Origin of the sequence: Streptomyces antnestii, assembly GCF_004005495.1 — a bacterium.
Taxonomy (GTDB): Bacteria; Actinomycetota; Actinomycetes; order Streptomycetales; family Streptomycetaceae; genus Streptomyces; species Streptomyces antnestii.
This window is the reverse complement of the sequence record NZ_RZYA01000028.1, coordinates 57672-102223: the sequence shown is the minus strand read 5'-3', so window position 1 is coordinate 102223 and position 44552 is coordinate 57672. Positions and strand designations below refer to the sequence as shown.

The following is a 44552-nucleotide window of genomic DNA, read 5'->3' as shown; positions in this document are numbered from 1 at the left end:
ACGACATCGAGATCATGAACGGCGACTACGAGGGCCGCACTCTGGCCGGCGTCTACGGCTACAAGGACGGCTGGGGCGAACTCGGCCCGCACCTCGCCGATGAGATCACGGCACTGATCGCCACCAAGGCAACCTCCGTCCAGAAGCCGGCCGTCTGACGCGCCGACAGCGACAAACACCCAATTCCCCGTGCGAAGCACGAGGGGAACACCAGCCAGTAGGCGGGCACGACGTGATGGTGGGGCAGCAGCACCCCGATGCGTCCAGCCGGCCTGCAGCTGTTCGATGCACATCGACACCGCACGCTCAACCCGCCAACTCAACCGCTCGCTCGCAAACTGAAGCGCTCAGTCACAATTGATGCCCGCGGGCAGTTCGGGCAAGGGCCTCTACAGCTCGAACTCCAGGTGCTCCACGTCCGTGAACCGCACCTCCTCCAGACTGCCGGCGCGGCGGCCGCCGTCCTGGAAGTACACCTCCTTGAGCGCTTCGGCCGCGATCTCCTTGAGCCGGGCGTCGCTGGCACCGGCCTCCTGGGCGTCGAAGAGGCGGGCGGCGTAGCGGGGTGGCAGGGCGACGGTCAGGTGCCGGATGCGGTCCTGGTCCGTGGACCCGATCGGCGCGGTGTAGCCCATGCGGGCGCGGGTGTCGATGACGATGCCGCCGGTGGAGGGTGCCTTTTCTCGGGCCTTGGCCCGGATCTGGGGCTGCCACCGCTTTTTCACCTCGCGCTCCAGGCGGGCGGCGAGGTCGGCGCGCGGCTTCTTGGCGGTGCCCGCCACGTACCGCTCCACCTGCCGTTGGGAGACGCCGAGCAGTTGGGCGACCGCCTTCGTGCCCTTGAGCTGTTTGACCAGGTACCGCATCTGCGGGCCCGCGGTCTTGGGTGCGGGACGGGTGAACGCCTTCTGCACCGCCTTGTCCAGGCCGTCCCCGAACTCCTTGGCCACTGCCTACTCCCCTACTCGCCGTTGTCGACGTCGGTGACGGTGCCGTCCTTGATGTACCGGGCGAGGTTGAGCTCAGGGGCGTTGAACCGCTCGCGGACCTCCTCACCCCACAGGACGGACTGGGTGCCCTCGTGCTTGACCAGGCCGGGGTTGATGCCGAGCTTGAAGCCGCCGGGCAGCGGCTTGCCCTCCAGGTAGGGCAGGAAGTCCAGCGGCGAGGGACCGCCCGCGGCGTAGACGACACAGTCGGACAGGACTGCTACCGGTACCGGGTACTGCCCGGTGAAGGCGGCGTGCTTGACAATCTTGCGGTGCAGGTTGATGCGGGTGCGGGAGATGACCGCCGCGCGGATGTCCGGCCGCCAGGTGGGCCGGGACAGGGCGCGCCACGGCTCGCCGGGCCGCCAGCCCTCCCCGCGGGGGCGCTCGCGGAGCTTGCCCAGGCCGCCCTTCACGGTCGCCTTGACCGCCGAGACGACGATCGCGAGCTCCGGGTCCCGGGCCTTGTAGTCGTCCATCGCCGTGAGGAAGTCGTGCCGGGCGAGGTCGGCGTCGACGCCGAGGTCGGCCATCGTGGCGAGGTAGGCGTCGCGCAGCCGGTTGTACCAGCCGTCCAGGTAGCGGCCGTTCTCCCGCCGCACCCACGCCTCCACCGGGCGGACTTCGTAGCCGAGTTCCACGGCGTATGCCACGGTCGGTGTCGCGTACCAGGCCGGCCCTTCGGGGCGCTCGCCCTTCGGTGTGAACGGGCTGGGCAGCAACGAGCCGTCCAGCTCCACCCACGTGTCCTTGGCGACCTTTACTTTCGACAGGTCGACGTGTGAGAGGTCGACCAGCCAGCTGCCGGGCAGCTTGGGGTCGAAGACCGGGTTCGTGACGTGGGTGGGTGCTCCGAGACCGACGTTCAGGCCGTTTGCTCCGGCGGCGAAGGCCATGTTGACGTCGATGCCGACGAGGTGGCGCAGGGTGCACTCGGCATCCGTCATCGGCCGGGCCCAGTCGTATGCCTCCTCGAACAGCTTCTCGCCGGGGCCGCGTACGTGGAAGCGGGGCAGGTCCTTGAGGAGCGGGTGCCCGTCCGGGGCCTCGCACGGCGCGCAGTCGAGCGGGTCCTTCCCGAGCGAGCCGGGGTTGTGCTCGGAGTGCCGCTTACCGTCGGCATCCTGCGCGGAGGCGCGGGTCGCCGGGTGCAGCGCGGTCATCAGCTCGAGGCCGGTCACCGCGGTGGAGCCGCGCGGGGTCATCACCCGGGACGCGTACACGCCCAGCACGCGGGCCAGTTCAGCTGGTGGAAGCTGCCCGGCCTCGCCCCAGTGCCGGGTGTCCAGCGCGTTCCACGACGGGATGCACAGCTGCACGCAGGCCCGTTCCGATCCGGTGGCCGGGCGGTAGATCCGCGCCCACGGGCCGAACCCACGCTTCGTCAACTGCCACTGCGCGCGCGTGAGCTGCTTGATGACCTTGTGGCCCTCAGGGATCCGCCCGGCGAGCTTCTCCTCCTCGGTGAGCGTGGCCGGGAGGCCGTAGCGCTCCAGGGCAGCCTCGGTGAGCACGAGGAGCGGATCGGCGTCCTTGCCCGGCTTAGAGAGCTTCGGCTGACCGAGCTTCGCCTCCTTGAGCGTCCAGTCGACCAGGGACGGGAGGGACTTGGCGGGCACGTCGAGGACCAGGCCGCCGGTGCAGTACGCCAGCACCTGCCCGTCGACCAGTGTGTTCCGGCACGGTGCCGGCCTGGGCATCGACGTCGAGGTCGTCAAACGGCCGACAGTAAAGGGCTTCCAGCCCCTGCCGAAGAGGTGGGTGATCGAGCGGACCTTCGGCTGGCTGATGCAGCACCGACGCCTGGCGCGGGACTACGAAACCCTGCCTCAGCGGTCCCGGGCAATGATCCACTGGGCGATGGCTAACAAAATGAGCCGCGAGCTCACGGGAGAATCCACACCAACCTGGCGAATCGAAACCGGCGAATCGGTCAACACGCCCTGAACGTTGATCAGATGCCCTCTTAGGACTCCTAACAAAAATGGTGGGCTTGACCTGGTCAGAGGATGGTGTCGTGCACGAGGTCGCCGGGTAGCGGGACGCGGGCAGCCGCGTAATCGCATGCGATAAACCCGGCGACGTCGGCGAACTTCCCCGGGATACTGGTCGCCCATGGATGAGGTCAAAGTCGTCGTCGCCCATTCCGAGCGCGCGACTCTGCGCGTCGGCGACGTGTTCCTGAAGGTGGACGCCGATCAGGCGCGCATCGACGTCGAGGTCGAGGCTATGTCCCTCGCGCCGGTCCCGACCCCGGAGGTCCTGTGGCGCAAGGCGCCCGTCCTCGCGATCGCCGCACTCCCGGGGACGGTGCTCGGCCGTCTCGGTGAGCCGTCAACCGCGTCGCCGGTGGCGTGGGCCGCGGCGGGCGCCGCCATCCGGAAGCTGCACGAAGCACCGTTGCCGCCCTGGGCCGGTCGGCGCCGCCGGAGTCCCGACGAGTTGGCGGCGGAACTCGACGGCGAGTGCGAGTTGCTGGTGACGAACGGCGTCCTGCCCGCCGCCCTGGTCACCCGCAACCGCCAGGTCGCCGAGGCCGCGCTCCGGCCGTGGATTCCGGCGTTCACGCACGGCGACCTGCAGATCGATCACGTCTTCGTCGACGGCGACGAGGTCACGGGCATCATCGACTGGTCCGAGGCGGGCCGGGGTGATGCCCTGTTCGACCTCGCCACCTTGACGCTCGGACACGAGGAGCACCTCGACGACGTCATCGCCGGTTATGGCACCGATGTCGACCTCGACGTGATCCACGCCTGGTGGTCGTTGCGAAGCCTGCTGGGGGTTCGCTGGCTGGTCGAGCACGGCTTCGACCCCTTCGCGCCGGGCTGTGAGGTCGACGTGCTGAGATCCCGGATGTGAGGCTGTGGGGGCCGGACTGGCCACGTATGCGTTCTGACGCATCGAGCAGGCCATCCCCTGGAGCGCATCGCTTGCCCTTACGCTCAACAGCGTGTGGTGCGCAGTCGTCGCCAGCAGATGACGGCGCAGCCGAGGGTGACGAACGCGTGGTGGATGTCGTCGCGGATCTCCCAGCGGATGCGCAGGCGGCGGAACCAGTGCAGCAGCGCGATCGCTCCTTCCACGACCCAGCGGTCCACGCCCAGGCCGGATCCGTGCCCGGTGCCGCGCCGGGCGACGTGCGGGGCCGGACGGTGACAGCGATCCCCGCCACAGCAGCACAGAGCAGAGCCAGGATCAGGATGGTCGTGCGGTCGGTCGACATAAATCCTCCGGTCCGGACCGGCCTGGTGGCCGACACCTCTTCTTCGATGCGAAGTGCTGGGTGAGCCGCGAGTGCAGCTCACTCTCGCGATCGATCACGATGAGTCCGTCCGTGACGCTGGACCCCAAACACTCACTCAGCCCCGGGGCCGGGACCGACGCGCAGCAGCGCGGTTGGATTCGCGAGCCTTCCCACCCCTCACCGCGCGTCGGCACTGTCGACCGTGGTGACGGCCCAATGAGGTGAAGTGCTCCGTTCATGGCACCAGCGGCCCACCCCCGCGTGTCGCGGGAGCATTGCGCAAGTCCCTGACCGGACCCTTCGGCACTCCCCGGCGGCGATACCAAAACCGCAAAGCCGCTCCGATGCTGAATCAGGAACTGCGGTCCGGGGTCAGGGCGTTGCGTGCACGGGGTCGACGAGCAGCATGACGGCCGTCGAGACGACGGCGTTGCGGGGCCGCTTCGCGGACGGTGGCCATGGTCTCGGTGAGCGGTACGGGCGGGGCGGGGGGCCTGCTTGGTGCTGGTGATCATGCAGGTGCGGCACAGGTCGAGCCACCGGCGCCCGTGGGCGGGGCGGGGGTGTCGATGGCCCGTGTGGCGCGTGCCGGGGTGTCACAGTCTGCGCAGGCCGATATTGCTGAGCAGTAGCTTTGGTTCCACCTTCGTGGCGTTCCGTCGAACCATCGCGGCGCCGGATTCCGGCAAGCCGCAGGTGGGTTTTGGTAAGCCGCAGGTGGGTTTTGGCAATTTCTTGGTAAGTGGCCCCCTCGTCCGTAACCTGCGGCCGGTTGATTCCCTCTAAGAAGGCGTGCATGTAGGTCGATGTCCACAGGAAGAGCCCAATAGCTGATGAGTCTCACAGGAACGCCGTTGCTCTTCACGTCGATCGTCCTGGTGGCGGTTGCCCTCATCCTGCCGCTGCTCCTGTGGTCCCGGATCCGTGGACCGGTGGTCGTGCGCCACGCCGCCCGGATGCTGATGCTGCTGTTCGCGCAGGTCATGGCGGTCACCCTGGTCTTCGTCCTGGTGAACAACGCCAACAACCTGTACGACAACTGGGCCGACCTGCTGGGCACGGGCAACCATGTGCAGCGGGCCGCCAACCTCGGCAAGGATGGCACGGGCGGGGTCCAGATAAAGGCCCTGCCGAAGGTCCGCCAGGCCTTCACGCAGGCCGACGGGCCGAGCATGCACGCGGCCGGCGGGGTGCGCGTCACCCAGCTCAAGGGCCGGGTGTCGGGCGTCGACGCCGAGGTCTACGTCTGGCTGCCGCCGCAGTACAACGATCCCGTATACAAGAACAAGAAGTTCCCGGTCGTGGAGCTGCTGTCGGGCTACCCGGGGTCGGCGAAGGCATGGTTCGGCTCCATGAAGGCCCACGAGCAACTGCTGCCGCTGATGCAGAGCGGACGGGTGGCACCGTTCATCCTGGTGGCGCCGCGCACCAATCTCATCGCCAAGGTCGACACGGGCTGCGCGAACATCCCGGGCGCCGTGAACGCCGACAGCTGGCTCAGCATCGACGTGCCCAAGATGGTGACGGACAACTTCCGCGCCCAGTCCGCGCCGGACGGCTGGGCCGCCGCCGGCTACTCCGCGGGTGCGCACTGCGCGGTGAAACTCGTGGTCGCCCATCCCGACCGCTACCGGGCCGCGATCAGCCTGTCCGGCTACAACGACCCGATCGGCGAACGCGACTCACTCGCCGCACAGAGCATCCAGCTGCGGCGGCGGAACAACCCCTACTTCCTGCTGAAGGGCTATCGCACCCTGCCCCGGATCTCGCTCTACCTCTCCGGTGAGGCCGGCGACGGCTACCAGGCGGCCGCTGCGCTGCGGCAGATCGCCAGGCCTCCGACGGTGGTGCGCGCGGTGTTTGTCCCCCGCAGCGCCGGCGGCCACAGCATGGCCGTGTGGCGGCCGCAGATCCCGGCAGTGTTCACCTGGCTCAGCCAGCAGATGATGGGGCAGGCGTCGGGAACTCTTCCTCAGCCACATCGGCACGCCGGTTCCAAGCGCGCGGCGCTCGCCAGTGGAATCGCATCGCGAGCAGGCGCAGCACGAAAGCGATGACGACCGCGGGCCTGGAGGCACCATCCTCAGTGTGGCTGGAGGGCTACCAGGCCCTCATCCGGGGGCGGGCGGAGAACGAGATCATTGGCCTGTACCCAGTGCCGTACAACACCGAGGCCGGCGTCACGAAGGACTTCCTCCTTCGGGCGGTGGGTGCACCAGCAGCGGAAGACGGGGTTCACCAGCCGGTGAGCGGGGGTGGGTCGCCGGCCGCGTACGCGGCGCACCGGGTGCATGTCGACGCCCGGCAGGTGGTCGTCTGCACGTTCCGGCGGAACTCGGCGCGGTGGCGGTCCTCCCACCGGTAGGGGACGGCCTCGGCGGCGGCGTGTGCGGCTTGCGGGCGTCGCTCAGTGCTCCGGGGGCGGGGTGGGGTCGTCCAGCAGCCTCAGGGCGCGGTGCAGGGCCTCGCGGGCGGCTTGAACGTTGGGGGCGCGGCGGGGCGGGGGCAGGGCCGCGCGCAGGGTCGAGGGGCTCAACTTGGTTCCTTTTTGTGGGGAGTTGGCGCCTGGTAGGTGGTGTGCAGGGAGGGTTATGGGTCGCAGAGGTCCTGGACGGCGCGGAGCAGCACGGCGGCCGTCGACTCAGGCGGGAAGCTCCTCGTCGGCGCGGCCGCCGGCTCCGAGGGTGCGCCGCGGTGCCGGTGCTGGCTCTGTGAGGCACCCGGCCACGCCCCGGGCGCGCAGCTCGGCGACGTCGGGGAGGCGGATGCCGGGCAGGGCGTGGATCAGGTCGGCCTGGGAGGCGCGGATAGTGCTCGGGGCCTGGGGGCCGGAGCCAAGAGCACGGCGGGCCGAACCGGTCCGGCTTCTCGTCGTTGGTCAGGTTCCCGTTCATCGGGGTGAGCGCCCGACGGCGAGCCGACCCGGTGCGTGGGCGCGGGGCCGGCTCCTGGTATCAGTGCGGCGTGACCTTGCCTGCTGGCTGATCACTTCGCCTGGGAGAGCGAGACCGCGTCGGGGCCGGCGGGGAATCGCAGCTGGCCGGTCGTGTCGTGCACGGCTCGCCACACTGTCTCGGCGACGTCGCTCTCCTTGGTGAACAGGTCCTGGCCCGTGAAGTCGCCCATGGCCTTCTTCGCCCATGGTGCGTAGGGCGCCGGGACCAGCTCGTCCAGCGAGGCGCCCTTCGTCGCGTTGGCCGCGAAGTTCGTCGTCAGGCAGGCGCCCGGCTCGACCGTCTTCGCCCGCACACCGAACGGCGCGAGCTCGAGCGCGAGGGATGCGGTGAACCCCTCGATGGCCATCTTGCTCGCCTTGTAGACGGCCGAGAGCGGCATGTGCCCCAGCACCACGCTCGAGGTCACGTTGACCACCACGCCGGAGCCACGCTCGCGGAACTGGGGCAGCACCGCCTGTGTCATCGCCATCACGCCGAACGTGTTGGTCTCGAAGACCTCCCGCACTCGGGCCATGGGAGTGCCCTCGAACACGCTGATCGAGGGCACGCCCGCGTTGTTGACCAGGACATCGATGGGGCCCTCGGCCTCGAACGCGGCGGTGATGCTCTCGGGCCTGGTCACGTCGAGCTCGATGACGCGGAGCCGGTCCGACTCAGGAAGGACGCCTGGACGCGGCGTCCGCATCGTGGCGATGACGTTCCATCCCTGCGAGTGGAAGTAGCGGGCGGTCTCCCGCCCGTACCCGGATGAGGTACCAGTGATCAGAACTGTCTTCATGGTGTGCCCCTTTGCGATGTGGTGGGATCCATACGGGTGGGCAGGCATTTTCCTGCTCCACGGGAGAACCGGTGATCCCATTGAATCGTTCTGACCTGCGGAGATAGTAGAACTATCCTCGCTACTCCTTGCACGATCCTCCAGTAAAGCCCACCCAGCTCAGGGCAGGAGACCTGCCGGCGCACGCACGGCCTGACGCAGGCGGGCGGCGTCCTGGCTGGGGGGCGCGCCGAACTGGCGGCGGTACTCCCGGCTGAACTGCGACGGGTTGTCGTAGCCGACGCGGTGGCCGACTCCGGTGACGTCTGCGGGGTGGGTGGCGAGCAGCAGCCGGGCCTCCTGGAGCCGGATCTGCTTCTGGAACTGGATGGGGCTCATCGCGGTCACCGCTTGGAAGTTGCGGTAGAAGGCGGAGACGCCCATGCCGGACTGCCGCGCCACGTCCTCGACCCGGAAGGGCTGCGCGTAGTGCTCGCGGATCCAGCGCACGGCCCGCGAGATGTGGCTGAGGCTGCTGTCGGCCAGGCCGAGCTGGCGAACCGTCGCACCCTGCTCGCCGGTGATCAGACGCCACAGGATCTCGCGCTTGACCAGCGGGGCCAGTACGGCCCGGTCGCGGGGCTCGTCGAGCAGACGCAGCAGGCGGACCACCGCGTCCAGCAGCGCGGCCGGAGCGTCACTGACGGCGATTCCCGACGGCGCGCCCCCGCTGCTCCGGGGGGCGTCTGCGGGCCCGGCCTCAAGCAGCAGCTCGGCAACGGCGGACGGTTCCAGGACGAGACCGAACCCCAGCGCCGGCTGCTTGGGGTCGGCCTGGGTGAACTGCCCTGTGACAGGCAGATCGACGGATGCAACCAGGTACTGCCCGGGCCCGTACTCGAACACCCTCTCCCCCAGGGCGAGGCGTTTGGCGCCCTGCGCGATGACCGCCAGGAGCGTGCCGGACATCGAAGGCGCCGGCGGATCAGGGCGGTCGACCTTCGAGATGAGGACGCCGTCGACGGCGGTGGTCCAGTCGGGCCGCGCATGGCGGGCCAGCAGGGTGCGGAGTTCTTCGAGGTACATGCGTCCATTGCAGCACCATTTGGCGCCGTGGTTCCCAAAGTCGAGAGGATCGTGCAAGTGCAAACGAGTATCTGTCTAACGTTTTCGCAGGTCAACCCGCTTGAATGGAATCACCGCACTCCATCACCGAAGAGGAAGAGAAGGAATCCATGATTGCCGACTACGGCTTCAGCGCCACCCTGACCGCCAGGCCCGGTATGGGCGACCAGCTCGTCGACCTGCTGCTGACCGGACTGAACGAGGGCAGCCCCGGCGCGAGCGAATACTGCCTCGTCTACCTCGTCTCCCGCTCCGCATCCGACCCCGACGTCGTCCACGTCGCCGAAGGCTGGACCAGCGAGGAGGACCACCACCGCGTCTTCGCCGGCAGGACCGCCCAGGCCATCGTGGCGCAGATCGACCCGCTGCTCGCCAAGGACTCCGAGTACACCGACTACGTTCCGGTCCGCGGCAAATCCGCCCTCTGACCCGCCGAACACCCCACACCCCAGCCTCTGCTGCCTCGGTGCCCACCGAGGTGGCCCCCGTCCTCGCCCGACCGTCCCGCCACCACCCACGAGAGGCAACGACCATGACCACAGCACGCCCCTCCCTCGACCCCGAACTGCATGAACTCCTGGCCGACATGCCGCTGATGTCCCAGCTCAGCCCGGAAGTGCTGGCTCAGGTACGCCCCTTCTCCTCGATGCCCGTCGAACTCGTCCTCGAAGGTCGCGCTGTCGACCGGCGCGAGGTCACCGTTGCGAGTCCGGACGGCACCCCGATCCCCTTGTCCGTCTTCAGCCCCGCGAACAGCGATCGCACCGCTGCCGCACCCTGCGTCTACTGGATGCACGGCGGCGGGATGGTCATGGGCGACCGCTTCTCACAGATCGACATCCCGCTGGAGTGGCTCGACGAGTTCGGCGCCGTCGTGGTCTCCGTCGACTACCGGCTCGCGCCCGAGTCCACCGGCACCATCCCGGTCGACGACTGCTACCAGGGACTGCTCTGGATCGCCGACCACGCCGCCGAACTGGGCATCGACCCCGCCCGGATCATCGTCGCAGGCGCCAGCGCGGGCGGCGGCCTCGCCGCCGGCGTCACCCTGCTGGCCCGCGACCTCGGCACCCCGACGATCGCCGCCCAAGTCCTGATCGGCCCCATGCTCGACCACCGCAACACCACCACCTCCAGCCTCCAGTACTCGAACGGGCCCGGCGTCTGGACCCGCGAGATGAACGGATTCGGATGGCGCTGCCTCCTCGGCGACCTCACCCACGACGAGGTACCCGCATACGTCTCACCCGCCCTGGCCGACGACCTCGCGGGCCTGCCGACCACCTACATCGACACCGGCTCCGCCGAAGTCTTCCGCGACGAGGACACCGACTACGCCACCCGCATCTGGGCGGCCGGCGGCCAGGCCGAACTCCACGTCTGGGCAGGCGGCTTCCACGGATTCGACGCCCTGTACCCGCAGGCACACATCTCGGCCACAGCCCGCCGAACCCGCACCGACTGGCTCGCCCGGCTCCTGCCCACGAACCCCGCCGCATAGGTGAAGTCGACGAGTTTCGGTCGTACGCTTCAGCCTTGGCCAAGACCTCAGCGTCTGCTGTCTTTGGGCGCGAGCAGGCTGGTGACCTCGGCGATCGCCTCCGCCGAGGGGCGGAAGCAGCGCCGTACGTTCTCCGGCTGCCTGTGCCGGGACTTCGCCATCAGCATGGGCAGGCCGGCCCCGGCCTCGCCGAGGTGGGTGAGACCAGAATGGCGGCATTTCGTGCAGGCCCCAGCCTGTGCCCGGCACCCCGCCGACTGCGGTGTGGGCGTCGAACAGGGCGCGGGCCTGGCCGTACGACAGCCGGACCAGCCCGGTGTGCGGGCACACGTCACGCGGCGCGAGGACCTTGCTGGGACCCGGCTTGCGGTGGGTGACGAACACCGGCCCGCGCGTGCGGCCCTTGATCGGCCGGGGCAGCAGGCGGGCGGTGCCGGCGTCCCAGTACACGGGCTCCATGACGTAGCCCTCGCGCTCCGATGTTCCTCAACCCCCGTGCCGTAGGTCAGAGGTTGGCTGCCGCGAAGCGGGCTGTGACGTCTTCCCAGTTGACCAGGTCCCAGAGCTTGGTGACGTAGTCGGGGCGGACGTTCTTGTATTGCAGGTAGTAGGCGTGCTCCCAGGCGTCGAAGACCAGCAGCGGGGTGCTGCCCTGGCCGACGTTGCCGTGGTGGTCGTAGACCTGCTCCACGATCAGGCGCTTGCCGAGGGGCTCCCAGGCGAGTACACCCCAGCCGGAGCCCTGGACGGACGCGGTCGCGACGGTGAGCTGCTTCTTGAACGCCTCGAAGCCGCCGAGGTGTTCGTCGATGGCGTCGGCGAGGGCGCCGTCGGGGCGGTCGCCGCCGTCCGGGGAGAGGTTCTGCCAGAAGATCGAGTGCAGGACGTGGCCGGACAGGTTGAAGGCGAAGGTCTTCTCCAGCCCGACCAGCGAGGTCGGGATGATCTGGTCCTTGTCGCGGGCCTCGGCGATCTGCTCCAGGGTGTCGTTGGCGCCCTTGACGTAGGCGGCGTGGTGCTTGGCGTGGTGCAGTTCCAGGATCTGCCCGGTGATGGCCGGTTCCAGCGCGGCGTAGTCGTAGGGCAGGTCGGGAAGCGCGTAAGTGCCCATCAGGCACGTCCCCTTTCCGGGTGAGTGATCGTCAGGGGACAGCCTATGCCTCTATTGCGAAGAACTTGCAACAACGAATGAGATGCATCAGCATGATCTGTGGCGGGGTCGGCCCGTCAGTCTTCGGTGCCTGAGCGCCTTCCGTCCGTCGGCGCGTCCTTCCCGGAGAGTGATCGTCTTCTCACCCGGCGCCCGCCGGACCCCGGCCGGCCCCGCTCTGGCGTGTACGGACGCGGGCGTCTCGTGCACGGGGTCGACGAGCAGCACGACGGCCGCCGAGACGCCGGCGCGGCGGGCCGCCTCGCGGACGGCGGCCATGGTCTCGGTGAGCGGTACGTGCGGGGCGGGTGGCTGCTTGGTGCTGGGTGATCATGCAGGTGCGGCACAGGTCGAGCCACCGGCCCCCGTGGGCGGGGGTGTCGATGGCCCGTGTGGCGCGTACCGGGGCGCCACAGGCCGCGGCCAGGCACTCGTAGAACTCTCCCCGGAAGCGTGATGCTTCCGCGAACGCTTCCCGCCGGATCATCGTGATGCAGCAGGCTCGCCCTCACGGCCTTCGTCGTGGTCACGTGTACTCCTTGGTCGGAGCACATGATCAGACGAAGGCCGCCCCCACGTCCGACGAATCCCCGGGCGAGCGAAACCCGTTCGAGACACCGTTCGAGATCGTGGCACCATGTCAGGCATGACGACCAACCGAAAGGTCCATGCCGCGTAGACGGCCAGGACACATCCGGGCCGGCATCCCGGACCGGCACCAGTCACCACGCTCAAGGCCGGCCATCGACCGCCTCTCCCCGCGAGCGCTCTCCGAGATCGTTCGCCTCGAACGCACGCGGAACTACCTCCAGCCAGGCGATATCAGCACGGCATTGCGCCTGTGGAAGGACTACGTCCATCGCCCCGAGCGCGAGCTCTGGCACGACGACGAGTTCGGCAATGTGCACTGGTACTGCTGCGGCAACCCTCTCGAAGGCCGTGCCCTACTCGACGGCGTGATCCGAGCAATGTCGCATCGCGGAGCCCGCGAGCTCCGCAAGATCATCGAAGAGCTCGACGCATTCATGGGCCCGCCCGACCCGGCAGCCGAACGCCGAAGATAAAGAACAAGGTTAGGCGTTCTTGACCGTCGCGTTGATCGCGTCGGTCGCGTGGAGGGCTGTTGCGATGCTGGTCAGTGTGGGACTGGACGCGTTGCCGAAGGGGTGCAGCCCGTTGCCGCCCAGGTAAAGGTTGTCGAAGGCCCAGACCCGGGAGTCGGAGTCGACGACGCTGGTCTGCCGGTCGGTGCCCATGCGGGTGGTGCCGGCCGTCTGCTGACCGGTCCCGGGGTCGAGGAACTGCGGGTACGAACCGGGCAGGTACCCGCCGAGGGCGTTGGCCACCTCGGTCATGTGGTTCATCATGGCTTGCGCGTTGGCATCGTCTTCCTTGCTGGGCGTGAAGTCGAACGTGGGGTGGGGCATCCCGTAGACGTCCTTGACGGTGGAACTGAAGCTCACCCTGTTCTCCTCACGCGGCCGGCAGATGCCGTACCAACGCAAGTCGAGAACGACTCGGTCGTCGACCTGAGGGCCGACCTCCCCATGCGAGAAGGCGGCACGCTGGATCTGGGCGTGCCAGGGCCTGTCCTCGGTCGGCGGGATGAAGAGGTTGGGCGGGGCGTCATCGAACGGGATCGGCAGCGGGTCTTGGGGGTGCTGCTTCTGGTGTGCCTGGATGCGCGTCAGTGCATCTTCGGTCACCAGTTTGGGGAGCCCGTCAATGATCTCTTTCTTCAACACCACCTGGCAGAAGGCAACCGGTGAGTCGGTCAGGTAGCGGCCGAGAGCCGGCAGATGTTCCTCGAGGCCCGAAGCCGACAGCAGTTGCGGAGTGAGCACGGCGCCGCCTGCGACGACGTACGCCTTGGCGACGATGTCGACCTCCTCTCCCTGGTCCGCGAGATTGCTCACCTCGACACCGGCCACACGCCAGCGCTCGCCGTCCGTCTCGACCCGGAGCTTGGTGCACAAGTGCTGGGGCAGCAGTGTGAAGCTGCCTGCCTCGGGCTTGTAGGCAGGGTCGCTCAGCGGGCCGAGCAGTGTGTCGGAGCCGGCCCAGACGATCCTTCCGTCGGCCGTGACCCGCGCGGCCAGCGGGAGTTCGGTCACGGTGTTGTGACCGGCCGCCAGGAGGGTTTTCTTGGCGGCCTGATGGCGGACGGAGCCCTGGAACGCGTCAAGTGACCGGCCGAGCAGATCGCCCGCCTTCTGGTACTGGCTCTCCAGCGTCGCCGCGTCGATCGGGTACTTCTGCCCCTTCCAGGTGAGCTCCACCTCCGGAACGAACTGCGGCACTCCACACGCCCAGATGGTCCCCATGCCACCGACCGCCCGCGTGACCGCAGCTCCGCGGAGGTTGGTGGGCGCGTTCTGCTCCGGGTTGTGACCGGGGCCGGTCACGGAGCCGCCCCCGAAGGGGCTGAAGGAGGGCGGCGGCGGAAAGGTCGATACCGGGCTCAAGGCGCCTTTGATCACGTTGACGAACGGGTCGACTTCCTTCCGATACCGGCCCGCGTTACGGAGGTTCTCCCCGTACCTGGTGGACTCCTGGTCACCAGCATCAATCATCAGCACGTCCAGCCCCTCTTTCATCACGAGCTGATGCGCCAACGCAGTCCCCACCGGGCCCGAACCGACAATGAGAACATCTGGCCTGTAACTGGTCACGCAGACCCCTTCAGTGGATGGAACCGGAATTCCTCATGCTGGACGATCAGGTCCGCCACAGAAGCGGAATCCGTGCGTACCACCCTCAACCATGTGAAATATGGCTGAAAAACTGCATGCGGCGTACCCGATCCCACCTGTCGCGTCGGCCCTAGTTCCCGGCCGTCCGCAGCACGTTCTGCGGGGCCGAAGACATGGAAAGTCAGCCGATCCCGCGCTCGCCGCGAGGCCGGTGATGATGTCGTCCCTGATCTCGTCCAGCGTGCTCTCGTCCTGGGCCGCCCAGGCATCCACCAGGTCGGCCCACCCGTACCGGACGACGATCGGACGCTCCGAGATGTTCGAGCGGGAGCGGGGTTCGGGAACGGCGGAGCGGTCCGGCGCCGCCGGCGGCCCCGGGGCGCCGTGCAGCACCGTGGCGCCGCACCAGGACCCCCACCCCTGAAACGACCGGCCGTACGCGCTACTCGTCGAGGCGCGCGCCCGCACGGAACAGGTCTGCGTGTGCAAGGTCGCCTTCCGCTCCAGGGAACGGATCGGCCTGCTGCGGCCACGCCACGGCGTGCTCATCCTCCAGACACTGCTGGGGCAGGACGAACTGCGCGATCCGGGGGACTTGCCCCGTCCGCACCGGTCACCGAACGGGAGTTGGGGCTCGCCGAGGTCCTGATGCGCGAACTCGCGGGTGTCGAGGTCGACCAGCTGCAAGACGAGTACCGTCACGCACTTGCGCAGCTGGTCGAGGCGAAGGTGTCCGGTGGCCGACTGGCCGCGCCGCCCGAGCCCGGGCCGGCGGTGGAGCTGATGGCCGCGCTGGAGGAGTCGGTGACAGCCGCACGCGCACATCAGAGCGGCTGAGTGGCCGGCGGGATCCGTTGCTGGTGTCGATGGCGGCGAAGGCGTTGTTCTTGAGTGGGAGAGCAGCAGTGACCGGCCGGGGGCCTCTCGCGTGACGGAATGCCACGGAGGCCGGCCACCGGCCGGTGTCTGTGCTCGGAACTGCCGGAACTACACCATCGGGTCGATGTCCGGCTTGCCCGTGCCGCCTGCGTGCTCGCTCTGCTCCTTGAGCTGGCGGGCCTGGTCCTTCAGACGCTGACGCTCCTGCGGGTCAGTGGCGCGTTCCGCGGCCCGTTCCAGGTCCGCGGCCTGAGCACGCATCTGCTGGGTACCACGACTCGACTCGCCTGCAGCGCTCATGATCACTCCTTGGGTGATGAGGAAGAGCGGGCCACATCAGCGAAACAGGCTCCGTCACCCTCTGCATCTCGATCAATCACCCACTGCTATCTATGCAGTTGGAAAGCCCTCTCGCACTGTCTGAGTCCGGGAACTTCACCGGATACATGGCTGTCGACCGGGGGCGGGGTGTCTGTTTGCCGGAGCCCTGCGCGGCCGCTGTGGTGTTGGCGAAGCGACTGCTATAGCGGTGAGGGGATGAGCCTGCGCACCCAGCGCCCTCGCCGCGGTTCCATGGTCACTCGAATGGCCGGGTCGCGCAGGCGGTGGCAAGCGCGCTCGCGCGAGGATCGGAGCGAGCCCCGCCCGGAGCTGCTTCAGCGCCTCTTCCAGCCGGGCGGGCTCCATCAGTTGGGTAGGCCGAGCTGGGTGGGCCGAGCTCGGCGTCAGGCCTTGCGTCTATGGCTCGGAAGGCGCCTCTCCGGCGCGGGCCTTCGCCTTCACGTCCGCCTCAGCGTCGTGCCGGGCGATGCCCTGCTCCCTTCGTGTACTGCGTGACCGTGGCCTGCGTGTCCCGGGCCAGGTCCCGCCACGCGCGCCATGCCGTCTCGTACGTCGTCGTCTGCGCCCCGGACCACGGGGGCCGCGGTCGGGACCGAACTCGTTGCGCAGGCGCGGCACCACGTGGTGTGCCGCGTTCGCTGCCTGCTGTCTCTCGACCAGTTCATCGAGGGTGTGTGCCACGAGCGGGTCTTAAGACGCTGCCAGGCGGCCCCTCGGATCACGCACCGGATGGTCGTGGAACCCGGGGCCGCGCGGCGACCGGTGTCCGCACTGCGAGTGATCCGTCTTCGATGTCGCCGCACCGCCGTCAGGGCCGAGCGGGACGGCCCCCGGCCCGGGCCAGGTGGTAGCGCCGTGAATCGCGGCCAAGGCACGGGCATGTGGTGTGATAAAACGCGCGGTGTGGATGCTGCGTTAACTGGACTGCTCGGGACGACGGTTGGTGCTCTCGCGGGATTCGCGGGAGCGTGGCTTGCCCAGCGCGCGCAGACGCGAATGCAGCGAGAGGAACGCACCCACCAGGAGCAGGTGCGGTGGCTTGCCGACAAGAAGCCGCTGTTCAGAGATCTGCTGGTGGTCTTCCGGCAGTGGCGCGAGGCACTGTCGGGCGCGGGTGCTGGCACAGACGATCTCGCAGGTCTGCGCCGATCGGCGCAGAAGTGGTCAGTGGAGGCCTCTTTGATCGCCTCGGAACCGGTACGACTGGCGCTCGACGAGGTGCAGGCCGCTTTCGCGGCTGTTGAGGCCCAACTCCGCGACGGGCGCGTGTCGGTGGAGGAGAGCGGCGTCGCGGCGCGGTTGGGCAACGGGCTGTCCGTGCTGGAGGACGCGATGCGGGCTGAGTTGAAAGAGATACTGCGTGGGCCACGCAGGGGGATCCGGTGGCGCCCGTAGGGTTCGCGACGGTGGAGGGACGTCGCGGCTGCGACCCTGTACCGGGGCGGGGTCGGTTCTCCGATCCGGCAGTGAGCCTATTTTGTCGGCGTCCTTGCGGTCGGGGAGCTGATGCTTGAGGTCGCGCCGGCCTACTTCTGAAGCACCGATGCAACCGACATGCCGGAACTGTCAGCGGCCAGTTCGCATTCCCCGCCGGCGGCCACCTGATTCGGTGACAGCCGCCCTGCGGGAGCGGGCCGCTCGTGCGTCAGTCGCCGCAGTCCGCGAGGATCCCGTCCCACAGCGCGACCCGGGCCGACAGCGCGCGGCGGACCGTGTCGGCGCACTGGGTCCAGCGTTCCTGGTCGTCACCGCACAGGTCGATCAGCATCTGCATGGCCATCGGCGTGTGCTGCTCGCCGTCCACCTCGATGTGCCGCGCCAGATAGTCCTTGAACACGGTCAGCTGGTTGTCCACGTCCTCGATCCGGATCACCTGCTCGAACATCTCCGGGATCAGGTCCTCACGGCCGAACGCGAAGGCCGCGGCCTGGCAGTGCACCGGCGCGTTCTCGATGATGTCCCAGGTGACCGTCATGAACTCGGCAGCCGCAGAAGGGATGCCGGCCGCCTTCGCCGCCTGCTCGACACCCGTCCCGGTGCCGAGGAGGCGCAGGAAGCCGTCCACCGGGCCGGTGTCGGCCCCGGCCCGGGCCATGCCGTCGAGGTAGAGCTCGAAGTGGCTGATGTAGCCGTCGCCGAGCTCGTCGCTCTCCTCGACCAGCACGATCTCGTTGATCAGCCGCCGGCTTGCGGTCGGTCCGCTCGGCACCCACGGCAGATCCACGCAGGTCAGCTGCCGCTGCAAGCACTTGAGCAGCGACATGAAGTCCCAGACCGCGAACACATGGCGCTCCTGGAACGTCCGGACCCGCTCCAGGGAGTTCAGCTCCCGGTAGATTTCGTGCCCGACAACCTGCCGGCGCACGGGCTCGATCGCCTCGCGCAGCGCGGTCAGGCCCGGGTGCGAGCGATCCCAGTGGTAACGGTCGGAACTCATGGCGGCTCCAAGGAAGCGGGCAGCAATCTGCTGACTACGTGCCAGGCATGGGATGTGCGTGTCAGATTGCGCGGCTCAGGCTACGGCACAGCGTGCGCACATCTGATGTGCCGAGCCCCTGGTGTTGCGCAGCCGCGTCAAGCCGCTGGTAGTGGCCAGGGGCCCGGGTTCGTGCTTTGCGAGTAGCAACGCGTACTCGGCGCTCGCTCGATTCGCCCAGGTGGCAGCGGCTTGCCCGGCCGACACTCGGGCTCTTCTGCTTCGGGCATCGGCTCACCGCGGGCCGACCCGGCGGACCAGCCCACGATCTGTCCTCGCTCACCGCGATGGCGAGGGGGGTCAGAACGCGTAACTGGCCGCCGATGGGGGCCGCTGGCTGGCCGTACCCGGGGAACTGCCGCCGGCCACTGACATGGAACTGCTGTGTGCGTCGATCGGGGAATCGCTGGAGCACGGTCTCGCCGCCCGCCGCTGCGCGATGACCGGCGACCGGCGCGCCCTGCACGGCACCGGTTGAAGGTCGCCCCGGAACACGCCAGGGCCTGGCACGCGGGGTGTGTGCCGGGCCCCTGTCGATGTTCGAGGAGGTGTGTAGGGTCTCGCCGCGTCCGGCATGTCGATCTTTTGCGACCTGGGCTTTCTTGGCTGTCTCACGGCCGTGTCACCATGATCAGTCTCAAGTCCGTGGCATTTCCTCGTCCGACACCGGGCAGGTCAGCGGTCGTCCAGCCCACCACCGCTGTTGGCCCATTCCAGGGCGCTCAGGGGCGCACGCGAACGACGGTCTTGCCCTTGCGCCGCTCGGTCGGGTTGAGCGCAGGGACGGCGTCGTCGAGGGTCGCGACGGTTCCGATGTGCGTGCGAAGGCGCCCGTCCCGCACCCGGTCGACGATCTCCATCAGCTGACTCGGAACGGACTCGACGACGAAGTCGACCGCCAAGCCGTCGACAGGGCGAGCCTCAACAGGCCCGACCACCGTCACCAGCGTCCCGCCAGGCCGGATGATTCTCGCCGAGCGCCTTTGGATGTCAGCGCCGATGACATCGAAGACCATGTCGACCCCGCCGATGTCATCGAGATCCTCGGTGGCGAGGTCGAGGAACTCGTTCGCGCCGAAGTCGAGCGCCGCCTGGCGATCCGCCGCCCGCCCGGTACCGATGACGTAGGCGCCGAACTCCCGGGCGAGCTGCGTAACCACAGACCCGACTGCGCCGGCGGCGCCGTGTGCGAGGACGCTCTGCCCCGCCTGAAGACGACCGTGCTGGAACAGACCTTGCCACGCGGTCAGGCCGGAGATCGGCAGGCTCGCACCCACCGTGAAGTCGACGTTCCCCGGCAGCGGCGCCAGGTTGCGTGCCTCCACGGCCGCGTACTCGGCCAGGGTTCCATCGCGGTGCCAGTCCGTGATCCCGAACACCCGCTGTCCCAGCGAGAGCCCCGTCGTGCCGTAGCCGAGGGAGGTGACCACTCCGGTGAACTCGTGGCCGATGATCGCCGGGGCTCGATCGCGACCGGCGCGATCGACCCACGTCGAGGGCCACTCCCACTCCGCGGGGACGAAGCCCGACGCATGGACTTCAACGACGACGTCGTTGATCGCCGGCGTCGGCTCAGGCCGCTCCGCGAGTGTGATCCCGGCTGCTTCCGCGGCCGGATCCGTCGCGACGATTGCCTTCACTGGTATCTCCGTATATCTCGTGCTCGCCGGCGCTGTGCGCCGCCCAAGCCATGGAGTGGGCTGATTTGCCCACAGAGGAACGGCAACAAGATCCGGCACCACAGACGGATGGACCACTGAAACGCCTCGAGTCCAACCGGAGCTCGACGAGCACCACACACCCAGGGCAGCAACACCCACCCACGCGCTAGTCTCACGGCGATGTCGTATGCGACATCGGTACGACACGGCTCGTGCGATTACGACATCAGCTCCCGGGTGGAGCGGCCACTTCTTACGCCACCCGGAAGAGTGAACGCTTCAAGCTGCAAGTCTCAAGATGGCTGCATAAATGCCATCTATATGCAGCTGGCCCTGAGATTATGAAGCTGGATTTGAGACCCCACAAGGTGTCAGGCGCTGATGCCGACGGAGCCCACGTAGGCGTAGGCGGCATAGTCGCTGTCGAGGTCGGTGATGACGTCGTCCCAGATTTCGTCCATCAGGTTGGCGTCCTGGGCGGCCCAGGCGTCGACCATGTCGGCCCACACGTATCGGACCGTGATCGAGCGCTCGGTGATGTTCGTCCGGGCGCGGCTTTGGGGGACGGCGCTCTGGTCGACGGGGTAGATCTCCATGCGGCGGCCTTGGCCGTCGTTGTCGAGGTGGCGCTTGAGTGAGCCGGAGCGGATCAGGTTGTCGCGGCGGCGGACCCAGTACGCGCTGTCGAGGCGTTCCAAGTTGGCTTTGGAAGGGCGGGACTTGCCGTTGAACCATGAGCGCATGGCCCGGTCACTGACGCCCTGGGCGCGCAGCTCGGCGCGGCCGGCCTTGCTGTCGAGGTAGTGAATGCGGGCCCTCTGGCCGCGAGTCGAGGTGATGGGCGAGGAAAAGCCGGACTCGTAAACGATGCGGTTCAGTTCCAGGATCAGGGCCTCTCCGCCCTTCATCCCGCGCGTATCGAATTTCTTCCAGTCGCCCCAGCGTGCCCACAAGTCTGGCGACCCGGCCACTATCGCTTACCCCCGAGCGTGTAGAGCTTCTTTTCCTTGACCTGGTTCAGGTCGCGCCCCTCCGCGAAAACCGGGCGCCAGTCCCCCACAACGTGAAGTTCATCCGTTCCGGAGATTTCCACCACCGTCAACCCCGCCGCGTGTGCCTTATAGGCCTTTCGCCACAGGTTCGTAAATGCCTTGGCGCGGATGATGTGCATCCAGTCCGGACGGCGAATATCCGTATTCGCACTGGACTCGCCGATCGTGGACACGAACTTAGAGTACATGGATTTCACGTACTCCACGGCGACTTCATCGCCATCCGCGACAGCGGTTTTACGGGCCTGGGCCAGAGCGCGGCGCAGCTTTTCCAGAAGGCTTTCCGTGCCGCCGGACAACAGGGCCCGGTGGATGACAGGCGCCTCACACAGACCCCACCGCGCGCAGTCGAGCAGAAGACGCACCAGGGAGTCCGGAACCCACAGCGGCCCCGGCTCCTGCCGGTTCCCCAGCGGGTTGGGCAAGTGGGCGTGTGTCCACTTGGCCGGGGTGATCTGGTAGACACCGGACTTTCTCGGCTCGTGCACGTCCGTGGTGTCTTCCACCAGCTTTCCGACCGGGAGCCAGCACTTGAACGCGGACAGGTAGGCCGCATTCATGTCCAGGGCGGTCACCTCGATCTGATCGCCCTTCTTCGCCGCGTCGAAAGCGGTCTTGTTCCGCCACTTCGGGCGGCCCTCCCAAATGTCGTCCGCACCCTTCTGTGACTTCTTCCGCAGAATGTCTTCAGTGGGTGGGAACTTGGAGTGCGCGTAGCGTCCGCCGACCCGGGAGCGCTCGAACAACGCCATCACATCCGGGATCGCACGCTTGATGAGAGCCGCCTGCGCCGCCTCGACGTCTCCCTGATGCTCGTTCAGGACGTCCCGCACGCGGGCATGGATCTGATCGACCAGCGACCCCGAGGCATAGCCCGGCACCCGAGCGACCGAGGCTGTCGGCTGCCTGCCCTCCAGCTCGGGTGCGGGTGCCGGCGCAGCAGGCGCCGCAGTCGGGGCCGACTGGTCGACGGCGGCCCCCGTGGCCGCCACCGCCGAGGCAAGCTCCGGCGCGGGCACCTGCTGGACGGGCTCACGCGCCACAGAGGCAGCCGAGGCCACGACGACGTCCGGGCCGACAGCCGCGGACTCGGGCTGCGCGTCGCCGGGGTACGGCGCCGCAGACTCCACGGGTGCCGTAGGTGTAGCCGCGGGCGCAACGAAGTCCACGTCGGACTCCACGAGGCCCTGTTGCGACTCTTCCGAACCCGGCAGGACTGACTCCCCCGGGCCGGCGGGCGTGAACTCCTCCTCCCGGTGCTCGCCTTCGGCGTGATCGGCCAACGGCGCGAGCGGCGCAGCCGCGTCCAAGGCCTCGGCGCATTCCTCGCTCGTCAGGTGCTGCCACATGCCCTCCACCGCCTCCGTGGCAGGCTCACCACACAACACACACGGCCCACCCAAAGCCTCACCGCGCGGCATTGGCGCATGACGTCGCGTGGACGCTGCGGGCGGCACAGCAAGCGGAAGCGAGGCCTGCGCGGCACCACCGTCGCGGTCCGCGGACAGAGCTGTCACAGCGTGCGTCGGACCGGCCAACAGATCCAGCACCCCCAGCCCGTAATGCGCCGCCAGACGGTCCACATCATCCAGAGTCCAGTGCTGCTTACCCGACTGCTTACGCGACACCTGCGCCTGCGCCTGACCCAACGCAACCGCAAGATCCCCCTGCCGCTCACCCACCCGACTCATCAACGCCGACACCGTCAGCCTCAACAGTTCCTCAGTACCCAGCGACATACATGACACACTAACATTTTCGATACTGAAATCGCATCAGAAATGCGTTTTCTATCGAGGGTGAGGTCATGTCTCCCGGCAGGAGGCGGCGCGTCGCCGGTAAGTCGGGCGAGGAGTGCGTTGGTGGCCTGGGGCGAAGCCGGCGCCGTAGTTCGAGGCACCAAGACCTGCCAGGGCGCACGGCATGTGGCGTCGCCTCCACGGCGTTGGACGTCACCGCCCAACTGCGACGAAGCGCCCGAGCAAGGCACAGCAGGCGTTCCAGCGCGGCCTGGTGGCCCTCGCGCAGTGGGTGGAGCGGGAAGGGGCGGGCCAGTCGGTGCCGCGCGGCCACAGCGAGGAAATCGCGGTCGACGGCGAGGCGGAGCCGGTGGCCGTGAAGCTCGGCGTATGGATCACCAACACCAAGACCCGGCGGGACAAGCTCACCGCGGAGCAGCTCGCCGCACTCGCCGCCCTCGGCATCACTGGACATGACGTCGACGCTCCGTTGCTGAGCCTGTGAGGTCCCGAGATCACGCCTCAGGACCTCACTGCTCCTTCGGGCGCCGGACCCGGTACACGTGGGCCGCAACACAGGTCCGCTTTCCAGGTCAGGGGTGCAACACGTCTGGGGAGCGAGGCGGTGGATGCTCCACGGTCCAGCGACGTTCAATGTTCTGGCTGGGAGGAAATACGCCGTACTCCAAGATGTACTGAGGAGCAGAGTGCGTCTGCCCGTCCCACGGCTTGGGCTGACCCGGGCTGTTCGGCTCCCAATGCTTCCAGGGATCGTGCTCTGGGTGGTGGATCACGAACTGGTCAGCCACGTCGTACGCCACCTCCACTAGCGCGAAGCCGATGGCGCCCTCCGCGTGCATCAAGTGGTCCACGTGCTTACGCCGGTCGGTGCCCCGGGTAGCAGGGCCGGGCAGGAATAGAAAGCGGTGAGGATCCAGCGGAAGCATGATGTCGCTCAGAGCAGCGGCGCGCAGCTGGTCTTCGTCGTCGGGGCGGTTCCATACGGCGATCGGGGTATCGCTGGTTAGCAGGCACATGTCGCTGAAGCCGAGCGCCCACGGACGTGCTTCCAGAGTGAGCGTCAACATGGCGATGTTCTCAACGATGTAGCGCAGATGGGGGTTGTTCTGCGCAAGCCTGTGCACTTCCTGCGGGAGGCCAGTGATGTCCGGCGCTTCGGTCTGCTGGTGGGTAAGCCGTTTCCGCTGGCGCGTGGTGCGCAAGATCTGGGCAGCCATCCACCAGGCGAGGGTATGGCGCTGGTCCGGGCCCAACGGCCAGTGCGGCGTGAGCGCCCAGTCTGGGTCGTTCAGGAGGACCTTCAGTACTGTGTCGGCGCGTCCCTCAAGGGAGGTGAACAGTTCCTCAGCAGCGTGGTGAGGGACCCCTTCGGCACTGATCCCCCAGTAGTAGCCGGTCTCAGCAGCGATGCCGGGCGGCGTCACGGTAAACGGCTCGTTGATCTTGTCGAGCCGTCGCACCTTCAGCTCGTACTTGCGGCGTGCTACGTGCTGAGCGAAGTGCTTCAGGTACATCTGCGGCACTGTGTGATCCCGGGTTCCGCCTGCCTTGGCCGCGCGCTTCCCCGACGACGCCTTACCCACCAGCTGCCCTCCCCCTGCATGGCTGTCTGCGCCAGTCATACACGGAACAAAGCAGAGAGTGTCACCGAATTGCGCGGAGTTCTGCTGGACAGCGGTGCGGCATCTGGCGAGCGGCACCGGCAGCGCGGGCGGCTACTGCTCGATACTGGTGATCACGCAGGCGCGGCACAGGTCGAGCGAGCAGCGCCCGACCTCGGTGTCGAGGATGGGCAGCAGCATCGGCCCCGCCAGCACCATCGGGTTGGTGGCCGATACGGACGGACCAACTGCGGCTGACGTGCCGAAACCGCACGGTCAAGCGTCGTGAATCCACTGTCGCCACAGCGACTGACATCCGTGCAGCGTTTTCGGGTACGTCACCCGGCCTGAGCGTCTCGTCAATGAGCTGCCGCAGCTGTGGCAGTCGCTCCCCGGCGTGAGCTCCATCTGGACCGGGTTGTGGGCCACCAGACGGGCCGTCAGGGATGCATCGGCGGAGAGCTGGCCGCGGCCTGGGGCACTTCAAGACGGTAGGGAGCCAACGCGAGGTCTGCGGCCGGCGCATAGGGCCGGTTGGACATACGGGTGACCAGTTTCCACATGGCGCGCTCGTCGTTCAGGCGCTTAGGAAGCAGCAGCCCAAGCGCGTCGGCCAGGGGCTTGCGGCCGAGGTTGACCAGGGCCCGCACGGCTGAGGCCCATTCGTCGGTGGCTGCCACGGCTGCCCGGTACCACAGGGGCATCAGGGCGATCAAGGCCAGCGCTGTGACCACGAGCACGGGCCGGTTGGCGTGGGCAGCGGCCAAGGACGCGAAGGACGTGGTGGCCATGACGCCATGTCCGTACAGCAGGGCCACGAAGAAGTCGACGTTGGTGCGTGCGGTGTGGACCTGCTTGTTCGCCATCTCTGGAGCGGCACTGGTCAGTTCGGACCACAGGACCTGGGTGTCTAGGCAGTAGCGGTCGTACCCGTAGGTTTCGAAACGGCGGATGGCGTTGCCGAGCCGGCTCGGGGCGATCTGGTCATCGTCGGCCGGGTACCGGCTGAGCTTCTCCGCCAGCAGCGCCCGCCGGATAGGCGGCACACCCTCGCCATGGGTGAGGCTCTTCACCTTGTCGCGCCGGTTCTTCTGGACGCGGATGCCCCGCCGGTAGGCGCCTTGGGGCCACAGGAGGTAGCCCTCCAGCAGGCGATACAGCGGCGTCTGTAGGGCGTTGAGGACCAGACCGAGCAGACAGGCGGCCACCAGCAGCGCGAGCGGGGTGGGCCGGCCGGAAGCCGGCCACAGCGGGCCGAACACCGTGGGGCGATGGAGGCTCGGGGCCACGGCTAGGGCGAAGACCACGAGGTTGAGGGCCGCGGGCAGGATCCAGCCCACCAGCAGGGCCCACCCGCCTCCCAGTACGCCCTTGGCGATGTCTCCCACGCCTACTGCTCTTCTCTCGGCCAGTCGTCATCCGGATCGATCACCGGAGGGCCTGGCGGCGCATGCCCGTCGGCACCCGGATCGTGGCGGGGCCGGCGGAACTTGACAGGATCACGAGGCGGGATCGACTCAGGCACCGGGCGCTGCTCATCGGACGAGCCTGCACCGCCTGTAGCTCCCCGGTCCGGCACATCCGGTCCCTCGGGCCGCCCTGCCGTCACCAGGTGGAGGATCCGCTGCCGGGAGTTGGTGTCCATGACCGCTGCGAGGTCCAGGTTCTGCCCAAGCAGGGAAAGAGTGAGACCGCGGGGTACCTGATGTGTCCGCAACCAGGCGGCAAGCGACACAAAGCAGGCGGCAGCCTCTGCCCGTGTGCCGACCGAAACACGGCAGCCCCTGATGGGTCGGCCCATCTGGCCCGCTTGCGGATCCGCGTACGTCATAGCGACGGCGGCGTGGAGCGAGTCATCCGACCGGAGCCATGCGGCCAGCGCGAGTAGCGACGCTTCCGCGGACTCCTCCGCAGCTATGACCGTGAACTCCACACTGTCCCCCGCCAGATGATGGATACCGTGGGGACACAATAGTGCCCGTAAGACCGCCCCACTCAGCCCGCCTTCGTGCGGTGCGGGAGGCCGACCGCGGTCCCGGCGCAGTTGCCTGTGCTGGTCGGGCCACCGACCGGAGAGCGTCCAGCCCAGTGGGCGCAGGCGCTGGATGTGCTGCGCATCGTCGAGCGGGCCATCGCCGGCGGGTCCGAGGGCAGCGAGGTGCCTCAACTGGCCGGGACTTCTCCGAGGGTCGCAGTCGTACAGATGTGACCTTGTTGAGCAGGAGTAGAGTCACTCGGCGGCTGGTCGGGGAATGTCACCGGCGTAGTAGAGGCAGCACGTCACGCCGGGGGCCGGTGCACGCGGTTCGTCGGGGTGGGGGGCGTACCGTGCGCGGCCGCCAGGAAACCGTCCGCGTTCGGTGGACAGGGCTGTGCCGGCGTCGGTCTCGTCCTTCGTCCAGCTGGTGATGTCCAGGAGCAGTCCGTCTAGGGGCCCGCCTATGAGCGCGGCGTAGGTCCGCCACGGCAGCGGGAAAGGGTGGTTGCCGTCAGGGTCGGCTCCGTACACCCGGCGGCGCAGCAACTCCCAGCGCCTGTTCATGCGTGCCAGCTCGTCTGCTGCCATTGGCGACGAGAGTTCGCCCGGGGGTGTTCTGAGTGTGCCCGCAGGTGGTGAGGGCGATCGGGGCATCTCCTGGAGCTGCCCGAATGAGATGCGCCAAGCGAAGGTCAGGGCGGTGAGGCCGCCGGCGAAGAGAACCGGGCACAGGAGCCAGGGCGGGGGCCAGTCCGGGGGCCAGCGCTGATCGAGCATGAGGCCGGACAGGGTCGTCAACGCGATCGCAAAGAGCGGCACAATCCAGGAGAAGGCAATGGTTCCGAGCTGTCGGCCTCCGAAGACGCTTGCGACGGTCAGGTGTATTCCCATATTGATGGGGACGAAGAACCACATGACCCACCCGTCGTCCTTGGCGCTGGTGGTGAGGGCAACGGCCATCGGGACGGCCGCGACCAGGACTAGGTGGCAAAGGCCGAGGGAAGTGACGAAGGTCCGGGTGAGCCAGCCCGTCTGTGGCTTCACCAGGACAAGTTGCGAGTCGGTGGTGGGGGCGGTGGGGTGGGCATCCGGGTTTGGTTGGTCGAGAGCATCGGCCTGCTGGGTGAGGCTCGCGCCGATCAGTTCCTCCAGGTCATCTCTGTCGGCGGTTGTCCGCTCCTGAGCTTCGCTGATGAGCCTGCTGGCCCGCCGGTAGATGGCAGGGTCGGCGTCCGGCGCTGCAGCGCGGGCGGCGACGGCGTGTTCGATGCCGTTGAGCCACCGGCGAGCGTGGTCGGTGCCGAGTTCGGCGGTGACGGTCTGAGCTGCGAGCGGCAGCAGGAGTTCTGGGTCGGCAGCGACGGCACGGTGGGCGCCCGCGGCGAGGCGGGGCTGTTCCTGGGCGGCGCGGGCGACGGTGCTCAGGGTCTGGTGGCGCTGTTCGGTGTCGAGGGAGTTGTGCTGCAGGAGCGTTTCGATGAACTCCTCGCCGCTGTCGGTCTCGACTTCGGCGAGCCAGGCGGCGGCGAGCGGTTCGCCGACCGCGCCCCAGTGGGATCCGTCGGTGGCCGGGTAGGCGGCCGTCAGGACGTCATCGAGCGCGGCGAGCTGGCGGGCGTCGGGCGGGGCGGTGGTGCCGTATCCGCGGTGGTGGACGTCGAAGCCAGCCCTGACCGCGGCTTGGCCGTCGCGTGCGGTGCGTGCACCGGCGAGGAACTGAGTGGTGACCAGGGTGCGCAACAGCTTGTCGTCGACGGTGCCGTGAGGCAAGCGGGCTTCGGCGATACGCCGTACGTATTCCACTTCGTTCGCGAGGAGGACCTCCATGGGGTGGTCCTTGAGGGCGAACTCCGGGTTGGCGTGGGCCAAGACGTCGGCGAGTGCAGCGATGTGGTGATAGATCACGGGCTGGCGCGGTGCGTGCTGGATGCCGGCCCCGTGGTGACGTGGTGCGTCGGCGACAACCCGGTCGGGCCACGTGCCGTCGCCGTGTCCGGCCTGCCGGAGCAGCCGGATGCGGCGGGCGAAGGCCCCCTTGGCGTCGACGTATATGTCTTCCGGTGTTTGGCCGCCGAGCGCGTCGTCGGGGGTGAGGGCAAAGGCGTGCTCGAGGAGGCCCACGTTGCGGGTGCGCAGGTGGCCGCGCAGCGCCGGCCACCAGGTGTCGTGCCCGCGGGCCAGGAGCAGGACACGGACCGGAGCGCCGTCGTGTTGGCCGGCCAGCGCGGTCATGAGATCGCGGATCTGTTGGAGGCGGGTCTCTGCGAGGTCGACGGCCAGCAGCAGCGGATAGCTGGCGGCGGCCAGAACCTGATAGTCGGTGTGGGTGGGGTGCTCGGCGAGGAAACCCCCGCTCCACGGTCGCTGCGTGCCGGGGAACGTGGTGAGCCGGTGCAGGACATCGGTGACGAGGCGGGACTTGCCCGTGCCGCCCAGGCCGGTCACGGGGGCGACATCGACGAGGGCCGGGCTCTTGCACCACTGCTCGATCCGTTGGAAGAGGCGTCCCACGCCCGTGAGTTCGGTGACACGGGATCTCGGATCGAGCAGGTAGGTCGAGGACAGCGTCGGGTCAGGAGCGTTGTCCAGCAGGGGGCGCAGGTCTGCGGGCTGCAGGCGTGGGGTCATGCCGGTGTGGGCGGCGACCGCTTCGGTGAAGCCGTCGGCGTCCAGAAGGTGGGAGAGCGGAAGCACCATGAGGACGCGGTCCCACTCGCGGTCGACCAGGCGGGCCAGGCCGATCAATACGCCATTGCAGAAGACCCCAGCCCCGGACAGACCCTGCCAGTTCTTCGCCTGCCTGGGAACGGCACCGTCGACCTCGAGCGCGTACAGCTTGGAGCGGGAGCCAGTGTGCGGGGCGATGGTTCCCTCTACCGTCTTGAGGTCGTCGACGTCTCGGTGGGCGGAGATCCGTCGGCGCATCGCCTTGGGGAAACCCGTCATCGAGCACACGGGGCGCCTGCCCGGGGCGCCGCCCACGAGTTCGCCCCAGCGCACGATGCCCATGCCGGCACCGACACGCGAGCGGTCGGCCCTCAGCAGCACCGCGTCCAGCTCGGGGCTCGCCCACACCACCGTCGCCTCGGTGAAGGCGGAGCTCACCATGTCCCGGACCGCTGCGATACCGTCCTGGCCCGGGCAGGCTACGTGCTGGGCGGTGAGCACCAGGCCGGGTGCGATCAGAACGCCGGTCCCGTACGAGTCCTGGTGCTGGTTGCTGACTTCAACGGTCCGAAGATCCACTCCTCCGCCCATCGCGCCGCCCTCCTAGTACAGGCCGTCGACCGGACCGCCGCGGCCTCCGCCCGTGTCACCGATCAGAAGGTCACCGCCCTCTTCGTCCGGCGCCACCGCAAGCGTGACGGTCATCCGGTGCGTGGCCGTCCTGGCCCGCTCGCCCTTCGCGTCCGCGGACACCACGAACGCCTTGACGCCACCGCCGGCCGACGCGCTGTTGCGCAGCTCGATCCCGAGATCCAGCACGATCTCCCTGACCGTGAACCGGACCGCGGAACCGTCCCCGTCCTGCTGCGCGGCCGCCAGCCCACCGCGCACCGCCTTGATCGCCTCGGACAGCTCGGTAGGTTCTAACTCCACAGCTTTCCCCCTTGATCGCCTCTGTGCGGAGAGCTAGTCTGCCGGGCCATGCTCGGGTGCGGAAGGACACAGTCGCTCACCCCTGCCTCCCGGCCGGGTGCTGCCCGGAGCAGCCTTCGCCCGTGCCATCCGCACACGGCAGCAACGGGCAGATCCTCCAGGCCTACCGGGAAGGGGCGTATCGGGTTCATCTGGAGACTCGTCAAGACGATGCATCGGGCAGGCCGCGCCAGGACGGAAGCCAGCTAGCCAAGCTGATCTTCCAACGCACGCCTGTGTGTTGCCCGACATGCAGCGTGATCGACGTGGGCGTTTGTGTATGTGTTCGAGGTGCTGGTGGAGCGGCGAGACTCTCTCATGCACATCCGTCTCATCCATGGCGAGAGCCTACGAGCCCATGGGCTGGCCCTGTCACGGTAGATGTGGCACTTCTGGGCCTTGCGCACGTGCTATCAGAAGACGGCCGCTCTAGGAGGCGTGCCCGCTTTGCTGGGGGCCGCGGGTGACCAGTCCGTGACCCCGGCCGCCGGGCACTCCGTGTTCGTGGACTCCACCAATGCCGAACCGCACTTGCGGCATGGCCTGGTGGACCTCGCCCAGCGGCACCACCGCAGGATCGTCGCCCTGCGCTCCGCGCGACCGAACCCCCGAGTGTCCACCGATCGTCAGTGTCTGCCCGTAGACCTACGTGACGGGGTTACGGCACTGCGACTTGAGAACTCCGAGGCAGCCGCAGATGTCCCTGCGGAGCGACGACGCACCGGGGCAGCCGCTCGAGCTTCTGTGCCGGCAGAGCTCACCTTCGGTCATCCGTCGTTCAGGATGGTCGGACTCAGCGCTGCCTTGCCAACGCCATGGTCCGCCCCTCCATCCCCTATGGGAGTGGTCCTTCTATGAACTCGTCGTAGCCTCATCGCGCAACACCAACACCGCCCACGCCGTGATCGTCCTACTGATAGCCGCCGTGGTGGCGCTGATCCCGCTCTTCGTCACGCTCAACAGGCTACGCATGGCTCCAGCGGCGGCCCTGACCGTTGCAGGGACCACAGCCTTTCCGGAGCGGCGACTGGGCAGGTCATGCCCGCCTGGGCAGCGGATTGCTGGTGACCATCGACCTCACCGTCATCGGCTGTTCATCGTCGACCGGCGCCGCAACAGGAACCGCGCCGCCGATGTCGATAACGACGACCTGAACGAGCTGATCCGCCTGATGCGCGCCGCCTACATCGGGGGCGCCGCGTCGTGTCCCTGCCCACCCGGCCCCGGACGACCACCGAGCCGCACGAACACCCGGCCCACATTCGTTGAGGACTGCGACCAGCGAAGTCGCCTCGTAGCCGACGGCGAGCTTGGCGCATCTGGTGGCAAACGCGCGATGGCGGTCGGGTAGTCGGATCACGGCGACGTGCCCCGGCTACCCGACCTGTGGTGTGGCCTGGCCACCAGATGCGACATGACCGCCACCATCTTCATCTGGTCAGCGAAATGATGCGCAAGAAACGGCCAGGGCCTAGTACCACTTCTTCGTGCACGCCCAACTGCCGCCGATGCCGTCATAGTGCTCCACGCAGGGGCGGGTGGTGAGGCTGGCGTTCACCATCGTGGTGTAGGCCGCGTAGTTCGGAGACGCGTTGAACACGTACGGGTTGCCGTTCCTGACTTCCAGCTTGCCCCTCCAGTTGGAGTTCGCAGCGGATTCGAAGCGCGCCCATACGGCGTTGCACTTCTTCGAGTACCGCATCTGAACGGCTGGCCCGCCGCCAGCCGACTGGGCTACCGCACCTGCGGGGGTGACGGCGTCCTTGGCGCAGCCCGTCGCGTTGGGGTTCTTGCCGTTGCAGGACGCCCCCTTGCAGGCGGGCGCTGCCACGGCTTGCACGGAAGCCTCGGCGGGAACGGCCACGCCCAGCGCCAGGACAGCGAGGGTGCCTGCCAGGAGACGCGGAAGCCGGTGAGTAGCCAAGGAGACCCCTTTCGTGCGCTGTGGTGAGGCACAGCGCGTTGCGTTCAAGTTCACGCGGTAGGTGATAGCCAGGGCGTGTGCCGTGTAGACCAGGGCGGGGTGGGGGTCACCGCAAAGAGTGGCCTGTGCCCCGGATCGTGGCGTGGGGTTGACTTGGCCGAGGGGTGACAGCCGGGGGCGTCGGGTTGACGGCGGGCCTGCGCATCCAAACTGGTCGTGATCTTCATGTCGGAGCCGTACGGCTGGTCGGGGCGGCATCCCCGACGGTTCGCCCTTGAGCGTGGAAAGTCGGCCCGTCGCACACCCGCACGAGTCCTGCAGCGAGGAGTGGCGGACGGAGCGAAGGACGGGTCGGCGCTGCGCGGCATCGCGCTGGGCCTCCCGCTCACCGGGCGGCCTGACTCTCCCCTCTGTTCGCGTCGGCTGCTGAGCGAGTAGGTACGGGTTACCCGCCGGCCATCCGGCGCTGCAGTTCCGCGTGGCGGAACTGGTAGACCGCCCCGACCTGGCGCAGAACCCCTCGGTGTTCATGAGCGTCGGCCAGGAAGTGCATGAGCCGCCACGGCAGCCGTCCGCGCAGAGCCAGCCAGTAATGCGCGAGGCGGAACGTCCCGCCGGCTGCCTGGGTGAAGGCGATCGCGAGTCCCGAGATGACGCCCATGGCGGCACCGGGAGCAAGGCCGGCGGTGAGCAGCACGGTCGGATCGGTGGCGAGCTGCAGTTCGGTGGTGACGGCCAGGCCGGTCACCAGATCGACGACGGTCCCGATGGCGAGCGCCATGGCAAGGAAGATCAATGCGAAGGTGCGGACATCGCGACGCAATACCGCCTTGGGGTCTCCCGCCGCGGTCAGGTCCGTAGGAACTCCTGTGAGCCCGGCGATGAGAGTGCCGACGGCTCCGGTGACGAGGCCGACCATGACCCCGGCAGCGAGCCCCGCGACGAGTCCGGCTGCCAGAGCGAGCGCGCACCCCACCGCGAGACCGCCAGCCGCGCCGACAGGCGACCAGTGCAACCTCTGTGCTGGCTCGCTCCGTCCCGCGAGCCAGGCCGTGAGCCCGGCCGCCAGGCCGATTCCCACGCCGTTGATAATCCCGGACGGAAGTCCAGAGCCAATACCGGACATGAGGCCAGCTGTGGCCCCGCCGACGGTTCCACCGACCGGGCCGCCTCTCGGGCCGCTGGCCGGCCCGACAGCCAGCCCCACGCCCAGTCCGGCCGCGATGCCTCCCGCCGGTCCGACGGCGAATCCGATGTCCAGCAAGCTCGCCAGCCCTGACAACAGACCGCCTACGAGCCCTCCGGCAAGGCCACCGGCGAGTCCACTCAGGGCGCCCTGGCCAGACCCGCTGATCCGTCGGACCGGCAGCGCGACCACGAATCCCAGGAGAATGCCACTTCCCAGACCAACACCGAAGCCGATGCCAATGTCCGCCCCGAAGCCGGCGACAAGCCCACCGACCAGGCCCCCCGTGACCCCCATCAAAAGGCCGACGAGAGGCCTCGGGGCGGAGTGCCGCAGGTGCCACCACGCGAAGTCGGTGGTTCCCTGCAGCCGCGATTCCAGATGGGCGCCGAGGAAGGCCAGCCAGCGTTGAGCGTCCGCGGCCTGCCAGCAGGGGCGCTTCCGGGGATCCGGGTGGGGCCGGTAGGCCGCCGGGACGAAGGCGTCGAAAAGGTACTGCTGGATGCTGCTCACCGTGGGGAAGCGCGTCACGTCGCACAGTTCGGCAGGGTTCGGGAGGGAGCCGGTCCGTTCGCCGGGCCGGGGGTTGTAGAGGGTGCGGGCCAAGAAAAGCATCAGCGGCGTGCTGAGAGCCTGGGCAAGGGCGGTGTCGCCACTGCTGAGGTGGCTTATGACGGGTGCCCAGCGCGCGGCCGCGGCCGTGCCCGCACCGCCCGAATCACGCAGCATGTACTCGGCCGTCACCTCGTGTTTTACCGGCTGAAGTACCACCCCCGCTGCCCCGGATAGCTTCGATGGGACGGACGTGGTGGGGGCCAGCGCCTCCCGGAACTCGTGTTCCCTGCTGGACAGGACGATTTTCCCACCCGGTGACAGAGCGGCGTTGATCTGGCTGAGCGCCGCCGGGCGTACGACTGCGGGGATCTCGTCGAGCCCGTCCAGGACGGGAAGCAGCAGACGGTGCGTGATCAGTGCCTGTGCCCAGTTCATACGTTCCAGGGAGCCGTGGACCGGTGCTCGCAGTGCTGTGTAGTCCTGAAGGAGTTGCTCACACATCCAGCTCTCCAAGTCCTGCTCGGACGGATTCCATGTGGAGAGGGAAAAGAGGACCGGTACAGCACCCCCGAACGGTCGCTGCTCCAGCAACGACAGAACGAGGCGAACCAGTAGGACGGTCTTGCCGGAGCCTGGTGCGCCGAGCACGACCAGCCGACCGGTAGGGACGCTTTCCAGTACGTTGCCGATGGCGCCGTCGGTGCCCGCAAGTGCACTGGGGTCCGATGCCCAGGCGCCTGGGTCGCCGTGCAGCCCGCTGGGCCATGCAGCGGCGGCCGACGTGATGTGGCGCCATTCCTCCACCAACTCCCCGGGCGCCGGCTTCCAGGACACTGGCAACGGGTAGGGATCGTTGAGCCGTCGCACGCGTGTCTCGGCTTCCCACTGACGGCGGACAGCGACAGCCAGCTCGTCGGCGATCTGTTCCAGTCCTCTACCCGTGGCGGCTTCGACGCGGTCGGCCCGGAATGCCGCCCAGGCCAGGTAGGTACCGGCAAGCGTCGGAAGAAGACCCGCGGCTGCCGACGCCACTCCCGATCCGGTCACGCGGGCGATCGCCAGCGCCCCACAGACTCCTGCCAGGAACAGCCCAAGAACGATCACGCCCGTACGTCGTGTCGGCACCTCGAGGCTCCCCTCACCGTGGCCGCGAAGGGCCACCGCCAAGTTTGTGATCAGCTACGAGTTTGGGCCCGACGTACGCGAGTCGGAAGATGTTGCTCGGGAATCAGCCGGAAGTGAACCGTCCCTGGGAGAAGCGTGCGTGCGAGTAGGGCCAGGACTTCCTGCCAGTACCGCGCGCGGGACGCAAAAGCAAGCCACGAAAGCGCGTGGGCCTGCCGGATAACAACCGTCAACCGCGGGGTGGGGCCGCTGAGACTTCCCCACCCAGGTCATTCAGGGAGGCCGTCTCCATGACCGCGACCATCTACCTGGCCGGACTCCACGTTGCGGGCATCTTCCTTTGGTCCGCTCGGTGATCCAAACGAAACGACCTAGCCCTGTCGGCGTACACGTGAACGTGCCCAGTCACGTACGGATGAACGTGCCCACTTCCTGACGTATCGGAGCTTGTTCGTGGGCAGTTGGCTGCTGGAGCGGCCAGCCGCTCGCGGCGGTCCGCTGCACCGGCACACCGTCCGCGACCGGCTGAGCAAACTGCGCGGCTTCTTCCGCCGCCTGGACGAGTGGGACGCCGCCGACCGGCCGCCCCGCCAGCTGGTATTCGACAGCGACTTCCCGATCGCGGACGAGCCGCTGCCCCGCTTCCTCGACGACGCCGCAGCCGCCAAACTGCTGGCCGCCGCCCGCCAGGACACTGATCCGTTCGCCCGGCTCGCGATCGAGATCCTCGCTCGCACCGGGATGCGCCGCAGCGAAATGCTCGGCCTCACCATCGACGCGGTCGTGCAGATCGGCTCCGCCTACTGGCTTCGCGTCCCGGTCGGCAAGATGCACACCGACCGCTACGTCCCCTTGCATCCACAGCTCAAAACGCTGCTGGACGACTGGCTGATGCGCCGGCCCGAGGGACTGCGCTCGAACCTGCTGTTCACCGACCACGGCCGTCCGGTCAACGCCTCCCGCATCGAAACGGCCGTCCGCAGAGCCGCAGAGCGGGCCGGTCTCGGCCGGGTCACCCCGCACCAGCTCAGACACACTCTGGCCACCCAGGCGATCAACCGGGGCATGTCTCTGGAGGCCATCGCCGCACTGCTCGGTCACCGGTCGTTGTCCATGACGCGTGTTTACGCGCGGATCGCCGACCGGACCGTCGCGGACGAGTACTTCGCCGTCTCGGAGAAGGTCGAGGCCCTCTACAACGCTCCGCGTCAGCTGCCGGCCGACGCCGAGGGTTCGGAGATGGGCAAGCTCCGCCGGGAAATGCACCGCCGGATGCTCGGCAACGGCTATTGCGCCCGCCCGGTCGAGATGGACTGCCACTTCGAGTCGATCTGCAAATCGTGCACGTTCTTCGTCACCACGATCGAGTTTCGCCCGACCCTCGAACGCCAGCGGGACGACGCAGCGGCCAAGGGTCAGGTCGCACGCGAGCAGATCTTTGACGGACTTCTCAGCCGGCTTGATGAGGAAGCGTCCTGATCTCCTGCCCTCATGAGAATGGGTCTCCTTCAGAGGGCAGAAGTTGCACCAGACCGACCGAGGTGTCGTCGTTGGGGGACGCGTGGACGGCGCGGACTGTCCAGCGGCCCGGTGGTATCGGGACGGGGGCCTGCTCCGGCAGTCCTCCGCCGTTGGGGTACTCGATGTCCAGCTCGGCTCCGTCGGTGACAGAGTCCATGAGCACCGCCGGGCCGTCCGTCTCCCAGACGCCACACTCCTCCCACTGGGTGGTGGGGTCGGTCAGTACCGTCTTGGCTGCGGCAATCAGGTCGGCCTCGGAGTCTGCTCCGAGCCAGCGGACGAAGGCTTGGTGTTCCGGCAGATAGCAGGTGGTGGCTGGTTCGTCTGCCAGGACAAGTCCGCGCATGCCTTTCTCGCCGACAGCAATCACGCCAGCCAGATCGTCCACCTCGCAGGCGCGGTCATAGTCGTCCGTGACGTCCCCATCGCCGATGACCATCCCCGACTCCGTGCAGCCACGCCATCCGTCCAATACGGAGACGGGTACGGCGATCAAGGGTCCGCCCATCGACTCGACCCAGGTGAGGGAAGGATCGGCTGAACCGGCTGTGGTGGAGGAGGACGTCTTCATCGCGTCAGTATCACCTCGGCCACTGACAATGCTTCCCCAGGCTGCCGAGCAGCTTCACTGACACCTCGCCGCAGACCGGTCCAACCTCGATGACATCGGATCAGAACGCGTGAAGCTGGAACCTGCCCCTCCCTCACCACGACCGGTGGCTTGACATCGAGACCCGCATATTAGAGGGGTGCCGATGTCGATCGTCTACGACCGCACCAAGACCGTCGTCCGACGCCACGTCGCACCGGGCGAGGCCGTTCCGCTGCACCCGGAAGCGGTCGGATTCGCCGGGCACTACGACTTCGACATCGACGTCCTGGCCGCCTACCGCCCCACCGGAAAAGGCCGGGTCGAACGTCAGGTCCTGATCGTCCGCGACCACGTCCTGGCCGGACGGTCCTTCTCCTCCATCGAGGAGCTGGACTCCGCCTTCAACGCCTGGGTGCCGTTGCGCCGGGCGAAGTCCCACGGCACCCACGGCGAAGTCATCGGGCACCGCGCGATCCGCGACCACACGGCCCTCAGGCCCCTGCCGACGACACCCTACGTGGTCAGCCAGAGACACCTTCGCTACGTCGGCAAGGACTGCCTGGTCGCCTTCGACGCGAACCTCTACTCGGTGCCGGCCCGCAAAGTCCGCCCGCGTCAGCTGGTGGAAGTCAGAGCCACGAAGTCCCAGATCACGCTGCACTCCACCGTCCCCGATGCCAACGGCGACACCCTGCTGGCCATTCACCGCAGGGCTGTCGGCCGCGGAGCCTGCATCGTCGATGAGAAGCACTGGGACGGCCTTCCCGACGGCCGGAACCGACGGACCACCACCGGTGACATCCCTCCGCAGCCCCGTCATCAGAACGCACTCGGCGAGGAGACGGCCAGCTCGCTGATGGCTCTCTTGAACCGGGCCGCGGCCGTCCGCGTCGAGGTCGGCCGCAGACCCCTGTCGGTCTATGACGAACTGACCGGGACCCGTCCCTTCACCACCCACCCCACGCAGGAGGAGCCCAGTTGAGCGAGCTGGTCAGCACCCGAATCCGCACCACGGCCGCCAAACTCGGCCTGCCCCACCTGGCCGAGAGCCTGAACCAGTACGCCGGCCGGGCAGACGAGGCCAAGATGGGCTACCTCGACTTCCTCGACCTCGTCCTGGCCGAGGAACTCGCCATTCGTGACGACCGCCGCTTCCGACAGGGCCTGCGGCTGTCCAAGCTGCCGCACCACAAAACGCTCGACGAGTACGACTTCTCCTTCCAGCCCGAACTCGATCCCCGGAAGATCAAAGACCTCGCCACCCTCGCGTTCGTCGAGGCCAAGGCCAACGCGGCCCTGCTGGGACCGGGCGTTATCGAGGGTTCGGTTCGAGATTCGGCATGTTGTCGCTGGGTGGGACCTTCATGAGATCGATGTGACGTGGCTGCGATGTCAGTGCGGCCTCGTATGTTGGCCCGATGATTCAGAAGGTGGTCGACGAGCGAGCCGTCGAGGCGGCGGTGAACGATGCCGAACAGGCGATAGCCGAGTTCGACGGAGCCCGCCGGTGGCTGGCTGCTGCCCGGCAGGGACAGATGGAGCCTCTTGCGGCCGAGGTCTGGGTGTTCGACAAGGATCTTGCCCGGGTGGTGTTGGTGAAGCACCGTTGGCGGGATTGGGTTCCTCCGGGAGGGAAGGTCGAGGCCGGGGAGACACCGCGTGAGGGTGCGGCCCGAGAACTTGTCGAGGAGACGGGCCTTCGGGTGGAACTGCTGCCCGAGCCGGCAGCGGTTGCGGTTCGCTCCTTTCACCCGGACTGGCCGGTCACTCTCGGGCTGTCGTATGCCGCTGTCATTGATGCCGCAGTCTCGTTTGTCCCGGAGGCCGGGCAGCCGGTGGCCTGGAAGAGGCTGGACGAGGGCTGGGAGAGCTATTTTTCTGACGATCTCTCCCGAATCCGTCAGCATGCCGCATGGTTGGCTGATCGGTTGGGCCGTCACTGAGGGACTGCTGCGTCTCCGCCGCGGCGGGCGAGTTCGCGTCGGAGGTCGAGATTCTCGCCGTGGGCTTGTTCGAGCGCGTCACGCAGAGCTTGTACTTCTTCTCGGTGCTGCTTCTTCAGGCGGGTGATCTGGCCTGTCAGCGCGAGAGCGAGGGTGCTCTGCTCGTCGGCCGGAGGCGTCGGTGCGGGGACCGGCCGGGTTTGGGCCCGGAGTCGTTCGATGCGTTCTCGCAGGTCGGGGTGGTTATAGAGGAAGGCGTGGGAGACGTTGGCCTCGCGCTGGACGGCCTGGAAGGTGATGGGCTCGCCGCGTTTGACCAGGGTGCGGATCGCCTTCTCCGCCGCCTCCGACTTGGCCTGAGACTTCGCCTTCGCTGCGGCGGCCAGTGTCTGGGTGCGCTTGGTGCGAGCGTCGGTCATGGCCGGGTCCTTCGGTGGCGGTCGAGGTCGAGGGTGAGAGGGACGGGGCCGCTGGGGGCGGTGCCGCAGCCGGCGCCCTGGACTGCTCGGCCGGGCTTGGAGCGGATGGTATCCAGCAGCTTCGTGAGGGCCGCGTGCTCAGCCCGCCGTTGCAGCAGCCAGACGTTGTCCTCGGGCATCGGGCGGCCGTGCCGTTCCTGGAATGAGGTGGTGCTGCGGTTGATCAGGGCCTCGGTCTCGGCCAGCTGCCGCTCCAGCGCGGGCTGGTGGGAGGCATCGGTGACGAAGACCGAGCAGGTCAGGCAGGCATTTCCCTTGTCACAGGTCTGCAGGGGCGGCAGCATGCACCAGCCGTGGGGCAGGAACCGGTCAGCCCTGTTGAACAGGTGAAGACTGTCGTGGTCGTCGCGGGAGAAGACCACGTGGGTGCCGTCCGCCCGGAGCTTCGAGGTGGCCAGGAATGCCTGCTCGGCGTGTTCCTGGCGGGCGGCGACGTAGTGCATCGTCATCGACGGGGTGGCATGCCCGGCATAGCGCATCAACACATGGACGGGCAGGCCGAGTTCAGCGAGTCGGGTCAGCTTGGTGTGGCGGAAGCGGTGGGTGTGGCTGAGCCCGACGGGCTTGCCCTTGCTATCGGTGATCTTCACGGTCTTGCTGAATTCGCGGAGCATCCAGTTGTAGGTGCCCGACGGGTAGGGCTTGTCGCCCTGACGGTTGCCGGTCCGCTGCATGAAGAGGTGACGCGGGGTGATGCCTGAAAAGTGATCGCGGATCCACTGCCGCTGTTCCTCGATGACCGCGACGACCTCGGCATCGACGAGGATGTTGTCCGGCGCGATATCGATCTTGCTTTGTGCGTAATGGAAGCGGGCGATCTGTTCTCCCTCGGCGGCGTCGACCGCCCGGTCGGGGACCGGAGATAGGCAGTCGAAAAGGCAGGTCCGGATCTCGCTGGACCGCCGGCCAGTGAGGATCTGCAGCAGGATCATGCGCATGGCCTGCGGGTCGTCAAAGCCGCGGGCGGTGACCTGCTGTCCCTCGCCTCGGGTGAGAAGCATCTGCTCGTTGCGGGCGAGCCCGAGCAGGGGCAGGGCGGCGGGGATCTGCGCGAGGGCGTGGTCGTCGACGTAGTGCTCGTCGTTGAGTTCCCGCTGGTGCGGGATCCGGGAGACCTGGCGGAACCAGCCGGCCGCATGCGCGTCCGTGACCCGGGACCAGGGGTGCGGTCCGAGGACCTGGCGAGCCTCGGCGGGGTTGGCCGCGACGAACGCGAACAGCTCGGCGACGGCCCGCAGGTCGTCGTTGATCTGGCGCGGGTGGACGGGTTTGTGGGCGAACCGCTGGTCACTCTCGCGCTGAATCCGGTTGGCAGGGTCGGAGACCCAGCGCCGGAAGGCGGCGGCGAGTTGGACCGCGTGAGCGGGATCTCCCAGGACATCCACCGGGTCAGGGAAGGTGTTCAGCCAGCGGTCGAAGCGCAAGATGTCCTGCATCCTGTCCTGGCTCACGGTCGTCCAGCGCAGGACGCCCGCTTCCATCTGGGTGCCAAGCCACCACTTGACCGCCTCCCGCAGCCACGAATGCGCGATCTTCGAGGGTGAACAGCCGTAGTGAGCCTGGGGTTCATGCTCGGCCAGCGGGATGCGCGGGTCGCATCGCGGATGCCACTCGTCCAGAGTCCACCAGGGCCCGTCCGAACAGCGGGCGAGCAGGGCGAGGCGGCTGAAGCGGAAGATCACCCGCAGTCGGGCGACGCTGCCGCGGGGAATGAGTCGGCCCCAGCGAGTGGCATAGAACCACCGCTGCAAGGCGGCTGCCGTCTCCCAGTCCATGGACCGGATCGACGTCGGGAAGGGATGGTTGTCGAGGATCGCCCGGCGCAGGATGTTCGCGAACTGGTTGGTGCCCAGCACCGACGAGCGGGTCCCGTCCATCGCCTGCCAGTGCGCCATCCAGGCCAGTTCGGCAGCGATCAGGTTGGGCAGACCGGTCAGGTCGATGCGGCGGTCGCCGTTCTCGGTGATCTTCTCCCAGTCGTCGATGCCGTCGCCGATCACCGGCCCCTTCCAGGGCTCGGGCAGCTCCCGCCAGAGCCGCCAGAACGGATCCTCGTCGCCGGCTGTGTGCAGATGACGCTGTTCACCGGCCATCGTCGACCTGCCAGGCGGAGATGTACGACTTCCAGTTCGCCGCGGCCCGCAGGGCCTCGTCCTCGCGGACCCAGCCGTAGAGGTCGAGCGTGGTCTGCACGTGTGCGTGACCGAGGCGGCGGGAGACCACCCACTCAGGCGTCCCGGCCAGCAGCAGCGCGGTCGCGTGGCTGTGGCGGAACCAGTGCGGCGTCCAGGAGGCCGGTCCGATGCGCTTCTTGCGCAGGGCGGACACCTTGTCCCGCACCGTGCCCTCGCGCAGGGCAGCCAGCAGCGGCGGCCGTTCCAGGTTCACCAGCAACGGAGATCCGGTTTCGATCTCGATGCCGAACTCGGCGGCCCGGCAGGCGAGGTGGGTGAGGTAGTCGGCGAACAGTCGCTCCAGGTCGCAGCCGACATAGACCCGTCGGGGGCGCATCATCTTCACCCTGGCACCGTTCGTGTTGTCCTCGCGCGGCACGATCTCGACATAGGGAGTGGAGCCGCGGCCCATGACGAAGTCGCAGATCCGCAGACCGAGGGCCTCTCCCAGGCGCATGCCGGTCTCCGCGAGCAAAGCGAACAGAAGCCGGTCGCGCAGGTTCCCTCTCCAGTCGCCGACCGTGGCGTCCGGCATCGCGCAGCCGTCCAGGATCGCCTGGATCTCGGCGGGCAGAAGCAGCGGAGGGCGCCCGCGATGCCGCTGGTGCCGGACCCTGACCAGCGAGGACGGCGCGGGAGCGGTGCGGGCGTCCAGGTGCGCGAGCAGGCCCCGGGCCGGGGCCCGGCGCGGTGTCCCGCGCATGAGTCGGCCCGCGACTGGCACCGAGAAGACCGCCTCCTGCCAGCGGTAGAAGGAGATCAGCGCGGCCAGTCGCGCCTCCAACGTCCCGTTTTCCGGGGCCTGTTCGGGCTCGACCAGGGTGTGCTCGACGGTGCGGCCGTTGCGCAGCCAGGACAGGAACCCCGCGACCGCCGGGACCCCGAGATCGCCCCACCTTCCGGTCTCATCACGCTGTTCGAGGAACGTCCACCACTGGGCCAGCGAGGTCGCATAGCCGCGGACCGTGTTCGGTGACCACAGCTGCCGATGGGCCTCCAGCCAGTCCTCAACCGGCGCGATAGTCCGGTACTTCTCGTCGATCACGGTCCACGTCCGCCGCCCGTTCGCGGGCCGGACCGCCAAGCTGTGTGCCACTGATGCCGTTCCGTCTCGTTGAAGAACTCCCGTTGATAGCAATGCATCAACGACACAGAACGCTCACGGTGACGCTCGTCGCAGACAGAGAAGAGAGGGGCTCAGGCCCCGTTGATAACGCCCGGGGTCGGCAAGACCCACATCGCTGTCGCGCTCTCGGTCGCCGCCTGCCGGGCCGGCTTCTCCGTCTACTTCACGACCCTCGACGACATGGTCCGCCAGCTCAAGGCCGCCGAGGCGGCCGGACGCCTCAACAGCAAGCTCCGTACTTACCTCCGGCCCGGAGTTCTCGTTGTCGATGAGGTCGGCTACCAGCCCCTCGAACGCGCTGAAGCGAACCTGGTCTTCCAGGTGATCTCGAAGCGCTACGAGAAGGGCTCGATCATCCTGACCTCGAACAAAACCTTCAGCGAATGGGGACAGGTGTTCGGTGACGAGGTCCTGGCCACGGCCATCCTGGACCGGCTCCTGCACCACTGCGACGTCGTCTCCATCAACGGTCCCAGCTATCGACTCAAGAACCGGCTCGCAGCGATCGAGCGCGAGACCGCAGCCTAGACCCCACTACCTCCGGATCTGGCCCTTGCTTGCACACCCCTGCCCCTCTGCTGCCGTCCGCCGGGCGGCAGGATGGGCGGATGGCAATGAGCGAGACGGAACTGCTGGCTCTCCTGCGCGAACTCGACGACCCCGAGCGGCTGGAACAACCGCAGCACTACGACCGCGCCGAGACCGGCCTCGCGTTCAGCAGGCTGGTCCGCCGGCTCGAAGTGGACTTCGGAGCCCCGTGCGAGTCCGAGCGGGACACCCAGGACTCCAGTGAGTACGGGCGCATCCGCGTGCCCGTGGACGCGACGATCTGCGGAACACGGATCGTGGTCTGCGTGAGCAAGTTCGGCTCCCTCGCCGAGGTATGCGCCGACAATCCGGGGGCCTTCCTCGGCACGGACGAAGCCCGTGAGGAGGGCGCGCTGGATCCCGCCGACCTCGCGGCAGTGGAGCAGGCCCTGACCGAACTCGGCTACGTGAGCGTCCCCGAAGAACTACTGGAGAGCGACTACGAGGGCCCCAGCGCGCTGGAACACTTCGCAGCGCGGCCCACGTGGTGGACGCGGTTCTTCGGCAGCATGTGATCCGCTCACCGAGCTGAGCGAACAGCCCGTCATCTCGCTGAGCACGTTCATCCGTACTTCAATGAGCACATTCTCGAGTACGCCGACACCAGGCCAAATACCCCAAGGTCGTCAAGCGGATCACGGGCGACGAGGCCGAGCTCCTGGCGTTCTTCGACTTCCCCGCCGAGCACTGGATCCACCTGCGGACCACGAACCCGATCGAATCGGCCTTCGCCACCGTCCGCCTGCGGACCAAGGTCACCAAAGGCGCGGGCAGCCGCGCGGCCGGACTGGCCATGGTCTTCAAGCTGATCGAGTCCGCCCAGGCCCGCTGGCGAGCCGTGAACGCACCCCACCTCGTTGCCCTCGTCCGTGCCGGAGCCCGCTTCGAACGCGGCCACCTCGTCGAACGCCCCGAGTCCCTCGCTGCCTGAGGACGAGAGACGAACCCACGAGACACCGGCCGAGGAGTGTTGCGATCTGCCAGGGCAGGGCTGGGCTGCCCCGAGGTCCGTCAGCCGGACGTCTGACGCAGAACCAGGGAGACGAAGCCCCAAGTGTCCCGGTAGACGCGCAGCCATTCGGAGCGCCGGGTGTTGGCTGTCGCGAGCACTTGCGAGCTGTCCGGATCGGCAGGGTGGTCCAGGGCCCATGAGGCCAGTGACCCCCAGCAGGCCCATTCATAGTCGTCCAGTTCGCGGCGCGTGCTGACGTGCCCGTCGACAGGAGTCCAACCGTCAGCGACGACACGGTCCACGGTGGTCGCCAGGTCGGTGAAGTCTCCGAGCATCTCGACGGCCTCCTGGGAAGGCTCGCGGTCCCAGAACCCCTCACCGATCAGGACGCGGCCGCCGGGAGCCAGGTGCTTGCGCGCCGCTGCGAGGGTGGGGAGCAGACCGCCGAAGGCATGCGCGGCCCCGACACTGAGCACCAGGTCGAACGACTGCGAGGAGACGAAATCCGCGGCCTCCTGATGGTGGAGGACGAGGCGCTCCTGGACTCCGAGGTGGCTCGCTGCCTGGCTGGCCTGCGCCA

37 protein-coding genes and 11 pseudogenes (1 of these 48 only partly in view) are annotated in these 44552 nt (G+C 68.1%); 21 read left to right on the top strand and 27 right to left on the bottom strand.

The window, feature by feature from the left end; translation table 11 throughout:
• Nucleotides 1–158, top strand: a pseudogene (locus tag EOT10_RS37220) (FMN-binding glutamate synthase family protein); the annotation flags it as partial.
• A gap of 231 nt (nt 159–389) precedes the next feature.
• Here the strand turns inward: EOT10_RS37220 and tpg are convergent.
• Together tpg and tap are read right to left on the bottom strand one after the other, a co-directional pair.
• Nucleotides 390–950: a telomere-protecting terminal protein Tpg gene (gene tpg / locus EOT10_RS37215; protein WP_127832811.1), complete on the bottom strand. Its 561-nt coding sequence runs from the start codon at nt 948–950 to the stop codon at nt 390–392.
• 11 nt (nt 951–961) lie between these two features.
• On the bottom strand, nt 962–2689 hold the full coding sequence (tap, locus tag EOT10_RS37210; protein ID WP_223281428.1) for a telomere-associated protein Tap: 1728 nt from the start codon (nt 2687–2689) through the stop codon (nt 962–964).
• Between tap and EOT10_RS37205 the strand changes: the two are divergent.
• Together EOT10_RS37205 and EOT10_RS37200 are read left to right on the top strand one after the other, a co-directional pair.
• A pseudogene (locus tag EOT10_RS37205) lies at nt 2670–2936 on the top strand (transposase); the annotation flags it as partial. The gene tap and the pseudogene EOT10_RS37205 sit on opposite strands and share 20 nt — an antisense overlap.
• Before the next feature lie 168 nt (nt 2937–3104).
• Entirely contained in the window at nt 3105–3851 is a 747-nt protein-coding gene (locus EOT10_RS37200; RefSeq protein ID WP_127832810.1) for a phosphotransferase family protein, read from the top strand.
• An 83-nt stretch (nt 3852–3934) separates the two neighbouring features.
• On the opposite strand, the pseudogene EOT10_RS37195 reads toward EOT10_RS37200, so the two are convergent.
• Nucleotides 3935–4129 (bottom strand): annotated as a pseudogene (locus EOT10_RS37195) (IS5/IS1182 family transposase); the annotation flags it as partial.
• A gap of 940 nt (nt 4130–5069) precedes the next feature.
• On the opposite strand from EOT10_RS37195, the gene EOT10_RS37190 reads away from it, so the two are divergent.
• Both EOT10_RS37190 and EOT10_RS37185 read left to right on the top strand, forming a co-directional pair.
• Nucleotides 5070–6293, top strand: a complete 1224-nt coding sequence (locus EOT10_RS37190; RefSeq protein ID WP_127832809.1) for an alpha/beta hydrolase — start codon at nt 5070–5072, stop codon at nt 6291–6293.
• A gap of 23 nt (nt 6294–6316) precedes the next feature.
• A pseudogene (locus EOT10_RS37185) lies at nt 6317–6464 on the top strand (helicase associated domain-containing protein); the annotation flags it as partial.
• Between the two features lie 179 nt (nt 6465–6643).
• Here EOT10_RS37185 and EOT10_RS42725 read toward each other — a convergent pair.
• From EOT10_RS42725 to EOT10_RS37175, 3 genes are all read right to left on the bottom strand, one after another.
• On the bottom strand, nt 6644–6772 hold the full coding sequence (locus EOT10_RS42725) for a hypothetical protein (protein WP_262985467.1): 129 nt from the start codon (nt 6770–6772) through the stop codon (nt 6644–6646).
• Nucleotides 6773–7221: 449 nt separating this feature from the next.
• On the bottom strand, nt 7222–7971 hold the full coding sequence (locus EOT10_RS37180; RefSeq protein ID WP_127832808.1) for an SDR family oxidoreductase: 750 nt from the start codon (nt 7969–7971) through the stop codon (nt 7222–7224).
• Between the two features lie 159 nt (nt 7972–8130).
• Nucleotides 8131–9036 (bottom strand): AraC family transcriptional regulator, encoded by a 906-nt coding sequence (locus tag EOT10_RS37175; protein WP_127832807.1) that lies wholly within the window; start codon nt 9034–9036, stop codon nt 8131–8133.
• 149 nt (nt 9037–9185) lie between these two features.
• On the opposite strand from EOT10_RS37175, the gene EOT10_RS37170 reads away from it, so the two are divergent.
• Nucleotides 9186–9503 carry a putative quinol monooxygenase gene (locus tag EOT10_RS37170; RefSeq protein WP_127832806.1) on the top strand — a complete coding sequence of 106 codons (318 nt, stop codon included), beginning with the start codon at nt 9186–9188 and terminating at the stop codon, nt 9501–9503.
• Between the two features lie 104 nt (nt 9504–9607).
• Nucleotides 9608–10576, top strand: coding sequence for an alpha/beta hydrolase (locus EOT10_RS37165; protein ID WP_127832805.1), 969 nt, complete (start codon nt 9608–9610; stop codon nt 10574–10576).
• 47 nt (nt 10577–10623) lie between these two features.
• On the opposite strand, the pseudogene EOT10_RS37160 reads toward EOT10_RS37165, so the two are convergent.
• Together EOT10_RS37160 and EOT10_RS37155 are read right to left on the bottom strand one after the other, a co-directional pair.
• Nucleotides 10624–11050, bottom strand: a pseudogene (locus EOT10_RS37160) (site-specific integrase); the annotation flags it as partial.
• A 31-nt stretch (nt 11051–11081) separates the two neighbouring features.
• A complete protein-coding gene (locus tag EOT10_RS37155) occupies nt 11082–11687 on the bottom strand; it encodes a superoxide dismutase (protein ID WP_127832804.1) in 606 nt (201 codons plus the stop codon).
• Nucleotides 11688–12394: 707 nt separating this feature from the next.
• Between EOT10_RS37155 and EOT10_RS37145 the strand changes: the two genes are divergently transcribed.
• On the top strand, nt 12395–12790 hold the full coding sequence (locus EOT10_RS37145; protein WP_223281427.1) for a hypothetical protein: 396 nt from the start codon (nt 12395–12397) through the stop codon (nt 12788–12790).
• 9 nt (nt 12791–12799) lie between these two features.
• Here EOT10_RS37145 and EOT10_RS37140 read toward each other — a convergent pair whose 3' ends face one another.
• Nucleotides 12800–14398: a GMC oxidoreductase gene (locus tag EOT10_RS37140; RefSeq protein WP_127832802.1), complete on the bottom strand. Its 1599-nt coding sequence runs from the start codon at nt 14396–14398 to the stop codon at nt 12800–12802.
• Between the two features lie 238 nt (nt 14399–14636).
• Between EOT10_RS37140 and EOT10_RS37135 the strand changes: the two genes are divergently transcribed.
• The 3 genes and pseudogenes from EOT10_RS37135 to EOT10_RS37125 all read left to right on the top strand — a co-directional run bounded on the left by EOT10_RS37135 (nt 14637) and on the right by EOT10_RS37125 (nt 15256).
• Nucleotides 14637–14843: a hypothetical protein gene (locus EOT10_RS37135; RefSeq protein ID WP_127832801.1), complete on the top strand. Its 207-nt coding sequence runs from the start codon at nt 14637–14639 to the stop codon at nt 14841–14843.
• Nucleotides 14844–14861: 18 nt separating this feature from the next.
• Nucleotides 14862–15068, top strand: a pseudogene (locus EOT10_RS43300) (Ku protein); the annotation flags it as partial.
• Nucleotides 15047–15256 (top strand): Ku family protein, encoded by a 210-nt coding sequence (locus tag EOT10_RS37125; protein ID WP_127832800.1) that lies wholly within the window; start codon nt 15047–15049, stop codon nt 15254–15256. The pseudogene EOT10_RS43300 and the gene EOT10_RS37125, both read left to right, overlap by 22 nt.
• 150 nt (nt 15257–15406) lie before the next feature.
• On the opposite strand, the gene EOT10_RS37120 is transcribed toward EOT10_RS37125, so the two are convergent.
• Nucleotides 15407–15598, bottom strand: coding sequence for a DUF6381 family protein (locus EOT10_RS37120; protein ID WP_127832799.1), 192 nt, complete (start codon nt 15596–15598; stop codon nt 15407–15409).
• Nucleotides 15599–16495: 897 nt separating this feature from the next.
• Between EOT10_RS37120 and EOT10_RS37110 the strand changes: the two genes are divergently transcribed.
• Complete coding sequence (locus EOT10_RS37110; protein WP_127832798.1) at nt 16496–17035, top strand: hypothetical protein; 540 nt, start codon at nt 16496–16498, stop codon at nt 17033–17035.
• A gap of 250 nt (nt 17036–17285) precedes the next feature.
• Here EOT10_RS37110 and EOT10_RS37105 read toward each other — a convergent pair whose 3' ends face one another.
• The 4 genes from EOT10_RS37105 to EOT10_RS42345 form a co-directional block, all read right to left on the bottom strand.
• A complete protein-coding gene (locus EOT10_RS37105; protein WP_127832797.1) occupies nt 17286–18077 on the bottom strand; it encodes a DUF3050 domain-containing protein in 792 nt (263 codons plus the stop codon).
• 761 nt (nt 18078–18838) lie between these two features.
• On the bottom strand, nt 18839–19756 hold the full coding sequence (locus EOT10_RS37095) for an NADP-dependent oxidoreductase (protein ID WP_127832796.1): 918 nt from the start codon (nt 19754–19756) through the stop codon (nt 18839–18841).
• Nucleotides 19757–20148: 392 nt separating this feature from the next.
• Entirely contained in the window at nt 20149–20730 is a 582-nt protein-coding gene (locus EOT10_RS37090) for a hypothetical protein (protein WP_223281425.1), read from the bottom strand.
• 17 nt (nt 20731–20747) lie between these two features.
• Nucleotides 20748–22568, bottom strand: coding sequence for an acyltransferase (locus tag EOT10_RS42345; RefSeq protein WP_223281424.1), 1821 nt, complete (start codon nt 22566–22568; stop codon nt 20748–20750).
• Between the two features lie 226 nt (nt 22569–22794).
• Between EOT10_RS42345 and EOT10_RS37075 the strand changes: the two are divergent.
• Nucleotides 22795–23073 (top strand): annotated as a pseudogene (locus EOT10_RS37075) (Helicase associated domain protein); the annotation flags it as partial.
• A gap of 88 nt (nt 23074–23161) precedes the next feature.
• Here the strand turns inward: EOT10_RS37075 and EOT10_RS37070 are convergent.
• From EOT10_RS37070 to EOT10_RS37050, 6 genes and pseudogenes are all read right to left on the bottom strand, one after another.
• Nucleotides 23162–24211: a DUF4238 domain-containing protein gene (locus EOT10_RS37070; protein WP_127832794.1), complete on the bottom strand. Its 1050-nt coding sequence runs from the start codon at nt 24209–24211 to the stop codon at nt 23162–23164.
• Between the two features lie 419 nt (nt 24212–24630).
• On the bottom strand, nt 24631–25578 hold the full coding sequence (locus tag EOT10_RS37065) for a hypothetical protein (protein ID WP_127832793.1): 948 nt from the start codon (nt 25576–25578) through the stop codon (nt 24631–24633).
• 2 nt (nt 25579–25580) lie between these two features.
• Nucleotides 25581–26123, bottom strand: coding sequence for an effector-associated constant component EACC1 (locus tag EOT10_RS43295; protein ID WP_223281423.1), 543 nt, complete (start codon nt 26121–26123; stop codon nt 25581–25583).
• 297 nt (nt 26124–26420) lie between these two features.
• On the bottom strand, nt 26421–26732 hold the full coding sequence (locus EOT10_RS42335) for a hypothetical protein (RefSeq protein ID WP_127832818.1): 312 nt from the start codon (nt 26730–26732) through the stop codon (nt 26421–26423).
• A gap of 2181 nt (nt 26733–28913) precedes the next feature.
• Nucleotides 28914–29426 (bottom strand): annotated as a pseudogene (locus tag EOT10_RS43010) (trypsin-like peptidase domain-containing protein); the annotation flags it as partial.
• A gap of 12 nt (nt 29427–29438) precedes the next feature.
• A complete protein-coding gene (locus EOT10_RS37050; RefSeq protein WP_127832791.1) occupies nt 29439–29768 on the bottom strand; it encodes a trypco2 family protein in 330 nt (109 codons plus the stop codon).
• Between the two features lie 940 nt (nt 29769–30708).
• On the opposite strand from EOT10_RS37050, the gene EOT10_RS41520 reads away from it, so the two are divergent.
• Nucleotides 30709–31158, top strand: coding sequence for a hypothetical protein (locus tag EOT10_RS41520; protein ID WP_189492581.1), 450 nt, complete (start codon nt 30709–30711; stop codon nt 31156–31158).
• A 120-nt stretch (nt 31159–31278) separates the two neighbouring features.
• Here the strand turns inward: EOT10_RS41520 and EOT10_RS37040 are convergent, their stop codons facing one another.
• Together EOT10_RS37040 and EOT10_RS37035 are read right to left on the bottom strand one after the other, a co-directional pair.
• Nucleotides 31279–31638: a DUF2690 domain-containing protein gene (locus tag EOT10_RS37040; protein WP_223281422.1), complete on the bottom strand. Its 360-nt coding sequence runs from the start codon at nt 31636–31638 to the stop codon at nt 31279–31281.
• A gap of 538 nt (nt 31639–32176) precedes the next feature.
• Nucleotides 32177–34597, bottom strand: a complete 2421-nt coding sequence (locus EOT10_RS37035) for an NACHT domain-containing protein (RefSeq protein WP_189492578.1) — start codon at nt 34595–34597, stop codon at nt 32177–32179.
• Nucleotides 34598–35050: 453 nt separating this feature from the next.
• Here EOT10_RS37035 and EOT10_RS37030 point away from each other — a divergent pair, with 453 nt between their 5' ends.
• Nucleotides 35051–36076, top strand: a complete 1026-nt coding sequence (locus tag EOT10_RS37030; protein WP_127832787.1) for a tyrosine-type recombinase/integrase — start codon at nt 35051–35053, stop codon at nt 36074–36076.
• Between the two features lie 10 nt (nt 36077–36086).
• Here the strand turns inward: EOT10_RS37030 and EOT10_RS37025 are convergent, their stop codons facing one another.
• A complete protein-coding gene (locus tag EOT10_RS37025; RefSeq protein ID WP_127832786.1) occupies nt 36087–36689 on the bottom strand; it encodes an immunity 21 family protein in 603 nt (200 codons plus the stop codon).
• Between the two features lie 184 nt (nt 36690–36873).
• On the opposite strand from EOT10_RS37025, the gene EOT10_RS37020 reads away from it, so the two are divergent.
• From EOT10_RS37020 to EOT10_RS37010, 3 genes and pseudogenes are all read left to right on the top strand, one after another.
• On the top strand, nt 36874–37692 hold the full coding sequence (locus tag EOT10_RS37020; RefSeq protein ID WP_431313364.1) for a Mu transposase domain-containing protein: 819 nt from the start codon (nt 36874–36876) through the stop codon (nt 37690–37692).
• A pseudogene (locus tag EOT10_RS37015) lies at nt 37689–38018 on the top strand (ATP-binding protein); the annotation flags it as partial. The gene EOT10_RS37020 and the pseudogene EOT10_RS37015, both read left to right, overlap by 4 nt.
• Nucleotides 38019–38128: 110 nt before the next feature.
• Nucleotides 38129–38653, top strand: a complete 525-nt coding sequence (locus tag EOT10_RS37010; RefSeq protein WP_189492574.1) for an NUDIX domain-containing protein — start codon at nt 38129–38131, stop codon at nt 38651–38653.
• Here the strand turns inward: EOT10_RS37010 and EOT10_RS37005 are convergent.
• The 3 genes from EOT10_RS37005 to EOT10_RS36995 are packed head-to-tail and all read right to left on the bottom strand — an operon-like array spanning nt 38647 to nt 42402.
• Nucleotides 38647–39072 (bottom strand): DUF6262 family protein, encoded by a 426-nt coding sequence (locus EOT10_RS37005; RefSeq protein ID WP_127832785.1) that lies wholly within the window; start codon nt 39070–39072, stop codon nt 38647–38649. The genes EOT10_RS37010 and EOT10_RS37005 overlap by 7 nt on opposite strands.
• Nucleotides 39069–41225, bottom strand: a complete 2157-nt coding sequence (locus EOT10_RS37000) for a tyrosine-type recombinase/integrase (protein WP_127832784.1) — start codon at nt 41223–41225, stop codon at nt 39069–39071. The genes EOT10_RS37005 and EOT10_RS37000 overlap by 4 nt, the downstream gene beginning before the upstream one ends.
• Entirely contained in the window at nt 41215–42402 is a 1188-nt protein-coding gene (locus EOT10_RS36995; RefSeq protein ID WP_127832783.1) for a tyrosine-type recombinase/integrase, read from the bottom strand. Before EOT10_RS36995 ends, EOT10_RS37000 begins: the two co-directional genes overlap by 11 nt.
• 111 nt (nt 42403–42513) lie before the next feature.
• On the opposite strand from EOT10_RS36995, the pseudogene EOT10_RS36990 reads away from it, so the two are divergent.
• The 3 genes and pseudogenes from EOT10_RS36990 to EOT10_RS36980 form a co-directional block, all read left to right on the top strand.
• Nucleotides 42514–42960, top strand: a pseudogene (locus EOT10_RS36990) (ATP-binding protein); the annotation flags it as partial.
• An 80-nt stretch (nt 42961–43040) separates the two neighbouring features.
• Nucleotides 43041–43535, top strand: coding sequence for a hypothetical protein (locus tag EOT10_RS36985; RefSeq protein WP_127832782.1), 495 nt, complete (start codon nt 43041–43043; stop codon nt 43533–43535).
• Between the two features lie 92 nt (nt 43536–43627).
• A pseudogene (locus tag EOT10_RS36980) lies at nt 43628–43951 on the top strand (transposase); the annotation flags it as partial.
• An 80-nt stretch (nt 43952–44031) separates the two neighbouring features.
• On the opposite strand, the gene EOT10_RS36975 reads toward EOT10_RS36980, so the two are convergent.
• A protein-coding gene (locus tag EOT10_RS36975) for an SAM-dependent methyltransferase (protein ID WP_127832781.1) crosses the window boundary here: on the bottom strand, nt 44032–44552 show its 3' portion. Its footprint extends 217 nt past the window's final position; the window shows 521 of its 738 coding nt (coding positions 218–738); its start codon lies off the right edge, out of view; it ends in the stop codon at nt 44032–44034.

What these genes read in the sequence shown, in the direction of transcription:
- tap (WP_223281428.1), bottom strand. Translation starts at nt 2,689, where the DNA reads ATGCCCAGGCCGGCACCGTGCCGGAACACACTGGTCGACGGGCAGGTG.
- EOT10_RS37200 (WP_127832810.1), top strand. Translation starts at nt 3,105, where the DNA reads ATGGATGAGGTCAAAGTCGTCGTCGCCCATTCCGAGCGCGCGACTCTG.
- EOT10_RS37190 (WP_127832809.1), top strand. Translation starts at nt 5,070, where the DNA reads ATGAGTCTCACAGGAACGCCGTTGCTCTTCACGTCGATCGTCCTGGTG.
- EOT10_RS37180 (WP_127832808.1), bottom strand. Translation starts at nt 7,971, where the DNA reads ATGAAGACAGTTCTGATCACTGGTACCTCATCCGGGTACGGGCGGGAG.
- EOT10_RS37175 (WP_127832807.1), bottom strand. Translation starts at nt 9,036, where the DNA reads ATGTACCTCGAAGAACTCCGCACCCTGCTGGCCCGCCATGCGCGGCCC.
- EOT10_RS37170 (WP_127832806.1), top strand. Translation starts at nt 9,186, where the DNA reads ATGATTGCCGACTACGGCTTCAGCGCCACCCTGACCGCCAGGCCCGGT.
- EOT10_RS37165 (WP_127832805.1), top strand. Translation starts at nt 9,608, where the DNA reads ATGACCACAGCACGCCCCTCCCTCGACCCCGAACTGCATGAACTCCTG.
- EOT10_RS37155 (WP_127832804.1), bottom strand. Translation starts at nt 11,687, where the DNA reads ATGGGCACTTACGCGCTTCCCGACCTGCCCTACGACTACGCCGCGCTG.
- EOT10_RS37145 (WP_223281427.1), top strand. Translation starts at nt 12,395, where the DNA reads ATGCCGCGTAGACGGCCAGGACACATCCGGGCCGGCATCCCGGACCGG.
- EOT10_RS37135 (WP_127832801.1), top strand. Translation starts at nt 14,637, where the DNA reads ATGTCGTCCCTGATCTCGTCCAGCGTGCTCTCGTCCTGGGCCGCCCAG.
- EOT10_RS37120 (WP_127832799.1), bottom strand. Translation starts at nt 15,598, where the DNA reads ATGAGCGCTGCAGGCGAGTCGAGTCGTGGTACCCAGCAGATGCGTGCT.
- EOT10_RS37105 (WP_127832797.1), bottom strand. Translation starts at nt 18,077, where the DNA reads ATGAGTTCCGACCGTTACCACTGGGATCGCTCGCACCCGGGCCTGACC.
- EOT10_RS42345 (WP_223281424.1), bottom strand. Translation starts at nt 22,568, where the DNA reads ATGTCGCTGGGTACTGAGGAACTGTTGAGGCTGACGGTGTCGGCGTTG.
- EOT10_RS37070 (WP_127832794.1), bottom strand. Translation starts at nt 24,211, where the DNA reads ATGACTGGCGCAGACAGCCATGCAGGGGGAGGGCAGCTGGTGGGTAAG.
- EOT10_RS42335 (WP_127832818.1), bottom strand. Translation starts at nt 26,732, where the DNA reads ATGAACAGGCGCTGGGAGTTGCTGCGCCGCCGGGTGTACGGAGCCGAC.
- EOT10_RS37025 (WP_127832786.1), bottom strand. Translation starts at nt 36,689, where the DNA reads ATGAAGACGTCCTCCTCCACCACAGCCGGTTCAGCCGATCCTTCCCTC.
- EOT10_RS37020 (WP_431313364.1), top strand. Translation starts at nt 36,874, where the DNA reads ATGTCGATCGTCTACGACCGCACCAAGACCGTCGTCCGACGCCACGTC.
- EOT10_RS37010 (WP_189492574.1), top strand. Translation starts at nt 38,129, where the DNA reads ATGATTCAGAAGGTGGTCGACGAGCGAGCCGTCGAGGCGGCGGTGAAC.
- EOT10_RS37005 (WP_127832785.1), bottom strand. Translation starts at nt 39,072, where the DNA reads ATGACCGACGCTCGCACCAAGCGCACCCAGACACTGGCCGCCGCAGCG.
- EOT10_RS37000 (WP_127832784.1), bottom strand. Translation starts at nt 41,225, where the DNA reads ATGGCCGGTGAACAGCGTCATCTGCACACAGCCGGCGACGAGGATCCG.
- EOT10_RS36985 (WP_127832782.1), top strand. Translation starts at nt 43,041, where the DNA reads ATGGCAATGAGCGAGACGGAACTGCTGGCTCTCCTGCGCGAACTCGAC.